We start from the raw sequence: 55221 nt of genomic DNA on the forward strand, positions 1-55221 counted from the left end.
AGAACGAGGTGACCGTTCACTTCGAAACGACTGCCCCGCTGTTGCTTTTCTCGTCGCGAGACTCCGGAATGCCGATCGAACTCCCGGTCGAGATCGTCGACGGCGAGGCGACGGTCGAGGTGACCGGCTCGCGAAGTCGGCTCGCCGAACTGGCCGAACAGCTCGAGCACTTCGGGCTCCAGTACCGGATCGAACACGTCCGCGAGCGACTTCACGAGAGCCAGTTGCTCTCGGACCGACAGCTCGAGGTCGTCGTCGCCGCCGTCGACGAGGGCTACTACGACACGCCTCGACGCAGCTCGTTGACGGAGCTCGCGGCGCATCTCGACATCGCGAAATCGACGTGCAGCGAGACGCTTCACCGGGCCGAGGAGGCGATCATCAAACGGTTCGTCGAGGATCTGCCGGGCGTCGATACCGAGGAGCGAATCGAGGACCCGCTCGCGAGCGATTGATCAGTCGGTCCGCCGCGCCAACACGAGCAGTGCCGTCGTGTCTGCCTGTGCTTTCGGAGAGATATCCTGTGCCCCGTCGAATCGAACGACGTCGCCTTCGTGCACATCGTACTCGCCGTCACCGAGCGACATCGTGAGCTGGCCCTCGAGGACGTGGAGGACGATTTCCCGGTCGGGGTGTCGATGCGCCGGAATCCGTTCGCCGTCTGCGAGCGCGAGTCGAACGGTCTGTGGTTCACCGTCGAACAGGTGTGCGTGTGGAGTTTCCTCGAGCGCCTCGAGACGCCGTCGCTCCGTCGGCGTCGGCAGTTGATCGAAATCGGTCATACTCAGGTCTCAGCGCTCCTCGGTCGTAGGTACTGAGCCGAACCGGTTCGGTGGCTGCCGTTCTCGACATAGCGCGCACAGCCAGTTGCGGAGGTAGGTTCAATAGATGAAACTCGACTGAGACATACTTTGAGGCAAACGTTCAGAAACCCACCCAGTTGTTGTCTCTATTACAACCATTTTGGTTCCGGACCGCGTGTATCTCAACCGATCTTCCGTACCTGACAGTACAGGTAGTGGCTATTACGCTCCGTTAAATATAGGCGAACATATTCGCGTCAATTCTCACGTCGTGGAAATCGGCTCAACACTTGAACGTTATCTAGTTATGAGTGCGGTACAGAGGATCCACAGATGACCGTATTCAATTGCGTGTCGGCGTGTAATTACTTCGCATCGAGCGGATTCTCGTCCAGAGGTGTTCGATCGGAATGAGCACGGACGACGAATCTTTCCACCCGCTCGGTCAAGAGTGGGAAACTGAACTAGAGGGGATGCTCGACGAGACCGAGTACGATTCTGATCTCGGTATGCAGATGGCCCAGGACGCGATGCGCGTCACTAAGGGCGAACTCTCGGAAGCCGAATTCCACGAGAAGTATCACGACGACGTGATGGACGAGTTCGGCGTCGACGACCGCCCGACCGAAGCCGCCTACGACGAAGCCCAGGAGGAGTCGAGTGGCGCCATGGGCCGAATGCTTTCGGCCTTCGACGGCGACGGCGAGGAAAGTCGCCGCGACGTCATGAAGAAGATGGGCGTCGGTGCAGCTGCCGTCGGTCTCGGTGCGTGGGGCACCGTCGACGACAGCCAGCCCAGTCTCGGTATCTCTCAGGAGGGTGACAACGACGAGGGAGACGGCGATTTCCAGTGGGGGATGGCCATCGACCTCGAGCGCTGTGACGGCTGTCTCTCCTGTGTCGAAGCCTGCGCCGAGGAGAACAACCTCGACCAGGGTGTCAACTGGATGTACGTCCTCGAGTACGACGAACCCAGAGCGGGCACCCCCGAGACGAGCCGCAACCGGCTCGTTCGACCGTGCCAGCACTGTACCGACGCACCCTGTGAGAAGGTCTGTCCGACGACGGCCCGACACACCCGGGATTCGGACGGGCTCGTCCTGACCGACTACGACGTCTGTATCGGCTGCCGATACTGTCAGGTCGCCTGCCCGTACGGCGTCAACTACTTCCAGTGGGACGAACCGGACATCACGACCGACCAGATCGCCGACCAGGCCGACGATATGGGCATGGACGGCGACCACATGGTCGACGAACGCGAGCGCTGGGTCGACAGTCGCGCCCCGCGTGGCACGATGAGCAAATGTACGATGTGCCCGACCCGACAGGATGGGATGTCGGGCGACGACAGAGTCGGGACGACGGCCTGTCAGGAAGCTTGTCCGCCGGATGCGATCAACTTCGGGAACATGCACGACGAGACCAGCGATCCGCAGGTCTACGCGTCGAACCCGAGCCGCGGTCGCACGCTGTCGCTGCTCTCCGTCGGCGAGGAGTTCGCCGAATCCCTCGAGGAAGACCTCGACGGCGAGGACGACGACCTCGAATCCGTCCTCGACGCGACCGACCTGGACGAGGATACCCTCGGACTGCTACTTGCGGTCCAGATCACCGCTGAGTCCGAGATGGGCGCCGGCGACGGCACCATCGCCGCCTACGAGGAGGACGTCCTCATCACGCTCGAGGCGCTTTCGAACCACGGACTCGACCTCGAGAGCGAGGAGGTGCTCTCGGAACTCGGTCTCGCCGACGCACCCGACGAAGCCGACCTCGGCGGCGAGGACGAGAACGGTGAGGAAGAAAACGGCGACGACGAGAACGGTGGAGATGAAAACGGTGACGACGAGAACGGCGACGAAGAAGAAGCCGAAACCGACTCGTTCATTCAGGAAGACGAGGACGAGGATGAAGAAGAAGAGGAGGACGAAGACGAGTTCGACGGCCCGGACGTCGAGGCCGCACAGAACCTCCTCGAGGCGTTCGCCGGCGTACCGTCGTCGAACTTCCGACTGCTCGAGGATATGGGAACCAACCCGAACGTCATCTACCTCGGCAACGAGCCCGGTCCGAACGCCGAACAGCGTGAGCCGACCGGTACGGGTGTCGACTACGAAAACATCTCCTACCAGCGAGCGGACGGCGAACGCGTAGAGCTCGTCGATAATCGAAAAGACGTGCTCGACGAGAAGACCGTCGGTGACACGGGACTGAACCTCGGAGGGTGGTAACGATGAGTACGAAATCACCGACCGAGGCCGACATCCTCCGTCCAGTCAACAACGTCTCGAAGCAGTACTTCATCCTGTTCGGGCTCTGTGCACTCGCGTTCGGAGCCTTCCTCGTCGGCTGGATGTACCAGCTGGCCGAAGGGATGGCCGTCACCGGACTCTCCGACTGGGGGAGCGGTGGCGGCGTGACCTGGGGGCTGTACATCGGCGCGTTCATCTGGTGGGTCGGGATCGCTCACGGCGGGATCATCCTCTCCGCTGCGGTCCGACTGCTCGGCATGGATCGCTACATGCCGGTCGCCCGCCTCGCCGAACTGCTGACGATCGCCGGCCTCTCCGCGGCTGGCTTCTACATTCTGGTCCACATGGGCCGTCCGGACCGGATGGTCACGAGCGTGCTGGGCCACTACCACATCACGGTCAACAACTCGCCGCTGGTGTGGGACGTCACCGTCATCACGGCCTACTTCGTGCTGACGGCGACCTACCTCGCACTGACGCTTCGGTACGACATCACGCGTCTCCGCGACGATCTGCCGGGCTACTTCTCGCCGGTCTACAACGTCCTGACCCTCGGCTACACCGAGGACGAGGACGAGGTCGTCGAGCGGATGGTCTGGTGGCTCGCGCTCGCGATCATCATCATGGCCCCGCTCCTGCTTCACGGCGGTGTGATTCCGTGGCTGTTCGCGGTGCTCCCCGGCATGCCGGCCTGGTTCAGCGCGGTGCAGGGACCACAGTTCCTGACGATCGCGCTGACCTCGGCCATCAGCGGCGTCATTATCGTCGCCTACGCGTTCCGTCGCGCCTACGACTGGGACCACATCATGACGGACGACGTCTTCCGCGGGCTGCTCCTGTGGCTCGGCTTCTTCTGTCTGCTGTTCCTCTGGCTGCAGCTCCAGCAGAACGTCGTCGGGCTGTTCGCCGCACCGGTGAGCACGGCGGTCGCACAGGAAGCGACGATCACGCACCCGATCTACATCACCGCGATGGTCCTCGTCTTCGCGACGCTCGTCTACATCTTCGCACAGACGATCCGCCCGTCGCTGTTCACGAAAGGGCGAGCGCTCGTCGCCTCGTTTGCGGTGCTGTTCGCGACGCTCATCGAGAAACTGATCTTCGTCGTCGAAGGATTCCTTCACCCCGAGTTCGAGATCTACGCGGCGACGCCCGGGGCGTACTTCCCGAGCGCCATCGAACTGCTCTCGCTGCTCGGAACGATCGGCATGGTGACGCTGATCTTCCTCGTCGTCTCGAAGGTCGTTCCGGTCGTCGAGCTCCACGCCGTCGAACACCTTCGCGGCGACCACGGGCACGGACACGAAGAGACAGATGACACGGCAACCGAACCGGAGGTGAAAGCATGAGTTCCATCGCCGCACTCGCCGAACCGCTCTACCACGGCTACAGCGGAACCGACGGCCTCACCGGATTCCCCAACATCGGGACCTACCTGATCTTCGGGGTCATCCTGGTGCCGATCTACGTCATGGTCGTCTCCTGGTTCGCCGGCGAACCCCGCGACACGAAGACCGGGATGCTCGGCGTCTCCTATCTCGTCGCCATCACGGCACAGATGTGGATCGGGATGTTCATCCTGACCGTCATCATCGGCTTCGTGTTCTACGGCGGCCTGCCGGAGCCACTCGGCTCCCCCGGCCCCACCGGCGACATACCGATCTTCGGGTTCCTGTTCTAACCCGATCGATCGGACCGATTTTCGCGTTCGCTCGTTTCGATTTTTGCTGGCTGGCAGCACTGCTCGTCGAGAGGCAACTCTTCGTGGTCTCACTCTTCGTTCTCGAGCGTCCTCGCTGATCGCGACGGTGGTCACGGGCCGCCGTCATGAGGCCCATGCACAGTCAGGGGAAACCACGACCCCAACGGCTGGTCAAACACACCTATGACACTCGTTGACCTTCTGTCGGCGGTCCTCTATCACGGCTACGAGGCGAACGAGGGGTGGACCGGGTTTCCGAACGAGGGAACGTACATCATCTTCGGGGTCGTCCTGCTCCCGATCTACGTCATGCTCATCGCGTGGTTCGCCGGCACACCCCGCGACACGAAGACGGGGCTGCTCGGTGTCACCTATCTCGTCAGTATCGCGACCAGCATGTGGGTCTCGATGCTCATCATGACGGTCCTGATCGGGATCATTTTCTACGGACAAGCACCCAGTCTCTTCTGAGCCGGGGTCTCGAGCTCGAGTCCGACTTCGCGAACCGGTGGTCACCGGCGGGTTCGAACGCCGAACCATCACACGTATCCCGTTCGGCTCCCTTATGCTCGGATAACGCATACGACGTATTATGAGCATTACAGAACACGAACTCCAGATCAAACTCGAGGGGATCGAGGATCCGGATATCGGCGAGGACATCGTTTCGCTCGGCCTGGTCAACGACGTACGAATCGAGGACGAGACCGCCCGGATCGACCTCGCGTTCAACGCCCCGTACGCGCCCTCCGAGATGGAACTGGGCAACCGAATTCGCGAGGTTTGTGACGAGGCGGGCCTCCAGGCGGACCTGCGCGCACACGTCGGCGAAGAACACGGCTTCGACGACGAGGTATTGCCGCGGGTTCGCAACGTCATCGCCGTCGCCTCCGGGAAGGGTGGGGTCGGCAAGACGACGGTCGCCGCGAACATCGCGTCGGGTCTCGAAAAGCGCGGGGCGATGGTCGGCCTGCTCGACGCCGACATTCACGGGCCGAACATCCCGCGGATCCTGCCGGTCGAGAGCGAACCCGGTGTGACGCCGAACGAGGATATCGTTCCACCCCGGTCGGACGGCGTCCGGGTCATCAGTATGGGGATGATGACCGAGCAGGAGGACGATCCGGCGATCCTCCGCGGCCCGATGGTCAACAAGTTCATGCTGAAGTTCTTGGAGGGCGTCGAGTGGGGCCGACTAGACTACCTCATCATCGACCTCCCGCCGGGGACGGGTGACGCGACGCTGAACCTCCTCCAGTCGATGCCGGTGACCGGCGCGGTCGTCGTCACGACGCCCCAGGAGATGGCGCTCGACGACACTCGCAAGGGGATTCAGATGTTCAACAAACACGACACGCCAGTACTGGGCGTCGTCGAGAACATGAGTTCGTTCATTTGCCCCTCCTGTGGCGACCAGCACGGCCTGTTCGGCACCGAAGGGGCGAAGACGATCGTCGACAAGTACGACGTCCCGCTGCTCGGCCAGATTCCGATCCACCCCGACTTCGGCGCGGAGGGCAGCGAGGGAGCGATCGTCAAGGACGACGAGAGCGAGGTCCAGGAGACCGTCGAAGACCTCGTCGCGGAGGTCGCCGACCGCATCGGCGAGACCAACCGCCGCACGGTTGCCGACAACGTCGAGGGCGGCCCGACGAACCAGCTCCCAACCGAACTCGAGGACTAGCGGCTCAGTATCGCGGTCGTTTCGAACGGCACGGTGACTCGTGAGCCTCGAGCGACGACGCTCAGGGCTCTTTTTCGACTTCCCACTCGAGGGTCACCGTAATCTCTTCACGCGGGCCGCCGAGCATCGGCGATCGCTCCTGTACCTCGATGCCGTACTCGAGTTCCGGCGCGGGCGACAGTTTGAGCATCTTGTTCCCGACGCGAACTTCGGCAACACCGCCGCTTCGAATCTCCTGTGCGAGTTCCTGTACCAGATCCGCTGCCTCTTCCCGCGAGACGTTCTCTTCGGTATTCGTTTTCTCTCCCATAGCAAAACGACCACCGAACGAACATAAATAGGTTGGCCGGGAATCGGCAGGCACGACTTTGGTGGCGGCCGTTTCCGGCCAGAGCTACCAGATCTTGAGACGAAGTCGAGTCGGCAGGAACGAACGAAGCAACGGCGTCGGCGACTCAGGATGTCGGCGGCTCCGGCTCGTCCTCGAGCAGCGAGCGAACGTACTTCGTCACGTGGTCGTCGATCCGACGCTTGTAGCCGGCCTGCCGGGCGAGGCGGTCGAGTTCGCGGGCGACGAGACTGCCGTACTGGACGGCCTTCTTCTCGCGGGAGGCGACCGCTTCGGGAAGGTACTCCCCGGCGACGTGCCGAAGCGCGCGTTTGCGCTCGGTCTCGTCGGCCAGCAACTCGTCGGGCAGTCGAAGCGCGGCGTCGACGACGGCGTCGTGGAGGAGGGGGGAGACGGGCTCGAGCCCCCTCGCTTCGATCGCGTGGACGTCCCGCGGGAGCTGTTCGGAGAGCGTCGCGATCTGTTCGCGGACGGCACCGCGAGTCGTCTCGGCTGCGACGCGATGGTCGAGACGGACGACCTTCTCGTAGCCGCCGAACAGTTCGTCCGCGCCCTGGCCCACCGCCAGCGCGTCGAAGCCGTCGGCGGCGACGCGCTCGCCCACGAGCGAGAGCGGAAGGGCGATCTGAACGTCCATCGCGTTCGTCCGACCGATCGCGCGGGCCAGGTCTGGCACCGCTCGCTCGAGATCCGCTGGCGTTAGCTCGACGACGGTCAACTCCCGGCCCATCGCCTCGGCGGCCGTCCGCGCGGCCGCGACGTCGTGGCTGTCGGGGAAGCCGACGACGTACAAGGGGGCGTCGAGCAACTCGGCGACCAGCGCCGAGTCGACGCCGCCCGAGAAGGCGACGGCGATGTCCCGGTCGGCCTCGAGCGCGGCGTCGGCCGCGGTCCGGATCGCCGTGGCGAGTCGCTCGAGTGCGGCGTCGTGGTCCGGCTCCGGCTCGGGATCGGGGAGCGTCCATCGACGCTCGGGTTCGGCGTCGGGGGTCGTCAGATCCAGTGTGGTGCCGGCCGGGAGGAGCGTCGGGTGCTCGAGGGCCGTCGGTTCGAACGCCCAGTCGGCGGCTGGAGTGCGGCCATCACTCTCGCGGTCGACGTAGACGGGCACGCGGCCGAGCACGTCGCGGACGAGTGCGCCGTCGAGTTCGCCGGCAAAACCGGTCGTTCCCGGGAGCGGGTCGCCGCTCTCGAGGGCACCGCGAACGGTATCGGGATCAGCGCCGCGAAGCGTCACTGGAAGAGCCCCAGCACGCCGTTTCGCACGCGGCGGGTGACACCTCCTGCGGCCTGTCGGAAGCTGATGTGCCACGGCGTTCGTTTCCCTTCGACGGTGGTTCGGCCCTCGCGAATCGCTTCGAGGATCGCGTCGGCGGAGCGGTCGTCCGCCTCGACGCGGGTGACGGCCTGGCCGACCATCTCGCTGATGTGGGCGTCGCTGCCGGCCGTCATCGGCAGGCCGTGGGACTCGGCGAACCGTTCGGCCTGTCGGTTCGCGCGGCCGGTCAAGAGCCGCGAGTTGTAGACCTCGATCGCGTCGCCCTCGGCGAGTTGGTCCCGGGAGATGCGGGCCATCACCCCGTGGCGCGACTCCTGGAAGGGGTGGGGGATCACCGCGAGTCCGCCCTGCTCCCAGATGGCCTCGAGCGTCGACTCGTAGGAGAGGCCGGGCGGGACGGCGTCCTCGAGCCCGAAGCCGAGGATGTGGCCGGCTTTGCTCGAAATCTCCATGGCGGGGATGCCGATCAGTCCGTACTCGGGGGCGCGTTCGGCGGCCTCGAGGCTCGCGTCGATCTCGTCGTGATCGGTGACGGCGATCGCGTCCAGACCGACGGCCTGGGCCTGTTCGAGGATCAACTCGACCGAGTCTCGGCCGTCGTAGGAGAGCGCGGAGTGAGCGTGGAGTTCAACCGACAGCACGGGTATGTGCCCCGGTTCGTGTGGAGCGATCAAAAACACCTCGATACGTGATACGCACGTGAGAATCAGCGGCGTTCGCGCCGATATCGCCTACTCGTCGGTGTCGAGTTCGACCATCTCGAGCGACCGGTCGAGGTGACAGACCTCGTGTGGCGGGTCGCCGAGGATATCGCGAATGCGGTACTCCTCGTCGAACTCGACGGCGTCCGGTTCGCAGTACTCGTGGCTCGGACACTCGACGTAGGGACAAGGGCCGGAGAGACTCGCCTTGCTGCCGGCGAACGCGCCCTTCGAAGGGATGTTCGCGCGCACGGAGACGGGTTCGACCTCGACGGCGCGGACGCCGCCGTCGTGCATCGCGCACTCGAGGGTCTGGGCATTCTCCCGGACGGACGTGATTTGGTACTTGGTATCGGGCTTGAGGTTGAGACACTGACTGCGATAGGGACAGCCGGCGCAGGCGTCGGCCTCGCCGTGGTAGACGAACTCGGTTCCCGGCTCGGCGAGCCGGGTTCCGACGAGCGTAACGGTCGACATACCGGTCCCTACTTCGCGACGCCGGTTAAGACTCACGTGTCGACTCGTCGACCAACGGTGCGTGGGACGTCGCGTTCGTCGCGATGACCGGTTATGCGGACTCCGTCTCGGAGTCGCCGTCTCCGACCGCGCCGGTCAGCTCGTCCAGTCGATCGAAGTACGTCTCGCGGGGGACCTGATAGAGTCCGCGGTAGTCGACCTCGCCGGCGTCGAACGCCTCGGCGAGTTCGAGCGCACGCTCGAGGGCCTCGGCGCGCGTTTCAAACCGTTCGTTGTCGGCGGAGACATCGGGCTCGAGATAGAGGGTGACGTACCAGTCGCTGGTCGGACGGCTGGTCGGGTTGGTTCCGGGGCGACGGGTGCGTTTTCCGTGGGTCAGATACAGTGTGGGAAGACAGGCAGCCGGAAAGTCGTCGCCGTTGAAGACGTCCGGTCGATACGCGAGCACGAGGCGGCCGTCGTCGCCCTGACTCCAGACGGTCCACGCGTCGGGGAGCGACGAACGCAGCGATTCGGGATCCGCGTCGGTCTCCGAGTTCGTCATGCGCGGTCGTTGGTCGGGCGGTCCTAAAGCCTCGTCGTCGCGAGGGACTCGAGACGAAGCCGTGTTGTGTGCCCACACGCCCAGCGCGCACGAGCGAAACCGGCCGCTGCAGGCTCGCAACTTATGCCATCGATCGACCAAGATGTGGTATGGTAGCGTGGGGCAACATATAATCCACTTGACTACTGTGTGGAATAATATTCTGCTAAATATCTTTTGGGGCTAAAGCTAAGTACCTGGATTACTCACTCATTAAATACTATCGGTATCCGTTCGCCGGACCGATCCACTCCGCGCCCGTCCCCGGCGCGCCGTTGGCTGAGCCTCTGACGAGGTCGTCGCGCAACGTGAGTGGTGATCGATCACACATGGCACGACAGACCGCCGCCCGCCGCAGTTCGGTTCGTTTCGAGAGCGAGTTACTCCCGGAGCCTGCCGACTGCCGTGACGATGTGTGGTCGATGGTGACACGGCTCGACGGATCCCGACGGTTCGATCGCGACGAGAGTGGTGGTCGAACGACGTCCGCTCCGACCACTCCGCGTGATCACGGACGATGCAAACGGGGGAGATCGCAACTGGCAATGATACCATGACCGGTGATATCGAGACACTCGAGACGCTCAGTACGGACTACAAGGAATCGATGCCCGCAGACCTGCGGGAGACCAAGTCCTTCGACTGGTACTTACAGGAGTGCTACGAGGACGCGAAGATCACCCGCAACGCCCACCAGCGCGTCGCGGACATGTTCGACTACTACGGGACGGCCTACGACGAGACCGAAGGGGTCGTCGAGTACCTGCTCGCGAGCGAGGATCCGCTCGGCGAGGGTGAGAACACCTTCTACGGGAAGGTGATTCACCAGTCGATCCACGAGTTCGTGAACAAGGTGAAGTCGGGTGCCCGCCGGCTCGGCCCCGAACGACGTATCAAACTCTTGCTCGGCCCGGTCGGTTCCGGGAAGTCCCACTTCGACAAGCAGGTCCGCAAGTACTTCGAGGACTACACGCTCCGCGAGGAGGGGCGGATGTACACGTTCCGCTGGACCAACCTCTGTGACGTCATCAAGGACCAGGACCCCTCCGACGATACCGTTCGGTCGCCGATGAACCAGGATCCGCTCGTGCTCCTCCCGCTCGAGCAGCGCCAGCAAGTGCTCGACGACTTAAACGAGCGACTCGACGCGCCGTACACGATCCGGAACGAGCAGGCCTTAGACCCCGAAAGCGAGTTCTACATGGATCAGCTGCTCGCGTACTACGACGACGACCTCCAGCAAGTCTTAGAGAACCACGTCGAGATCGTCCGCTTCGTCGCCGACGAGAACAAGCGCCAGGGCCTCGAGACGTTCGAACCCAAGGACAAGAAGAACCAGGACGAGACCGAACTCACCGGCGACGTCAACTACTCGAAGATCGCGATCTACGGCGAGAGCGACCCGCGCGCGTTCGACTACTCGGGGGCGTTCTGTAACGCGAACCGCGGCATCTTCTCGGGTGAAGAGCTGCTCAAACTCCAGCGGGAGTTCCTCTACGACTTCCTCCACGCGACCCAAGAGCAGACGATCAAGCCGAAGAACAACCCCCGTATCGACATCGACCAGGTGATCGTCGGGCGGACAAACATGCCCGAGTACAAGGACAAGAAGGGCGACGAGAAGATGGAGGCCTTTAACGACCGCACCAAGCGGATCGACTTCCCGTACGTCCTCTCCTACGAGGACGAGGCCAGCATCTACGAGAAGATGCTGAACAACGCCGACGTCCCGGACATCAACGTCGAGCCGCACACCTTGGAGATGGCGGGTCTCTTCGGCGTCCTCACGCGGGTCGAAGAGCCCGATACCGAGACGGTCGATCTCCTCTCGAAGGCCAAGGCGTACAACGGCGAGATCGACGAAGGTGACGATATCGACATCAAGAAGCTCCGCGACGAGGCCGAAGGGAAGGCCGAGATCGGCGAGGGCATGGTCGGCGTCTCGCCCCGGTTCATCGGCGACGAGATCGCCGAGGCGATCATGGACTCCAAACACCGCTCGCGCGGCTTCCTCTCGCCGCTGACGGTGTTCAACTTCTTCGAGGAGAACCTCGAACACCACGGCTCGATCCCCGAGGAGAACTTCGAGAAGTACTACCGCTACCTCGAGACCGTGCGCGAGGAGTACAAAGAGCGAGCCATCGAGGACGTCCGTCACGCCTTAGCGTACGACATCGACGAGATCCAGCGCCAGGGCGAGAAGTACATGGACCACGTGATGGCCTACATCGACGACGACACCATCGAGGACGAACTCACGGGCCGCGAACAGGAGCCCGACGAGACGTTCCTCCGCAGCGTCGAGGAGAAACTCGACATTCCCGAGGATCGGAAGGAGGACTTCCGGCAGGAAGTGTCGAACTGGGTCAGCCGCAGAGCGCGCGAAGGTGAAGCCTTCAACCCGCAGGACAACGAGCGCCTGCGCCGCGCACTCGAGCGCAAACTCTGGGAGGACAAGAAACACAACATCAACTTCTCCGCGCTGGTCAGCGCCAACGAGTTTGACGACGACGAGCGCTCCTCGTGGATCGACGCGCTGATGGAACAGGGCTACTCCGAAGGCGGCGCGAAGGAAGTACTCGAGTTCGCCGGCGCGGAGGTTGCCAAAGCCGAGATGGATTGATATGACGGGAAACGACTACGTCACCGAGGCCGACCGCACGTTAGAGGAGACTTACGAGGAGCCGATGGACCTCGCGACCTACGTCGATCGGATCTTCGCGAATCCGACGATCGCCTCCCACGCCTCGAAGTACCTCCTCGAGGCGATCGAGGCGGCGGGCACTCGGACCGTGGTCGAGGAAGGCGAGGAGAAAGAACGGTACCGCTTCTTCGACGATCCACACAACGACGGCGAACACGCGATCCTCGGCAACACCGAGGTGTTGAACGGGTTCGTCGACGACCTCCGATCGATCGCGGCGGGCCGGGCGAAAGACGAGAAGATCATCTGGTTCGAAGGGCCGACGGCCACCGGAAAATCGGAACTCAAGCGCTGTCTGGTCAACGGGCTTCGCGAGTACTCGAAGACCCCCGAGGGTCGCCGGTACACGGTCGAGTGGAACGTCACGACGGCCGCAGCCGAAGATCGCGGTCTGAGCTACGGTAGCGGCGATCCAACGGCGAGCGACGACCAGCACTGGTACGAAAGCCCCGTTCAGGCACACCCGCTGTCGGTGTTCCCGGAGGAGGTCCGCGAGCGCGTGCTCGCCGACCTGAACGACGAACTCGACGACCACGTTCCCGTTCGGGTCGACGCGAAACTCGACCCGTTCTCCCGGGAGGCGTACGACTTCCTCGAGGAGCGCTACCGCCGGGAGGGCGAGGAGGCGCTGTTCTCGGCGATCACCGACGACGACCACCTGCGGGTGAAAAACTACGTCGTCGACGTCGGCCAGGGCGTCGGCGTCCTCCACAGCGAGGACGACGGCCCGCCGAAGGAGCGACTCGTCGGCTCCTGGATGCACGGGATGCTCCAGGAACTCGACTCGCGCGGGCGCAAGAATCCCCAGGCGTTTTCCTACGACGGCGTGCTCTCGCAGGGCAACGGCGTCCTCACAATCGTCGAGGACGCGGCCCAGCACGCCGACCTGCTGCAGAAACTGCTGAACGTCCCCGACGAGCAGTCCGTCAAACTCGACAAGGGGATCGGGATGGACGTCGACACGCAGATGCTGATCATCTCGAACCCGGATCTCGAGGCCCAGCTCAACCAGCACTCCGATCGGAACGGGATGGACCCGCTGAAGGCGCTCAAGCGTCGGCTGGACAAACACCAGTTCGGCTACCTGACGAACCTCAGCCTCGAGTCGGAGCTGATCCGTCGCGAGCTGACCAACGAATCCGCCGTCTGGGAGGCCGAGAGCTACGAGGAACTCGAGGCGCGAATCCGCGAGCCGGTGCGCGTCTCGGTCAAAGACCAGGGCGGCGAGACGCGAACGGAGGAGTTCGCGCCCCACGCGATCGAAGCCGCCGCGCTGTACGCGGTCGTGACGCGACTCGACGAGGAGAACCTACCCAACGGGCTGGATCTCGTCGACAAGGCGCTGATCTACGATCAGGGCTACCTGCAGGAAGGCGACACGCGACGCGAGAAAGACGAGTTCGACTTCAACGGCGAGGCCTACGACGGCGAACACGGGATTCCGGTCACCTACACGCGGGACACGCTCGCGGAACTCATCCAGACCGATCGGGACCGCCACCACACCGAATTACCGGTCGAGGACATCGTGATGCCCCGGGACGTGTTGAACACGATGGCCGAGGGACTGTCGGACGCCCCCGTCTTCTCGTCGGGCGAGCGTTCGGAGTTCGAAAACCGGATCGTTCCCGTGAAAAACTACATCTTCGACCGGCAGGAGAGCGACGTCATCGAGGCGATCATGCACGACAAGCGCGTCGACGAGGAGACCGTCGCCGAGTACGTCGAACAGGTCTACGCCTGGGAGACCGACGAGCCGCTGCACAACGACCGCGGCGAGGAGGTCGAGCCGGACCCGCTGAAGATGAAGCTCTTCGAGATCGAACACCTCGGTCGCTTCTCCGAGGCCGAGTACGAGGGTAACCTCCCCCGCGAGAGCGTCCGGAACTTCCGGCGGGAGAAGGTCATCACGTCGTTGAACCGTCACGCCTGGGAGCACCGCGACGACGACTTCGCCGTCGAGGACGTCGATCTCACCGCGATTCCGGTGATCAAGAGCGTCCTCGAGAGCCACGACTGGGACGACGTCCAGCGAAGCTTCGAGGACTTCGACCCGCGTCAATGGGACGACCCGCCGAGCGGGACGGAGACAGCGACCGTCAAAGAGCGAACGATCGACACCATGGTCGATCTCTTCGACTACTCGGCGGCCTCAGCCGAGCTAACCAGCCGACACGTCATGGGACAGGTGAGCTACAGATGGGACTGATTAACGAGGTGCTATTATGGGACTGAGAGACGACCTCGAGCGATTCCGCGAGGTGGGCGAACAGCGCCGCGAGGATCTGGCCGACTTCATCCAGTACGGCGACCTCGCCGGCGGCCGCGGATCGATCCAGATCCCGGTCAAGATCGTCTCGCTGCCGGAGTTCGAGTACGACCAGCGCGACAAAGGCGGCGTCGGACAGGGTGAGGACGGGACGCCCCAGCCCGGCCAGCCGGTCGGCCAGCCCCAGCCCCAGCCGGGCGACAGCGACGGCGAGGACGGCGAACCCGGCGAGGAGGGCGGCGAGCACGAGTACTACGAGATGGACCCCGAGGAGTTCGCGGAAGAGCTCGACGAGGAGTTAGGGCTCGACCTCGATCCGAAGGGGAAGACGGTCGTCGAGGAGAAGGAAGGGCCCTTCACCGATATGACGCGGAGCGGTCCCAACAGCACGCTCGACTTCGAGCGGATGTTCAAGGAGGGACTCAAGCGCAAACTTGCGATGGACTTCGACGAGGAGTTCCTCAAAGAGCTGTGCAAGGTCGAGGGCATCGAGCCCCGCGAGGTGTTCGAGTGGGCCCGCGGCGAGAGCCTCCCCGTCTCGATGGCGTGGGTCGAAGAGGCCTACAGGGAGATTCCTGACGAGGAACGCGGCACGTGGTCCTCGATCGAAGAAGTCGAGGAAAACGTCGAGCGCGAGTCGGTTCAGCAGAAGATTCGACGCGAGGGGATCAAACACGTCCCCTTCCGCCGCGAGGACGAGCGCTACCGCCACCCCGAGATCATCGAGGAGAAAGAGAAGAACGTCGTCGTGGTCAACATCCGCGACGTCTCCGGCTCGATGCGCGAGAAGAAACGCGAACTCGTCGAGCGGACGTTCACGCCGCTGGACTGGTATCTCCAGGGCAAGTACGACAACGCCGAGTTCGTCTACATCGCCCACGACGCCGACGCCTGGGAGGTCGAACGCGACGACTTCTTCGGCATCCGCAGCGGCGGCGGGACGAAGATCTCGAGCGCGTACGAACTCGCCAACGAGCTGTTGGAGGAGTACCCTTGGAGCGACTGGAACCGGTACGTCTTCGCGGCGGGCGACTCGGAGAACTCGAGCAACGACACCGGCGAGCGCGTCATCCCGATGATGGAGCAGATAGACGCCAACCTCCACGCCTACGTCGAAACTCAACCCAGCGGTAACGCGATCAACGCCACCCACGCCGAGGAACTCGAGCGACACTTCGGCACCGACGCCGAGGACGTCGCGGTGGCGTACGTCAACAGCAAGGAGGACGTGACGGACGCGATCTACGAGATCCTCTCCACGGAGAGTGACGACAATGAGTAAACGCAACTCCAACGCGGACCGATTCCGCAAACAGGCGATCGCCGCCGATCTCGAGGAACCGGTCGATGAGGCCAGAAACCTCGCCGTCAAACTCGGCCTCGAGCCCTACCCGGTCAAGTACTGGATCATCGACTACGACGAGATGAACGAACTCATCGCCTACGGCGGCTTCCAGAGTCGCTACCCTCACTGGCGGTGGGGGATGCAGTACGACAAGCAACAGAAGCAGGGCCAGTACGGCGGCGGGAAGGCCTTCGAGATCGTCAACAACGACAATCCGGCCCACGCCTTCCTCCAGGAGTCGAACACGATCGCCGACCAGAAGGCCGTGATCACCCACGTCGAGGCCCACTCCGATTTCTTCGCGAAAAACGAGTGGTTCGGCCTCTTCACCAGCGGTCGGGCCGACGACGATCAGGTCAACGCCGCCGCGATGTTAGAGCGCCACGCCCGCGCCATCGACGAGTACATGTCCGATCCCGAGATCGACCGCGCGGAGGTCGAGAAGTGGATCGACCACTGTCTCTCCCTGGAGGACAACATCGATCAACACCAGGTGTTCAGTCGGCGACTGGAGATCGACGGCCCCCGCGACGACCTCGACGACGACATCGCGGAGAAGCTCGACGAACTCGGGCTCTCGGACGAGATCAAAGGCGAAGTGTTCGACGAGGAGTGGCTCGAGAAACTCGAGGCGGCCGACGAGGCGGTCACCTTCCCCGAGGAGCCCCAGAAGGACGTCCTCTCGTTCGTCCGCGAACACGGCAAGCAGTTCGACGGCGAGGCGGGACGGGCCGCCGAGATGGAGGAGTGGCAGCGGGACATCCTCGACATGATGCGCGCGGAGGCGTACTACTTCGCCGCCCAGAAGATGACGAAGGTGATGAACGAGGGGTGGGCCGCCTACTGGGAGTCGACGATGATGACCGACGAGGGATTCGCCGGCGACGACGAGTTCATGAACTACGCCGATCACATGGCCAAAGTGCTCGGCTCCGGCGGGCTCAACCCCTACAGCCTCGGGATGGAGCTCTGGGAGTACGTCGAGAACCGGACGAACCGCCGGGAGGTCTTAGAGCGCCTGCTCCGCGTCGATGGCGTCTCCTGGCGCAACCTGATGGACGTCGTCGACTTCGAAGCGGTCTTAGAGACCCTTGAACCCCCAGCAGCCATCGCGTCGATCACACCCGAGACGCTCGATCGACTCGAGGCGGTTCCCGAGGAGTGGGTCGATCGGGAGGCGCTCGAGCAGGCACGGGATGGCGAAATCGACGTCGAAACGTACCCGTGGAAGGTGTTGACCACTGAGGGGCTGGCGCGGCGCCACTACTCGCTGGTCAAGCGCCAGCACCGCGGCTTCCTGACCCGGGTGAGTCAGAACGATCTCGAGCAGATCGGTCGCTACCTCTTCGACGACGCTCGCTACGAGACCGTCGAGGAGGCGCTCGCGGACGTCGACTTCTCTGCGGGCTGGGATCGGATGTACGACATCCGCGAGAGCCACAACGACGTCACGTTCCTCGACGAGTTCCTCACGACGGAGTTCATCACGGAGAACAACTACTTCACCTACGAGCACTCCCAGGCGACGGGCCAGTTCCACGTCGCCAGCGACGCCGCCGAGGACGTCAAGAAGAAGCTGCTGTTGCAGTTCACCAACTTCGGGAAGCCGACCATCGCGGTCTACGACGGGAACTACAACAACGCGAACGAACTCCTGTTGGGCCACCAGTACAACGGCGTCATGCTCGATCTCGGACAGGCCAGGGAGACCTTGAAACGGATCTTCGAACTGTGGGGCCGGCCCGTGAACCTGTTGACGATCGTCAAGGACGTCGACGAACACGATATCGAGGTGGCGAAACGACGCAACCGGGAACCCGAACCCGAAGAGCGCGGCAAACTCATCCGGTACGACGGCGAGGACGTGACGATCGACGACGTCCCGTGGGAGGAGGTCGAGCACCTCTCGGCCGACGACGTCGATTACGACACGAAACCCGACGAGTGGCTCGCCTGACCGTTCTTTCGTCCGTTTTCGACCGCAGTAAACACTCGGAAGGCTTTTGCCGCCGATCGCACATGCTCGGGATGTGATGGATGGGGAAGGGGGCGAGGCGGTCGAACAGCGACGAGTCGACGCTGACTCGTTCGATCTGCCGTCAGTCCTCGCACAACTGGATAGGCGCGAACCGACCGACCAGCGAGCGGCCGTCGAAACGATCCGCGACACGCTCGACGAGCGTCCCGGCGACTGCGTGCCGACGGTCCCGAAGCTCCGCGCCCTGCTCGAGCAGCCGGCGCTCGAGTTTCACGAGTCGGTCGCGTACTGCCTGGCCGAACTCGCGGCCGAGTCGCCCGCGGACGTGGCGCCGTCGGTCGACGTCATCGTCTCCTTTGTCGAGGCGAACGCGGATCAGCCGGCGACGCGAGAACTCCTCCGGTGTCTGGCCGTCGTCGCCGACGAGCAGCCGTCGGCCGTGATCGAGCATACGGCCACGATCGCGGACGTGGTCGACCGCCGGTCCGGCTACGACGACTGGGGACTCCGCGTGATCCAGCAGGTGTCGCGAACGACGCCGACCGCGGTACACTCCGCGCTCCCAGTACTCACCGACGCGCTGGCGGCGGATCCGGAAACCAACGGCGTTCCCGTTCTTCCGACGCTGGGTCGGCTGACCCGATCGGAGACGCCGCCGGAAACGCTCGGGTTCGTCGAGCGGGCGATCGATCTCGTCGACCACGACGATCCCCCGCTCCGGCGCAACGCCATCGGCTGTCTGGCGGACGTCGCCCACCACGCCCCCGCGGCGGTCGAACCGGTCTGTGACGACCTCGGTGGGGCACTCGAGTCCGCGGATCCGGAGACGCGCGCGAACGCCGCCGTGTTGCTCGCACGCGTCACCGCGGCAACGGGTCGGGACCTCGGTCCCGCACGAGAGCCATTGCTCGAACTGCTCACGGACGATTTCGATCGCGCGCGGGCGAACGCGTGCGTCGCACTCGGCCACGGACGGGTCGAGGCGGCCGCGGATCGACTCGAGACGCTGGCAGCCGACGATCCGGCGTCGATCGTCCGCGAGCGGGCCGACTGGGCGCTTGACCGACTCTCCTGATTCCCTCTTTGACTCCGTCGACCGAAACACAGTGGAGGCTGGCCGCCGAGATGCGACGTATGTCACGGGAGCTGTTTTCCGTCGAGACCGACGCACGGTTGACGACCGTCGACGTGACCGATCGGATCGCCGCGGCCGTTCCTGTCGACCTCGAGTCCGGGACGGCGACGGGGTTCGTCGAGCACACGACGGCCGGATTGATCGTCCAGGAGAACGAGTCGCGGTTGCGCGGCGACCTCGAATCGTTCCTCCGGGAGTTGGTTCCCGACGAGGGACACGCACACGATCAGTTAGACGGAAATGCGGATTCGCACCTCCGAGCGGCGCTGCTCGGGCCGGACGTGACGATACCGGTCGAAGACGGCGAGCTGGCGCTCGGAACGTGGCAGTCCGTGCTGCTGGTCGAGTGCGACGGGCCGCGGATGCGGACGGTGTCCGTGTCGACTGTCGGCGAGTAGTGGATGCTCGAATCGGTGTCGAGCAGCGATTCGCCGCGCGAGCCCGGCAGTCGATTTTGTTCGTGAGACTTAGTACGATGCTCGACGGGCCGAAGCGTCAGTCCTGACCGCAGAACTATTTTCATAGAGTACCATAACTGTGTGATATGAAAACCGAATACAAGCTCATCTCTGTCGGAACCGTGATCGCTCTCGTCGGTTTTCTCCCGGAGATATAGGTCGCCGCTCGAGCACTGCGGCTGCACCTGTTCCTCGTCGGGTTCGTCACCGCTTTCGTCGGGATCGGTCTGTTGTTGCGGTCCTCCGCCGAATTCGATCTGGCGTAACGCTAGATCCGAATCGGTCGATCCGCAGACACGCAGTCGACGCCCCGCCACTCGAGCAGTTTCGCCGTAAGACGTCGCTCGAGCGACCACGCGTGGATCTCGAGGTCGACGGACTTCGCTCGCGGGACGAGGTTCGTCGTGAGACAGCGCCAGTAGTTCGCGCCGATGACGTCGCAGTCGAGTTCGACCGCGGTCGTGACCGGCGTCTCGAGGCGGCGACTCACCAGCAGGCCCGTCGGCTGGCTGCGATCGATCTCGCGGATCGTCTCGAGTTCGGGCAGCAGAAAGGAGGTCGTGACGACGCGATTTTCGACGTCTTCGATGGCCTCGAGGACGTCCGCCGCTATTCCGGTGGCCTTCATCTCGAGGTTGACTTCGACGTTCGGCGGGAGGGCCTCGAGCATCTCCTCGAGCGTGGGGACGCGTTCGCCGGAGCCGAGAACGGTGTGGGCCTTGAGTTCCTCGAGCGCGGTGTCGGCGACCGTGCCGGTGCTCCCGGTCACGCGGTCGATCGTGTCGTCGTGGATGACGACGAGTTCGCCCGACCCACAGCGTCGGACGTCGAACTCGACGGCGTCCGCGTACTCGGCGGCCGATCGAATCGCTGCGATCGTGTTCTCGGGGGACGTGGCGGCAAAGCCTCGATGAGCGATCAGACGCATTCGGTGGGACAACGACCGCGAGCGGCTTTAGCTTAACCGAGGCGCTAAGCCCCCTTCCTCAACGAGCGACCGAAGGGAGCGAGTAGGGAGGGGATACAGCGTTCACAAGAGCAAGCTCTTGTGCAGCCCATCAGAAACGCGAGCGTTTCTGAGGACGTCCCCAGAAATCGAAGATTTCTGGTGTGCGAACGAGACGCGGAGCGTCTCGTTAACGCCGCACAGTTCTCAAACGTGTTCGGTAGCCGGCCCACAGGCCCACGCAGTCGGTAGCTTTTTTCGTTAGGGTGTCATACTAACCACCGAACCCAATGCAGTACGACCTCGACTCAGGTTCGCATTCGGTCTACTCACTCCACTATCACCTGATACTCACGACGAAGTATCGGCGAGGAGTGCTAACCGAAGAACGAACCAACTTCATTCGAGGTATCATCGAAGGGTTCGCGGACAACTACGGCGTCGAACTCCTCAACCTCGACGGCGAGGACGACCACGTACACCTCCTGTTCAAGGCCAAGCCAACCACAGACCTCGTGAAGTTCATCAACACCGTGAAGGGTGCGACCGCCCGTCGCATCCGTAACGAGTACGAGGACGAACTCAAGAACGAACTGTGGGGCGACTCGTTTTGGAACAGTTCCTACTGCCTCCTTTCAACGGGGCAGGTGTCGCTCGACGTTCTGAAACAATACGTCGATAACCAGCGAGAGTCCTGATGTACTACGCCTATAAGTATCGCCTCACGCCGTCCGACGCCCACCGAGAGGAGTTGGACCGCCACCGAGATATTTGTAGGCAAACGTACAACCACTTCCGCTACCGACTCGGCGAGTACCGCGAGGAGAACGGCGAACTGCCGTCCATGACCTCGCTTCGGTCGGAGCTACCCGGCCTCAAAAAGAGGTGGGACGACCTCACAGACGTGTACTCGAAGGTGCTTCAGACCGTTGTAGAACGGCTGTTCGACAATCTCAAAGGCCTCTCCGCACTCAAGCGGAAGGGGTACGGCGTCGGGATGCTCAAGTGGAAACCGCCACGGGAGTTCCGCAGTTTCACGTACAGTCAATCCGGCTTCAAGCTCGACAAAAAGGGCGGTCGGACGCTACTGTGCCTCTCGAAACTCGGCGACATACCGATACGGCTTCACCGTGAGATACCCGACGACGCGAAACTCAAGCAGGTCACGCTCAAGAAGGAGCCGACCGACGAATGGTACGCTACCTTCGGCGTCGAACTCGACCGTGAGCCGCCGACGAAGCCCGAGAATCCCGAGCGGTGCGTTGGTATCGACGTGGGGATTCTCAAGTACGCTCACGATACCGACGGTCATGCCGTCGGGTCACTCGACCTTTCCGACGAACGCGAGCGGCTTGAACGCGAGCAACGGAAACTCTCGCGGAAGGAGTACGGGTCGAACAACTACGAGCGTCAGCGTCGGCGAGTGGCGAAGTGCCACGCCGACCTGAAGCGAAAACGCCGGGATTTCCTTCACAAGCTCTCGGCGTACTACGCTCGGGAATACGGCCTCGTAGCGGTCGAGGACTTGAACGTGAAGGGGATGCTCGAATCCCCGTCGAACAGTCGAAACACCGCGTCCGCCGCATGGCGAACGTTCCTCTCGCTACTCGAATACAAGTGTGAGCGGAACGGAACGCACTTCGTCGCCGTCGAACCGGCAGGAACGACGAAGGAATGCGCGTCGTGCGGTGTCCCGACTGATAAGCCGATGTGGGTCCGCGAACACTCCTGTCCATCGTGCGGTTTCACGGCGGATAGGGACGCGAACGCTGCATGGAACATTCTTTCTCGGGGCGTCAAGCAGGTAGGAGTGGGACACTCCGAATCAACGCCTGTGGAGACTGCACTCCCTGTGGATACATCAGTATCTGCAAAGCGCGTCGTTGAAGCAGGAAGCCCTACCCTCAAGCGCGAGCCGTCAGGCGAGCGGTAGGGTAGGGTAGTTCACTGACTCGTTCGCTGTCAGAAGGTGGGTATCGCGTCCGGTCGCGTCGCCGATGGACTCGAGGGATATGGCGTACAGTTCGGCTCTCGCCGTCCCCCGATTGCCGGGGACAACTCGACCCGAGTTCCAAACCTATTAGCAACTGTCGTTAACTCGGTATCCAATCTACTCGGAAACGATTATCGCTGCCGATGTATCAGACACGAATACGTTGCACTGACACGAGGTGATCTTTCAGTTATGACTGACCGATTCGACGATCCGATCGACGTGCTCCTCGTCGAGGATAATCCGGGCGACGTTCGACTCACGCAGGAGGCGTTCAAACAGCTCTCGATCGAGACGACGATTCACGTCGCCACTGACGGCGACGAAGCCCTCGAGTTCCTCACCGAGCGTCGGGACAACGATCCGGACTCCGTCCCCGATCTCGTCCTCCTCGATCTGAACCTCCCGCGGGTGAACGGACTCGAGTTCCTCGAGACGATCAAAGACGACGCGACGCTCACGAGGATTCCAGTCCTCGTCCTGACGAGTTCCGACGCCGTCGAAGACGTCCTCGACAGCTACGAACTCTCGGCGAACGCCTACCTGACCAAGCCGACCGACCCGGTCGAGTACGAGGCGATGGTCGAAGCCGTCGCGGAGTTCTGGCTCCAGAAGGCGGCGTTGCCGCCGGTCTCTTCGTAGCGTTCGTCGCGTCCGAGCAGGTCCTCCCCGAGTTTGCGTTCCCTGCGCTTGGGTCGCGTGTCGACTTGCCACCCCCGACATTGATCTAACGGGGCGTGGCAGTGACGGTATGCCTTCGACCGAGTTCGACGTCGACTTCGACGGAACCGTCGCGGTGATCACGGGCGCGAGCGGCGCGCTCGGAAGCGCGGCCGTCGACCGCTTTCGGGCGGCCGGCGCGACGGTCTGTGCCGTCGACGTTGTCGCCCCCGACGACGAGGACAGCCTGCTCGAGACCGACAAGCGAACCCACTTCTACGAGGCGGATCTGACCGACGAAGCCGACGTCGAGCGACTCGTCTCGGCTATCGTCGACGATCACGACCGGATCGATCACCTGCTGAACATCGCGGGCACCTGGAGCGGCGGCGACCCGATCGAGGAGACCGATCTCGACGAGTTCGACCTCCTGATGAACGTCAACCTGAAGACCGCCTTTCTTGCCGCGAAACACGCCCTCCCACAGCTCCAAGAGAGCGAGGGTTCGATCGTGAGCATCAGCGCGCGGTCGTCGCTCGAGGGCGGCGAGGGCGACGGTCCCTACCGGATCACGAAGGCGGGAATTCGGCTGCTGACGGAGACCCTAGCCGCGGAGAACCGCGGCACGGTTCGAGCTAACTGCGTGATGCCGAGCGTGATCGACACGCCGATGAACCGCGAGATGATGCCCGACTCGGATCACGACTCGTGGGTCGATCCATCCGAGATCGCGGAGGTGATGGCCTTTCTCTGTAGCGACGGCGCAGCGGTGACCAGCGGCGCGGCCGTACCGGTCTACGGAGAGGCGTAACCGATCCCGACGGCGGTTCTGAGAACTCGTCCTCCCTGCCATTTCCGTCGAGGGGCACGTGTTCCTGACGAGAGTACCAACATCTATTCGCAACTCTCTTATCAGTATAATATGTATGTCGCCTATGATCGTAGAACTGGCAGCCGCGTTCACCGCCGCCTTTCTGATCGTCGCTTTCGGGGCGTACGCCGGGGCGAAGATGGCGCTTCGGTCGTTCTTCGGAAGGAAGTTCGTCGACGCCGAGACCGGCACGTTCACGCTCCCCGATTCGGCGTTCGACGACTCGACGGGCGAGAAGAGCGAATGAGTCCGTCCTCGAGGACGGCGCCGTCTCTCCGTGTACGGGTTCAATCCGATACGAGTTCGGTCGACTTCCAGACGACGTGTCGACTCTCAGTCGGTAGCCGCTGTAAATGCGTGAAACTGCGGTACAGTGGGGCTAGAGGTTCTCGTCGATCCAGCCCGCGAAGTCCTCGGTGAGGAAGTCGACGTAGTCTATCACTCCCAGCGAGAGGGAGACGATGAGCACGACGAGGATCGGCACGCGAATCGCCCAGATCCACGCCTGGCCGAGCGAGCCGAGGTCACCGATCCCTTTCTCGAGTTCCTGCACAGCGATCTTCGGCGTAATCCAGCCGACGAGGATAACCAGCATGAGCGCACCGAACACCAGCAAGACGCCGTCCGCGAAGCCGTCGAGCAGGTCGAGGAAGATCAGGTCGTAGGTGACCGGCACGCCCAGCAGGTAGATGACGCCGCCCATGCCGAGCGCCGCCTTCCACCGTTCGACGCCCTTCTCGTCGATGACGTAGGCCGTCACGACCTCGAGCAGGGAGATCGCACTCGAGAGCGCGGCGATAGCGACGGTTCCAAAGAAGACGAGACCGAGGATGTGGCCCCCAGTGACGTCCGCGAACGCTTCGGTCATCGAGATGAAGATCGCTCCGGCACCACCCTCACCCGGCTCGGTGATTCCGGCCGAGAAGAAGATGGGGAAGACGACCAGCCCAGTCAGGAACGCGATTCCGGTGTCGAACCCGATGATCGCGGTCCCGTCTTTGGCCAGATTGCGGTCCTCACCGAGATAGGAGGCGTAGGTGATCATCACACCCATCCCGAGCGAGAGGGTGAAGAAAGCCTGTCCCGCGGCCGCCGGGAGCAGTTCCTGCCAGTTGTCGGCGATGACGCCGAACTCCGGCGAGAGGTAGTACTCGTAACCGGCACCGGCGTCGGGGAGCGTAAAGGCCCAGATGGCCATGCCGACGAGCAGGAGGACGATCGCCGGAACCATCACCTTCACGGCGAGTTCGATCCCCTGTCGGATCCCGAGCGCGACGATTCCGATCGTCAGCGCCATGAACACCGTGTGGAAGAAGAAGGCGTCTAATCCGGTCGACAGCTCGCCGAACATCGCGCCCGCTTCGCCGCCGTACTCGGCGAGGTGACTCGAGTAGCTCCCGCGGAAGCCCTCGAGGAAGTAGCGGATGAACCAGCCGGCGACGACGCTGTAGAACGAGAGGATGACGAAGCCGGTGACGATGAAGATGCCACCGACGTACTTCCAGGCGTCCCCGCCCAGTTCGATCAGCGCGCCGACCGGGTTTCGTTTGGTCTTCCGCCCGACGACGAACTCGACGAGGATCGCCGGGAAGCCGACCAGCGCCACGAACAGGAGGTAGACGAGCAAGAACGCGGCCCCGCCACCTTCTCCCGTGACGAACGGGAACCGCCAGATGTTACCTAACCCCACCGCGCTCCCGACCGCGGCGAGGATAAAGCCTGTTCTCGTCGCCCACGTCTCGCGTTGTGCCATACGGCAGCCAATCCAATCCACTTCTAAATACCTTACTAGATATTGGAACTATCATATGAGAACTGTCACCTCGGTTCGATCGATCGAGCGGTCGGAACGGTTCCGATACCCCGTCGCAGGACACTATTTCTCAAATACATCATGCTTGGTAATATCTAACTCGATCGGCAACAGTCGAAAAATATCGGACAAATGACACTTTTCTGACCTATAAGTTATCGTGAGCGGATCTTGCGGTCCGTCCGTTTCGAGGGTTCGTCACCGTTCAACCAGTCGGCTACCCGGACGATAGCGCCTGCTTCGCTCGTTTTCCGCCGAAGTCGGACTGTAAGCACGGCCATCAACGACTCGCCACCCACGGAATTTCGAATTGCGTTTCGGCTGTCAACGACAACCGTTCCCCACCACAACATATAACACACATACGCAGAATCTAGCGACCAGAACGGAGGTTTGTGAATGTCTACCGTCGATACAGTGATCGATCGTGGCCGGGGGATGACCACCGAGCAGTTGCTCCTGCTCGTCGTCGGACTCGGCGCGTTCCTGTTGCTCGGAGATCTGATCATCGGAATCCTCAACGGAACGTACAGTATCTCACGTGTCGCTCGATACGTGGTGGAAGGAACGCTCTACGGGCTTATCATCGGGCTCGCGGGGATCGGGCTCTCGATGACCTACAGTATCCTCAACTTCGCGAACTTCGCACACGGGGACTACGTAACGTCGGGGGCGTTTTTCGGGTGGGGTGTTACCTATCTCGTTGCCGGCTGGGGGGCCGCTAGTTTCGGTCACTTGGTGCTCGTCGCCCCACAGCGCGGCGTCGGTGGGGCACAACTCGAGATCGCGATCACCTCGACGCCGTTTGCGATCATGGCGGGGCTGCTCGTCGCCGGCGTCGGCACGGCGATTTTCGTGTACCTAATCGACCGAATCGTCTACAAGCCGATGCGTGGCTCGGGTGGGATTCCACTGTTGATTACGAGTATCGGGGTCGCCTTCGCACTCCGCTACATTATCGTGTTCGTCTACTCGAACCGCACGCGCGGGACGACCCTCGGTGGACTCCCCTCGTTCGATCTGCTGTTGGTCGACGGCTTTGTCTCCATCGACGTCCACGACGCCACGCTGATCGTCGCTGCCGTGGCGCTCATGCTCGGCGTCCACCTGATGCTTCAGCGGACGAAACTCGGGAAAGCGATGCGGGCGATGTCGGACAACAGGGATCTCGCGCTCGTGACCGGGATTCCGACCGAACAGATCATTCGCTGGACCTGGATGATCGGCGGCGGGTTGGCCGGGAGTGCCGGCTACCTCATGGTGCTGTGGACGGGAACGATCGACTGGCAGTTCGGCTGGCTGCTCCTGTTGTTGATCTTCGCCGCGGTGATCCTCGGCGGGATCGGGTCGATCTACGGCGCCATCTTCGGCGGGCTGATCATCGGGATCAGCATGCACCTGTCGATGGTGTGGCTCCCCGGCGGTGACTTTACGACCATCACGGCGTTCCTGATCATGATTCTCGTCTTGATGATCAAACCATCCGGTCTCTTCGGAGGGAAGACAACAGCATGAGTACGAACACAACGGACAGACGGGCCCAACTGGAATCGCTCTGGGAACACGACGCCGTCAAGATCCTCGCGGTCTTCGGCACGATCTACATCACCTACGCGCTGGTCGGCCTCGCGTTAGGCTACTCGCTCGACGGGATCGTCAACACGTTGCGGCGGATGACGTACCTGATCGCCGTCTACGGGATGGTGACGCTGGCGTTGAACCTCCACTGGGGGTACACCGGTCTCTTCAACATCGGTATCGCCGGCTTCATGGCGGTTGGATTGTACGTCACGATGATCCTGGCGAAACCCGCCGATCCGACCGGTGCCGCCCAGTACGCCGGACTCGGACTGCCGATGCCGATCGCCATCATCGGCGGCGTCGTCGCCGCCGGACTCGCCGGACTGATCGTCGCGATTCCGGCGCTCAGGTTGCGCGCGGACTACTTCGCGATCACGACGATCGCGTTCGCCGAGATCGTTCGGCTCGGGATCACCTCCGGGGCGCTACAGGAGTTCACGATCTTCGGCACCCAACTCGGCACCGGCGGCGGCCGCGGACTCATTCGGAACTACGGCGACCCGATGAACGTGATCTTCGAACTCGAGGTGTTCAGTTCGTTCGTCGATCTGACCAACAGCCTGTTCGGGTTCGGACCGACGCAGGCGCGGGCGCTCGCCTACTCGATGGTGCTGGTGCTGGTGCTCGTCGGGATCTACTGGCTCATCCAGCGAACCAGTCGGTCGCCGTTCGGTCGCGTGCTGAAGGCGATTCGCGAGGACGAGGAGGCGGCCCAGTCGCTCGGGAAGAACACGAACCACTTCAAGATCAAGGTGTTCGTGCTCGGCTGTGCGCTGATGGGGCTGGCCGGTATCCTCTGGCGCTTCCGCCGAACGGGTGTCACGCCGGAGGCGTTCCGCCCGCACGTGACGTTCTACATCTGGATCGCGCTGATCATCGGCGGTGCGGGGTCGAACACCGGCAGCGTGCTCGGGTCCGGGCTGTTCGTCGCCATCCTCTTCGAGGGGCCACAGTACTTCCGCCGACTCGTCGATCAGGTCGTCACGTTCGGCGACGCGCCGAACACGTTCGCTGGCTCCGTCGCACCGATCCTCTCGGGGGACATCGCTCCGTTCGTGCGGTACACCTTCGAGGAGTTCACGACGCTCCAGTTCGTCCTGATGGGCGTCGCGCTCATCCTCCTCATGCATCGTCGGCCCGAAGGGTTACTGGGCCATCGTGAGGAGACGGCGGCGGCGATACCGTTGACGAGACGGCCGGGCGACGAGAGCACCGCCGGTCGCGGGGGTGATTCGTCGTGAGCGACACCGAAATCGAATCCTCGGAAGTACCGAACGACGCTGTGGACCCGGAACCGCAGCGAAACGACGTCGAGCTGTCCGTCGACGGCCTCGTCAAGCGCTTCGGCGGGATTACGGCCGTCGACGGCGCGAGCTTCGAGGTCGAATCCGGCGCGATGACCGGACTGATCGGTCCGAACGGGGCCGGGAAGTCGACGACGTTCCACTGCATCACGGGCATTCACCGACCGGACGGCGGCACGGTTCGGTTTCAGGGGCGGGATATCACAGGCATTAGACCCTACGAGTGTGCCGACTACGGACTCGTCCGCACCTTCCAGATCGCCCGCGAGATGGCCAACATGACGGTCCTCGAGAATCTCATGCTCCCGGCACAGAATCAGTCGGGCGAACAGCTCTGGCGCTCGGTGCTGCCGTTCGCCCGCCAGGAGGTCGAACGGGAGGAACGCGAACTGCTCGAGCGTGTGTGGGAGGTCCTCGAGTTCTTCGAGATCGAACACATCGCCGAGGAGAAAGCTGGCAATCTCTCGGGCGGGCAACGAAAACTGCTCGAGATGGCGCGAGCGCTGATGATCGAGCCGGAGATGCTGTTGCTCGACGAGCCGTTCGCGGGCGTCAACCCGACGCTCGAGCACAAACTCCTCGATCACATCCACGAACTTCGCGAGGAGGGCTACACCTTCCTCATCGTCGAACACGACATGGACCTTATCATGGAGAACTGCGAACGCGTTATCGTGATGCATCAGGGGTCGGTGCTGGCCGAAGGGGAACCCGAGACGATCACGTCGAACGAGCAGGTTATCGAGGCCTACCTCGGAGGTGAGGTCTGATGTCGATGCTCGACGTGAGCGGGCTCGACGCGGGCTACGGCGACCTGCAGATCTTAAGCGATGTCGACCTCGACGTCGCCGAAGAGGAGTACGTGGTCATCGTCGGCCCTAACGGGGCCGGGAAGTCGACGGCGATGAAGTCCGTCTTCGGACTGACGACGTACATGGGCGGCTCGGTCGAGTTCCGAGAGGAGGAGATCACCGGCCGCACGCCCGACGAAATCATCCACCAGGGGATCGGCTACGTCCCCCAGAACGACAACGTCTTCGCCTCGTTGACGGTCGAAGAGAACCTCGAGATGGGGGCGTACATCTTGGACGAGGTGCCCGAGGACGCACTCGAGAGCGTCTACGACCAGTTCCCCATCCTGCGGGAACGAAAGGACCAGAAAGCCGGCTCGATGAGCGGCGGCCAACAGCAGATGGTCGCGATGGGCCGCGCGCTGATGCTCGATCCGGATCTGCTGTTGCTCGACGAGCCGAGCGCCGGGCTGGCGCCGGATCTGGTCGACGAGATGTTCGATCACGTCGACGCGATCAACGACAACGGAACCGCGCTGCTCGTCGTCGAACAGAACGCGAAGAAGGCGCTCCGGCGCTGTGACCGGGGCTACGTGCTGGTCCAGGGCCAGAACCGCTACGTCGACTCCGGCGACGCGCTGTTGAACGACGAGGAGGTCCGCCAGCAGTTCCTCGGCGGCTAGTCGTCGGCTGTTCTGGTTTCAGTGTCTCTTTTGACTTCACGGTGGCTCGAGCGAGTGCTGGCTCGATACCGTTCTCTACGGTTCTGTTGAACTCCTACGGGAGTCCCACCTCTACGGTAAGTACAGAAGATGGCGTTGCCGCTCGGACCGATCGAACCACGTGCGGTGGCGTGCGCTGAGACGTGGTGAACGATGAGTGAACCACGGCTCAAATTCGCACGAGGGATGAGGGAGCGAGTCTGCGAGCGACCGAATCGGCTGGGGTGGACGTGGTAATCACTGCCGCCAGCGTGAGCCGATCACTCGTCTTCAGTTCCCGTCGTCTACAGTCGAGTGTCCACTAAGCAGGCGCAGTGACGTGCGTTTCGCGCTAAAACACCTCAGAAGAGTGTGGTTTCACAATGTTTCCGATGCCACAGTGAACTGGGAATCCCCCAGACGAACGACGGTCGCGATAGCTTGAGTGAGCCGTCCCTCGACACTGACGCAAAAGAAATCGGATCTATCCTCGGTCGTCGCTTACTCCGACAGCGCGGACTCGAGTTCGCCGCTGTACGAGCCCTGCTCGGATTCGAACGAGACCTGGTTGAGTCCCTCGCCGCCTTGGTCCTCTTCGAAGGCGGTGACGAACTGCTCGGACAGCTGTTGGCCGTAGTCGTTGTTGACGTACATCGTTGCGACCGTCTCAGCCCCGAGGCGGTTCGCCGCCACTTCGGCCATAACCTGTCCCTGCAGCAGGTCGCTGGGGGCGGTTCGGAAGAAGTAGCCGTCGTCGTCGATGTCCGAGAGGCTAAGCGCCGTACTGGACGGCGAACACTGGACGACGTTCGCACTGCTGCTGTCCCCGACGAACGAGACGGTGTTCCCGGACGACCCCGCGCCGACGATCGACGGGTAGCCGGCGTCGATGAGGGCACCACCGTTGCTGATGGTGGTGTCCTCGTCGGTCTCGGTGTCCTCGACCTGCAGGTCGATGTCGAAATCGGTACCGTCGAACTGGTCTGCGGCGAGTTCGCCCGCTTGAACCATCGGTGTCCCGAGCTGTCCCAGGTCACCTGTCTCCGGGAGCAGCATCGAGACCATCACGTCGTCGCGGTCCGTTCCGCCGGGAGAGTCGTCGTCCATCTCGCCGCCGGGCTCCGACCCCTCGAACGTGACCGTATCGACCGTCTCGATACCGTCGCCGAGTTCCCAGACGTCGTAGGCCGCCTCCGCCGGGTCGCCGACGTCGTCGAAGTCGACGGTACTCGAGGCTCCCTGGTAGTTGATGTCCTCGCCGTCGGCAGCCGCTGCGGCCGCCTCCTCGAGTTCGCCCGGACCGTACTGGTCGCCGTTAGGGTTCGCGATCCGTCGCATCTGGCCGCGGATCGCTTCGCCGTCGTTCTCACCGGCCGCGATGTTCGCTAGGATACACACGGCGACGGCGTCGAACGTGTGTGCGGTGAAGACCCCAGGAGTCGCGTCGTACGCGTCCTCGTAGAGGTCGGTGTACGCGTCTTCGTTCGGCCCGTCAGAGGACGGACCCGTCCCGGTGACGTTCTCCATGTCGTTCCCCACTTCGTTCGGCAGGTCGCCGTCTTGCATCCCGTCCGGGACGATGATCTCGGTTCCGTTGTCGTGGTCGGAGTAGAAGTCCCGGAAGATCTGAATCCCACTCTCGGGATAGCCGATGATGTTCAGTACGTCGGGTCCGTCACCACCGACCTCGTCTTCGTCCCCAATACAGCCGGCGAGGCCGACTGTACCCACAGCACCGATACTACTCAGCACGCGTCGTCGGTTGAGTCGCTGCACCATGGGTAACAGTGGCAATACCTCATATATATGTCTTGTGTGAACGGAGACCAACGTCGATTCGTCAACTAGAGGGGGTATTGTCCGACGAATTCCAGGAATTACCGTTCATATCGGTACGTATTCCGTACGTAGGTGTGCGCGTTACCGATAGAGTGTAACGAGCGGAGCGCCCGTTTCGACGACCTCCTCCTGATCAACCATGATATAGTTACGCACACCCATAGATGGGATAATACTACGAGTTACCGAACGCTTTTGAGGAACGTGGTCGTTGCCTCGGGCAATGAACGGGAGGGTTCATCAATGACCATGGAGGATCGGATCGACGAACTCGAGGAGCTTCGCGAAGAGGCCCGTCTCGGCGGTGGTGAGGAGCGAATCGAGAAGCAACACGACAAGGGGAAGATGACGGCCCGCGAACGGATCGATTACTTCCTCGACGAGGGAACCTTCACCGAGTTCGACCAGCTTCGGACCCACCAGACGAGCCAGTTCGGGATGGAAGAGAAGAAGGTGCCCGGCGACGGCGTCGTCACGGGTTACGGCGAGGTCAACGGGCGCACCGTCTTCGTCTTCGCCCACGACTTCACCGTCTTCGGCGGCTCGCTCGGCGAAGTCTTCGCCGAGAAGATCTGTAAGGTCATGGACATGGCGATGGAAGTGGGCGCTCCCATCGTCGGACTCAACGACTCCGCCGGCGCCCGCATTCAGGAGGGCGTCAAGAGTCTCGCCGGCTTCACCGAAATCTTCCGCCGGAATCAAGAAGCCAGCGGCGTCGTTCCGCAGATCTCCTCCATCATGGGTCCCTGTGCGGGCGGTGCGGTCTACTCGCCGTCGATCACCGACTTCATCTTCATGGTGAAAGACACGAGCCACATGTACATCACCGGCCCCGGCGTCACCAAGACCGTCACCGGGGAGGAAGTCACACATGAGGAACTCGGCGGCGCCATGACTCACGCCGGCAAGACTGGCGTCGCCCAGTTCGCCTGCGAGAGCGAGGAACAGGCCCTCGACGATATCAAACGGCTGCTCTCTTACCTCCCCCAGAACAACGTCGAAGATCCGCCGCGCGTCGAGCCCTGGGACGACCCCGACCGTCGCGACGAAGAACTCAAGTCGATCGTGCCGCCAAGTCCGCAGAAGCCCTACGACATGACCGACGTCATCGACAGCGTCGTCGACGAGGGCTCGTTCTTCGAGGTGGCGGACAACTTCGCCAAGGAGATCGTCGTCGGCTTCGGCCGTCTGGATGGCCGCTCGGTCGGCCTCGTCGCCAACCAGCCCCGCGTCAACGCCGGCACGCTCACCGTCGACTCCTCGATGAAAGGGTCCCGATTCATTCGCTTCTGTGACTCCTTCAACATCCCCATCGTCACCTTCGTCGACGTCCCCGGTTACATGCCCGGGACCGACCAGGAACACCGCGGGATCATCCGCCACGGCGCGAAACTCCTCTACGCGTACTCGGAGGCGACCGTCCCGCTGCTCACCGTCATCACCCGCAAGGCCTACGGCGGTGCCTACTGCGTCATGGCCTCGAAGAACCTCGGCGCCGACGTCAACTACGCCTGGCCGACCGCCGAGATCGCCGTCATGGGCCCCCAGGGCGCGGTCAACATCCTCTACCGCAAGGAACTCGCCGAGTCCGACAACCCCGACGAGCTGCGCGACGAACTCATCGAGGAGTACCGCGAGGAGTTCGCCAACCCGTACACTGCAACGGACAAGGGCTTCCTCGACGACGTCATCGTCCCGACCGAGACCCGACCGCGGCTGATCGACGACCTCGAGATGCTCGAGACGAAACGCGAGTCGAATCCGGACAAGAAACACGGCAACATCCCACTGTAACGCATGGCATCACAGAAACAGGCCGAGTCGGGCGATGCCGGTCGGTCCGCGGCGAACGAGAGAGGCGAAGCGGCCGCGAGCGCGCTCCCCGCCGACGTCGCCCTCGAACTCCCCGACGATGCGAACGACGAGGAAGCCGCGGCCATCGTGGCGGCCGTCGGCGCCCACCTCCACGATCACGCGCTGGCGGTCGCCGCGGCGGCGGCCGCGGACGACGAGGAGACGTGGGACGAGAAACGCTGGGCGTTCGCGGGTCGGATCCAGGCCCAGCAGTCACGGACCGTGCGCGTCCCGCGAGACGCGCCGACGAACGTCTGGTCGGCTGCCGGGCGAACCGATCGGTTCTGACGCGGCCCCAGCCGCGCGTTTCACCTCTCGATTCGGCCGCACTCGAGGAGCGTCTCAGCCCTCGACTGGGGCTCTTCTCCAGTCTCGCATGTGGGATCGACGAGTCTGGCGTTCGACCTCGCGTGTCTACCGTCTTGCGAGTCAATGAATGCAATTAAGAGACCCCACACACAACCCCCGAGCATGGCCACGGAAACCGAGTCTACGACGGATATGGGTGTTGGACTGGCGCTCGCGCTCGGCGCAGTCGCGTCGATCGGTGCACTGTTGATGTTTGTCGGCGCGCCAGATATGACGGCTGCCTGGGGGTTCGCGGCGGCGATGCTCTTTAGCTCGCTGGCAGTCGTCGGCATCCACCTCTACTGGGACTAACTCACACACCGGTCGAAACGCCGGTGACAGTCAGCGTAATCGACCTGAAACGGCCTATAAAAGTTAAGAGCAACGACGCCCTAGAGGCAGCCACGGACGATGACCGACTACTCCAACGAAGAGCAGCGAATTCTCTCACACCTCCGAGAGAGCGCCGCCCGAGGTGAACAGTACTTCCGGGCGAAGAACATCGCGGACGCGATCGGATTGTCCTCGAAACAGGTAGGTGTCCGTCTCCCCCACCTCGCGGAGAAAGCCGACGAGGTCGACATCGAAAAGTGGGGCCGTGCCCGTTCGACGACCTGGAAAGTCACCATCAGTTAAATCCGCATACCGCGCGTTTTCGCGCTCGGACGTCGATCCCCGCTCGGTCCACGGTCTTTTTAATAGTGACTCACGCAGGTAGAGCCATGACTGTACGGGTCGACCGTTCGTTCGAGCTGTCGGCATCACCCGAGCGCGTCTGGGAGTTCATCGCCGACCCGGAGAACCGGGCCCAGGCAATCAGCGTCGTTCAGGAGTACACCGTCGACGACCCCGAGGGTCGGCGAGTAACCTGGCACGTCGAATTGCCCATCCCGCTCGTCCGCAAGACTGTCGCCGTCGAGACCGAAGACGTCACTCGCGAGCCGCCGGAGTACGTCGAGTTCGTCGGGAAATCGAAGGTGATGCAGGTTACCGGAAAACACGAGATCGTCGAGACGGAAGCCGGCTCTCGTCTCGAGAACAACTTTACCGTCGACGGGAAACTTCCGGGCGTCGAGAAGTTCTTCAAGCGCAATCTGGACGGCGAACTCGAGAACCTCCGTCGGGCGCTCGAACGGGATATCGAGCGGACTCGGTCGGAGGAGTCGTGATGGCGGCTTCGACCGCGGACGGACTCCGGATCGCGCTCGCCCAGATCGAGGTCGAACCCACCGAGGTCGACGCGAACGTCGAGCGAGCGCTCGAGGCGGTCTCGAGGGCCGCCTCCCGGGAGGTAGATCTGGTCGCGCTGCCGGAGCTGTTCAACGTGGGCTACTTCGCGTTCGACAGCTACGAGCGCCTCGCCGAGCCGTTCGAGGGAGAGACGTTCACGCGACTTCAAGAGGCCGCGGCCGAGCACGAGATCGCCGTTCTCGCGGGGAGCATCGTCGAGGACCTGGCGGCCACCGAGACCGTCGCAACGCCCGCCGAGGAGGGACTCGCGAACACGGCCGCGCTGTTCGACTCGAGCGGCGCGTTACAGCTGGTCTACCGGAAACACCACCTCTTCGGCTATCAGTCAGCCGAGTCGGAGCTGCTGGTGCCCGGCGAACGCATCGAGACTACCGAAATCGGCGGCGTCACCGTCGGCGTGACCACCTGCTACGACCTGCGATTTCCGGAGCTCTACCGACGGCTGATCGACGCCGGCGCAGAACTGGTGCTCGTGCCGAGTGCGTGGCCGTATCCGCGGATCGAACACTGGAAGACGCTTTCACGTGCCCGCGCGATCGAAAATCAGTGTTTCGTCGCGACGATCAACGGTTCCGGCGAGTTCGACGACGCCGACGCGACGCTGCTCGGCCGCTCGACCGTCCACGACCCCTGGGGGACCGCGCTTTCCTCGAGCGGCGACGAGCCGACGCTGGTCGTGAGCGACATCGATCTCGACTCGCTCAAGCGCGTGCGCGAGGAGTTTCCGGCGCTCCGGGATCGGCGGCTGTAGTCTCGAGGCGCGTAATCGACGATCGCGACCGACCGAGCGCGGGCGAAATCGTCAGGCGACGAGACGATCCCGCGACCGCTGACTTTTTATCCCGTGGCGGTATTTATTCGAGTGCCGGTTGACAGGCGCTTTTCACGTCACGACCGGCATTGCGCGTCGCTCCGGCCCGTCGCTCGCTCGTCTCCCGGGAACGAGCGACTCACTCCGCCCCACGTCTCGCCCACTCCCTCGTCCACATCCCTTTCGGACGAACGAACTCGAAACCGAGTACATAGCCGTTGCCCCATCCATCCAGCGGCGACCCGTTGCGAAAAAGTAACGTAGCCGGTTCGCGTCTGTTTTGCCAGGAATGTTCAGGAAGGTTCTCGTCGCGAACCGAGGGGAGATCGCTGTCCGAGTGATGCGAGCGTGCGAAGAGCTGAATATCGGCACGGTCGCCGTCTACTCCGATGCCGACTCGGACGGCGGCCACGTCCGCTACGCTGACGAAGCGTACAACGTCGGCCCCGCCAGAGCAGCGGACTCGTACCTCGATCACGAGGCCGTCATCGACGCCGCACGGCGAGCGGACGCCGACGCGATTCACCCCGGCTACGGCTTCCTCGCGGAGAACGCCGAGTTCGCGAGCAAAGTCGAAGCCGCTGACGGGATCACCTGGATCGGTCCCGCGAGCGACGCGATGGAGTCGCTGGGCGAGAAGACCAAGGCGCGGACGATCATGAACGAGGCCGACGTCCCGATCGTTCCCGGGACCACCGACCCCGTCACCGAACCGGAAGAGGTCAAAACGTTCGGCGAGGAACACGGCTACCCGATCGCCATCAAGGCCGAAGGTGGTGGCGGCGGTCGCGGGATGAAGGTCGTCTGGGACGAAAGCGAAGTCGAAGACCAACTCGAGAGCGCCCAGCGCGAGGGTGAGGCCTACTTCGACAACGACTCGGTCTACCTCGAGCGCTACTTGGAGCAGCCGCGCCACATCGAGGTCCAGATCGTCGCCGACCACCACGGCAACGTCCGCCATCTCGGCGAGCGCGACTGTTCGCTCCAGCGCCGTCACCAGAAGGTCATCGAGGAGGGGCCGTCGGCGGCCCTCTCGGACGAACTGCGCGAGAAGATCGGCGAGGCCGCCCGTCGGGGGGTCTCCGCCGCGGAGTACACCAACGCCGGCACCGTCGAGTTCCTCGTCGAGGAGGAAGAGCGCGAGCCCGGCGAACTGCTCGGCCCCGACGCCAACTTCTACTTCCTCGAAGTCAACACCCGGATTCAGGTCGAACACACCGTCACCGAGGAGATCACGGGTATCGACATCGTCAAGCGCCAGATTCGGATCGCCGCCGGCGAAGAGCTCGACTTCGCACAGGACGACGTCGAGATCGACGGCCACGCGATGGAGTTCCGGATCAACGCCGAGAACGCGGCCAACGACTTCGCGCCGGCGACCGGTGGACGGCTCGAGACCTACGATCCACCGGGCGGTATCGGCGTCCGCATGGACGACGCCCTGCGTCAGGGTGACGACCTCGTCACCGATTACGACTCGATGATCGCCAAACTCGTCGTCTGGGGCGAGGACCGCGACGAGTGTATCGAGCGCTCGCTGCGCGCCCTGCGGGAGTACGAGATCGCGGGCATCCCGACGATCATCCCCTTCCACCGACTCATGCTCACCGACGAGGAGTTCGTCCAGAGCACCCACACCACGAAGTATCTCGACGAGGAGATCGACGAGAGCCGAATCGAAGAGGCCCAGGCGCAGTGGGGCGGCGACGTCGGCGACGGCGGAAGCGGCGACGACGAGGAGACCGTCGAACGCGAGTTCACCGTCGAGGTCAACGGCAAGCGCTTCGAGGTCGAACTCGAGGAACACGGCGCGCCCGCCATCCCGGCCGGCGACGTCGACGTCGGCGGCGGGGGCGCCCAACCGCCACAGCCCGCGGGCGGGGACAGCGGCGGTAGCGAACTCGAGGGCAGCGGCGAGACGGTCGACGCGGAGATGCAGGGGACGATCCTCGACGTGAAAGTGGAGGAAGGCGACGAGGTCGCCGCCGGCGACGTGCTGGTCGTCCTCGAGGCGATGAAGATGGAAAACGACATCGTCGCCTCCAAGGGCGGCACCGTCACCGAGATCGCCGTCGAGGAAGATCAGAGCGTGGATATGGGCGACGTGCTGGTCGTCCTCGAGTAGGGCGGCTTCGGTCTCGGAGCGTACGAACAGCTCTCTCGAGTCGGGTGAATTCGATCGCGTCGATTTCTCCGGTCGATTCGACTCCCGCAGATCGAACGAAGAGCCGATTCTCGGCGCTGATCGGGATTCGATTCCGGTTTCGTCAGTGAATATGTGCGGGCCAGCAGTGAAGTGGGGACGGTCGAAACGGCCGGTGCACGCGGTCTCGAACGATTTCAGTTCGACACCGCTGCGACGACAGTGTCGCCCGATTGTCTTCGGGCGATCGGTGCGCGGGTGACACGCCGAACGATCGGTTCGGGTGAACGGAGCGACGCCGGATTCGGGGTGGTGCCCGACGCCGGCGTCTGACTGGTCAGTCATTGGTGCTTCGGTCATCCGCCGACCCGTTCTCGGTCACGGTCGCGACGGCTGGTCTCGTTCGCGGAGGTCGGCTATTCTACGAGGTGTGTCTCGAGTCAGCGTTCGATTCTCGAGTGCTACGCATCGCTGCACACGGTTCGATCGCCGGCGTTCGTTCGATCAATCGCCGACGGAGACGCCGTCGCTCGAGTCCCACGGCAACGGTCCGTCGTAGCCGTCGGGGACGAACGGACAGAGCGGATCGCTCTCGAGCGGATCGCCGGTATGGGTGTAGGCGCGGGAGCGACTGCCGCCGCAGATGGTTCGGTACGGGCAGGCGCCGCACTTCCCCTTCAGCTGGTCACGGTCGCGCAACGACTCGAAGAGCGGCGACTCCCGGTAAATCTCGTGAGCCGGTCGATCACGGACGGTACCGGCCGATTTCGGGAGGAATCCCGAGGGAAAGACCTCGCCAGTGTGGCTGACGAACGCGAAGCCGTCGCCGGCGACGATACCGGTGCGCCGGTGTAGACCAGAATCTGCCGTTTTGCCGTCCGAACTCTGGTCCCCTCTCTGTCGCTGGCGCTGGATCGACACCCGCCGGTACTGTGGGGCTTCGGTCGTCTTGAGTCCGAACGGTGCCGATTTCCTCACCTCGTCAAGCCAGGCCATCACCGCGTCGGCCTCGTCGGGATCGATCGGCTCGAGGATCGTCCCCCGACCGATCGGTACGAGGAAGAAGACGCTCCACATGACCGCGCCGATTTCGGACAGCAGGTCCCGAATTGCGGGGAGTTCCCCGACCGTCTGCCGGCAGACGGTCGTGTTGACCTGCACCGGGAGCCCGACGGCTCGAGCGTCTTCGACGGCCCGAATCGTCTCCTCGAAGCTACCGATCTCGCCCCGAAAGGCGTCGTGGGTCTCGGACGACGCGCCGTCGATGCTGACGGCCATCCGTTTGAGTCCGGCGTCGGCCAGCGCGCGAATTCGGTCGGGCGTCAGTGAGCGGGTCCCGCTTGGAGTGATCGTCATCCGCAGGCCCAGATCGTCGCCGTAGGCGATCAGCTCCTCGACGTCGTCCCGGACGAGCGGGTCGCCGCCCGAGAGGACGACCAACTGGCCGTCACCAAACTCGGCGGCGTTCTCGAGCAGCCGTTTGCCCTCCGCAGTCGAGAGTTCGTCCGGATGGCGATTTGGTTGTGCGTCGGCGCGGCAGTGGTCACAGGCGAGCCCGCAGGCCTGGGTGAGTTCCCAGATGAGGACGAGCGGTCGCTCGGCCGTGTCGAGGGTACCGGGGCGCATCGGTGGCTATCGACGACGATCGGTTGAATAGCTCTCCGTCGTTCCCGGCGGTCGGGAACACCGCCGAACGCATTCGGTAGGTGGGCGGGAAGTTCCCACGCGATGGGAGTTTGGGTGAACGCTCTTCGACCGGGTTCCCTACGTGCCCGCATGGTCGAGAAGGCACGACGCGAGCGCGTAGACGCGGACGAACGGGGGAACCCGACTCAGCAGTGGGAAGTGTTCTGTCGGGACGAGTCCGACGATCCGCTGCGTCACGTCGGCAGCGTGGCCGCCGCGAGCGGCACGGAAGCCCACGAACACGCCTCGAGGCTGTTCGGCTGGTACGCCGTCGACGTCTGGGTCTGTCCGGCGGACGACGTGGAGCGCTACTCGACGCGAGGGCTCGAGTCGGACGCGAAAGAGCCGGACGACCGAAACGAAGACCCCGGCGAGCGCCACGAACCGTGCGTCTACGAGGAAACTGAAGGCGAACCTCGCGACGGGGAGGGTCGGGTGACCGACGCGTGATCTCGATCAGCAAACTCCTCTGTGATCTCGACGCCGAAGGGGACGGCCTGCGCTACGACGCCGCGGCCGACTCCTCGAAGCCCCAGATCACCGCGGAGAAACAGCGCAAGCCGGTTGTCGTCTGGAACGCGACCCGACGGTGTAACCTCTACTGCTCGCACTGCTACGCCGGCGCCGACCTCGAGGCCGCGCCGGGCGAGTTCTCGACGGACGAGGCGAAGACGTTCCTCGCACAACTCGCCGACTACGGCGCCCCGGTCGTGCTCTTCTCCGGCGGTGAACCGCTCGTTCGCGAGGATCTGGTCGAACTCGTCGACTACGCCGCGGATCTCGGACTCCGGCCGGTGCTCTCCTCGAACGGCACGCTGCTCACGCGCGAGAAAGCCGCGGCGCTGCGGGACGCTGGACTCCAGTACGCCGGCATCTCGGTCGACGGCCTCCCCGAGCGGAACGACCGGTTTCGGGGGCGAGACGGCGCGTTCGAGGCTGCCGTCCGGGGCATTGAGAACTGTCTCGAGGTCGGCCTCAAGACCGGGCTGCGCTATACGATCACCGAAGCCAACGCGCCCGACCTGGAGGGCGTCGTCGATCTGCTCGCCGAGAAGGGACTCGACCGATTCTGCTTCTACCACCTCGATTACGGCGGCCGCGGGGCCGATATCATCGATGTCGATCTCTCCCCCGAAGACAAGCGCGAGGCCGTCGAGCGCGTCGCGGACCTCACGCTCGACTACCACGCCCGCGGCGAGGAGATCGAGACGCTGCTGGTGGGCAACTACGCCGACGCCGCCTTCCTCGTCGAGTACGCCCGCGAGGAGTTCGGCGAGGCGAAAGCGCAAGCCGTTTACGACCACCTCGAGCGAAACGGCGGCGACCCGACGGGCGAGCGAATCGCGGACGTCGACTACGCGGGCAACGTTCATCTGACCCAGTTCTGGCAGGGGTACAGTCTCGGCAACGTCCGGGATCGCCCGTTCGGCGAAATCTGGGAGGACGAGTCGAATCCGCTTCTGTCCGGCCTTCGAAATCGGGAGGAGCACCTAACGGGAACGTGTGCTGACTGTCGCTACCAATCGATCTGTCGCGGTGGCTCCCGACTCCGCGCGCTGGCGACGACGGGCGACCTGTTCGCCCCCGACCCGCAGTGTTACCTCCGTGAGAACGAACGACGCCGCGGCGGGCCGGCCGGCGGCGTCGCGGACTGAAACGGCTGGTGAGGGCGATCCCGCGATCTCAGATCGCCGGCCGAGATCGGCTCACTCGGCGCCGACGCGGGCGCGAGTCACGTGTCCGCCACAGCCACACTGGTCGACGTACTCGAGCGAGAGGTCGTCGAACGTCTCCTCGAGCGCCTCCCAGAGGTAGGCCTCGGGACGTCCGTGATCGCGGTGCGTGACCAGATTGACGTGCGTCCCGCTGGCCGTCGCCTCGACCGCGTCGCCGGCCTGTTCGACGACGAGGTCGCGGTCCGCCGCGTGGTAGGGCTGCTCGAGGTTCGCGGACCACGAGACGTCGTGGTCGCGTCGGGTCACGGGTTCGATGATCGGGTCGGTGCTGTTGCTCATACTCGATAGTCGGATACTGTCGGCAGTAAGCCCTGAGACGAACTGGTTCGGGACGCGATGGTCGTGTGTCGCGTCCGAGCGGGTCACGGCGCGAACAGGAACGGATACAGGAGGGCGATTCGGTCGCCGTCCTCGAGGCGTGTCTCGAGACCGGCGAGGTTGTCGCTGAACTGGCCGTTGCAACAGATCCGCCCGTAGGGTCTGGATCGATCGCCGTCGGGCGGTCGCCAGCCCGGAAACTCACCCGGCGGGCGGCCCCAGAGACGTGCCATCGGATCGGACTCGCGTTCCGGATCGACGGCGAAGAACGGCTCGAGGTCGTAGGTCGCGTCGAACGCCACGAGAAACGCGCGGAGCCGCTCGCCAGCGAAGGTGAACTCGAGTTCGTGGCTGCCGACGTGCTCACGCACGTGGCCGGTGCAGCGAACGTCGACGGTCGTCGTTCCGTCGGCCCGACCGCAGTCGATCTCGGCTGACATCGTGTGCGAGCGTGTCCGCGCCGGACCCAAACCGTTGCTCCGAACCCGTTCGGGCGCCGGCTCAGCAACAGAACATGAACGGATAGATGAGGGCCACGCGGTCGCCGTCCTCGAGTTCGGTCTCGAGCCCCTCGAAGTGTTCGTTGAACCGCCCGTTGATGCAGACGCGAGCGAACGCGCGGGTCTGTTCGCCTTCGGGGTTCTTGCGCCAGGTACCGGGCAGTTCCTCGGGCGCACGCGCCCAGCCGTGAGCGGTCGCCTCCGCTTCGGTTTCGGCGATCAGCATCTCTTCGACGTCGTACTCGGCGAAGAAGGCCTCGAGGAAGTCCCGGAGCCGGTCGCCAGCGAAGGTGTACTCGAGTTCGTGGGTGCCCACGGCGTCGCGAACGTGGCCGGTGCAACGGACGGTGACGGTCGTTTTCGGCTGTTCCTCCTCTGGCGCGTCTTGGTGAACCTGCTCGGCGGTCATACCCGATCCTACGGCCGCGAGCCGCAACCGTTCGATCCCGAATATGTTCGGACACAACTGGACGGCGGTGGATACCCGACTGTCGAATATGAACCAGATTCGAGGCGACCTCCAAACGGACCAGCAACCGCCGATGGCGATTCCACTCGGCCACTTCGTCGTCGGACTCGCCTTCCTCGTGGTAGGCGTCGTCGGGGGAACCGTCATGGCCGTCACGACGGTCCCCGGGCTGTCGAACGCGGCGCACATCCACCTCCTGTTGATCGGCTGGATCGCGATCACGATCATGGGGGCGATGACGCAGTTCGTCCCCGTCTGGTCGGGGGTCGCGATTCACTCCCGACGGTTGGCGGTCGCGCAACTCGTCCTCGTCACCGTCGGCGTGGTCGGCTTCGCGGCCGCGTTGCTCGCGACAGCGCTGTCCTGGCTCCCCATCGCAGCCGCGTTGCTCCTGCTTGGGCTCTGGATCTTCGTCTACAACGTCGGTCGAACCCTGGTACGGGCACGGCCGTTCGACCTGACCGAGCGACACTTCGCGTTCGCACTCGGCTGTTTCGCCCTCGCGGCACCGCTCGGATTCCTTCTCGCCGTCGACTTTACGGTCGGCGTGTTTGACTCGACTCTCGTCGATAGAGGCGACGTCCTGCTGGTTCACGCCACCCTCGCTCTCTTCGGTGCCATTCTCGCGACGATCGTCGGCGCGCTCGCCCAACTCGCGACGATGTTCACCCAGACCGATCGGACGCCGTTCGACGACCGACTGCTCGGACTCGAGCAACTGCTGTTTCCCGCCGGCCTGCTCGTCTTCGCCGCGGGTCGCGGACTGGCCGCAGAGTCGCTCGCCCGAATCGGTGCGCTCGCCGTCCTCCTCGGCCTCGCCGCGTTCACCGTCGTTATTGCGCGCCAACTCGCTCGGTCGACCGTCGGCCGCTCGCCGATGACCGCGCGGTACTGGGTGGTCGTAGCGTCGCTGTGGGCCTGGATCGCCCTCACCGTCTCCGCGTGGTGGCTCGAGCCGGCGAGCTACGCGACCCTGTTCGGCCACCCCGACGCGACGACCCTGCTCGTCTTCGGCGTCTTTGGGTTCGTCATCGTCGGCTCGCTCTACCACATCGTCCCGTTCATAATCTGGCTCGAGCGCTACAGCGACCAACTCGGCTTCGAGCGGGTACCGATGGTCGACGACCTGTACGACGCACGACTCGAGCGGGCTGACTTCTGGCTCACGCTCGTCGGTTTGCTCGGCATGACCGCTGGGCCGCTGTTCGCGCTGCCAACCGCGATGACGGTCTCGAGTGCGGTGCTCGCCACGCTCGGATTCTGCCTCTTCGTTCTGAATATGCTGCTGACGCTCCACCGGCACGCACCCGACGGAATCAGTGGGGTACTCGCGGGAAGCCTTCGAATCGATCCCACCGTGGGCGATACTGGCGATCGCGAAACCCGGGAGGATGTCGGAGGCGTTGGGCCCCGTCCGTAGCCACCGATGGCGAGTTTCAGCCGTCTCTCGATCGGTTAGCGGACTCTCACCTACTCGGACGGGGAGTTCGGTATCGATCCAGTTTCCCGAATCGAGTGCTCGAGTCGCTCGAGCGAGGCGTCGAGCGCGTCGGCTTGCTGGTGTGACGGGTGAACTCGAACGCGGACGAGATCGTACTCGTGACAGCTCGAAAGACCGTTCCACGCCCGAAACGCACCTTTGATTAGCGCGTCTGCCGCCGGACAGAACTCGGTTGTCGGGGTGAACTCCGCCCGCAGGACGGCGGGTTCGTCGGCATCGACGGCGTAGCGAAAGCCGGCCTCCGGATGTCGTCGGTCGAGGTTGAGACGCGCGAGATTGTAGCCGAACGTCGCATCGTAGACGCCGCGTTCCTCGAACAGGGCTCGAGTGAGACGGTGAAAAGCGGCGTGGTCGTCGCCCGTGAGCACGGCGTGTCCCTCGAGGAACGGTCCGGGTTCGGGGACGTGATCCGGGTCGAACGCGTCCCATCCGTCGAAGCCGTCGGTCGTCCGCTCGGTCTCGGTCGTCGGGGATGGATCTGTCGCGAAGGGATTCATCACGACTAGCTATGGAGTCGGGCTGTTCCAGTAGGCGATCCCGAACATATTCGCAAAGGTACCCTCACAACGACTGCCTGTACGATGAATCGACTTACGCTGATCGTTTAGAATACCATCTATGTACTTATCTCAAACCCCTTCCCGGGAAAAATATGTGTGCCAATGTACATTTATATACTTTAGTGAACTCCACTGACTAACAAGGTGAGGTTGGGGCCAGAGGATTTATAATCAGTGACTGTAAGAGTCTGGCCAATGCTACTCTCAGTCGACCGATCGGATACCGCTGCCGTCCACTCAGTCAGTTTTGACGTAATTGCTGCAATCGCCGAGCGTGAGGGTGTCGATCCGATGGATATCGAACCGCCGGAGTACGAAGCGCTGTACGATGCGATCAACCCGGAAGCCCTCGATGCACTTTTCGCACCGCGAGAGGACGGCAGCCCTCGAGCCTCCGGCCGCGTCGAATTCCCGTTCTGTGGCTATCTCGTCGTCGTCTCGAGTGATGGTGACGTAGACGTCGAAGAACTAAACAGTGGGAGATAGGGGTCGGTATCGAGGCGGTTCGTAGTAGCCGCTGATCGACGCCCCTCAGTCGCCTGCCCCGTCGATCCGCCGCCGCCACTCGCTCGGAATCGGTTCGGACTGCCCCGTTTCCCGATCGACGAGCACCTGGACCGTTCGCGCCGTCGCGGCCGTCTCGCCGTCGGCTCGAATCTCGTACGCCATCGTCAGACTCGAGGCCCCCAGTTCTGCCACGCCTACTGCGACGGTGACTTCGGCATCGCTCTCGATCGGTCGGACGTAGTCGATGGTGAGGCTCGCGATTACGGTTCCGACGTCGGTCAGCGAGACGCCGATGACGTCCTCGAAGTACGCCTCTCGAGCCTCCTCAAGGAACGTCGCATAAATTGCGTTGTTGACGTGGCCCATGAAATCGAGGTCGCGGAGGCGAACGTCGATACTGATCTCGCACTCGTAGCCGGTGTCTGGATCACTGTTCTCGTCTGACTCGCCGCGCTCGTCGCTCATCGTTTGTTCTGTACCGAGTACTGTGCCCTATACGTTTCCTCGGCGCTTCGAAATCCTCTCGGCTCGCTACTCGCCGGCACAGGCCGCTTCGAAGACGGTCTCGTGAAGCCGGTCCGTGACGATCTCCATCAGCGGTTCCATGTTTTTCGTGTCCGCTCGGTTGTACTCGACGAGCGTCTCGAGTGCCGCCTCGTCGCCCCGTTCGTACTCGTGCCAGAGTCGGACGGCGTCGCGGCCGGAGAGATCGGGCATATCCCGATCGATCCCCAGATCCTTTTCGATGGTCTTCAGTCCACCGTCGAGACCGATCTTCTTGCAGGGGTACATGAGATCGACGTGCGGCGTCGCCACGTCGATATCGTAGCAGGTCTCGAGGAACGGCACGTCGAAGCGCTGACCGTTGAACGTCACGAGCAGCGAGGACGCTTCGAGTTCGTCCTCGAGACGCTGACTCGTTAGGTCCCGGCCCTGGACGAAGGTCTTCGTCTCGCCGGCGCGGTGGACGCTGACGGTCGTGACGTCGTTACAGCTCGCGTCGAGACCGGTCGTCTCGATGTCCAGAAAACAGGTGTTCTCGCGGACGTTCTCGTAGCAACGCCAGCGGCTGGCCGCGGGCAGCGCTTCCGTGAAAACGGAGACGTCGCCGCGCTCGAGGTGGGTTCGTCCCTCCTCGATGAACGACTCGATCCGGTCGGCGACCGTGTCGCCGACGACGCTGCCGTCGAACTCGTCCCAGTGGGTGATCCCCGCTCGCCACAGCTTGCGTTCGGTGGTTTCCCCGACGCCGCGGACGGGAATGAAACTGTTCTCGATTCGCACACCAGTGTCGGGGGGCCGAGCGAACTAAAAGCGATTGGATCCCTCCGAGGAACTGTCGACCGTGGGTCGGACTCGAGTTCGCCGGACGGGAGCGAGCGTACGCACTGTGGACGGATCGGAAACGAGCTGCAGATGAACCGGAGACGATCACCAAAGGAGTCACAGACGGACACCAGAGTGATTGAAAACTGACTGCAAAACAACCGCAGACCGATCGCAGGTATCCCCGATCAGTTATCGTCGGAGCTGTTGTCCGAGAGGTACAGCGTTCGATCGATGATGCTGACGGCCGCCTCGCCCCACCGCTGGACGGCGGCCCCGTCCGAGTCCGGAATCTCGATGACGATTCGGTCCCGTCCGATACGCACGTCGCTGTCGGGCGTCGAGTCGCGGTCCGCAAAGCTCCGCATCTGATACTGGAGGAGTCGCTTCGTCGACCCGCTGATGTCGACCGTCTCCGTGTCGAACTCGAACAGCAAGGCGGCGCCGTCGCGGTCGTCGTCCTCACCCTCGAACACCTCCGCCGTCACGTCGAAGCGGTGACTCGAGAGTTCGGGGGCCGGTGCGTCCTCGTTGATCGTCTCGACGGCCGCTTCGACGGTCACGTCGTCCACGGCGTCGAACGCAAACGCCTCGACGTCGCCGCCGACCGGGTCGATGGTGCCGTCGTCGGTCTCGGATACGGCGCCGTCGTCCGTCTCGACCGTGTCGCCGTTCTCGTCCGAACTCGTGTCCTCGAGTGCAGTCTCGTCGACCGGTTCGATGCCGGTTTCCGTCGTCGACTGCTCGCTCGACTCGGTTTCGGGATCGACGGTGGCGTCGGTGGCGTCCGCGTCAGCGGAGTCCGTCGGGCTCAGATCCTCGCCAGCGGTTGGTCCGTCTTCCTCGAACGCGAGGACGTCCGCGCCGGTCGACGCCGAGTTACTGGTCTCGTCGGGCTCGTCGACCTCCTGGGTAGCCGAGTCGACGTCGTCCGTCTCGCCGACGGCCGATCCGTCGCTCGGATTCGTCCCGTCGTGATCGTCGTCCCGATTTGTCTCAGCACTGATGGACGGCTCGTCCGACTCGTCCGAATCACCGTTGACCGTTTTGTCTGGATCGCTATCAGTCGTCTCGTCCGTATCACTCACTCCGGCCGTCTTGGACACGCCGTCCGCTTCGGCTGCCCCGGACGGCGCGGCCGATTCCACGGGTCCCGCAGCGATAATCTCTGAGTCGTCGACAGCCGCGTCCGAACCGTCGGTCAGGGCACCGGCAATCATCGGTTGCGACGATCGGATCGTCTCGCGGTCAAGCGGGGTCGCGTACCAGGCCGTTCGATCGGGCGAAGTGGTAAATCGACCTCGGCTTCGCTCCGCTCGCGAGTGGACCGATTTTGATGGTGCCGTCGACTCGGCGGCATCGTCGTCGGAAGTGGACTCGTCAGTCGGCACGTCGTCTCCGTCAGCACGCACGTTGTCTGCGTCTGCCGTACCGTCGGCTGACTGCTCGAGACTGCCGTCACCGTCTCCACCTACGGGGGCCGACGGCTCGTTCTCGCCGTCGACAGCACCGGGATCACCGGCCTGTGACGGCTGCTGGCCCGTCCGGGGCTGTTGGGACGGCTGCCGCACCGTTTCGTTGGCAGCCTGTTGCGGCGCCTGCTGTGGCCCCTGTGGCTGTCCCTGCGTCGGCTGTCCCTGCTCCTGTGTGCCCGAGCTAATCGTGCCGCCGCTCAGATGAAGCTGCGTCCCGCCGTTGTTCGATCCGTTCGAGATCCCGTCCAGCGCGTGGGCGATATTCATCAAGTCGTCGTCGATATTGTCCTCGAGTTTGTCGATTTTGTCCCCTACGCTTCGAAGTGCGAGGGCGACGTCCCAGAGCACGACGACGCCGAAAAAGATGAGCGCAAGGAAAACGGTTACTGCAGCCCCTACGAGAAGCTGAATGTCAAGTTCAACCATATATGGTACTCTGTAATCCGATAGTCCGTTCGATATATAGACCTTCTGCCGTAACACCAATAACACTGGACTGAGACCGTTTAGAACGGTCGTTACAGGCGATTTCGTTCGGTGAGGATTCGACACACTATCCGACGTTTCACACTCGAGCGTCAGGCATCTCTTCCAGATTACTGACACCACTTCCGGCATTCGAGCAACCACAACAGGAGTCGGTCGGTAGAACGCTCCGTCGATCGATCCGAGAGCCGGGTCCGACCGAGAAATCGACCGACCGGATTTTTGCACTCGGCGTCCGTAGGCCAGCTATGGCCGATCACGACGACGATCTCGCCGACGCCGTCCGCGAGCTCACCCGGACGATCGACGACCTCCGGGCGGAACTCGAGTCCACACAGAGCCGTCCCCGACTCCGGCCGCCGGCCCCGCGACCGCCGACGCCGCGGGAGCTCCTCCGCTTTGCCGACGAGATCGCCATCCCGGCCGCGATCGCCGTCCTCGAGACCAGCGTGCGGGCGCTCGAGGGATTCCAGCGGGCGCTCGAACTCGCACGCACTGAACGTGAGGTTCGGGACCGGACCACGGAGGCCGCGGACACCGCCGGCGAACGAGCGAACGCGCTGCGGCGGACGACGCTCTCCCAGCTCGACACCGTGTTGGCCCAGCTCCAGCGAGCGACGACCGCGGAGGACGACACGTCGAACGAGGGGCTCGACGAGTTGCTCACGCAGGCCCGCGCGCTGCGCGACGACGTCGACAGCCGACTCAGAGACGTAGACGACGACCTCGAGCGAACCGACTCCTCGGCGGACGCGATTCGGATCGATATCGACGACGAGGACAGCGACGGTCCCGGCGAGACGGAACGCGACGACCCGGGTTCGCGCGTCGACGTCGACGCCGAACTCGAGACCCTGAAAGATCAGTACGGCGCCGAGGAACCGGACTCGAGCGGTACGGATCACGGCGAGGAGGACGAACACGCTGCCGGCGAATCCGACGCTGACGATGGCGACGACGAGTCCGTCGAGAGTGACGAAAGCAGTACGGACGACGCTTCCCGATCCGATTCTCGCGGGGACGATGCTAAGGAAAACAGTGCTGGCGACGATCCCGATACAAACGGTGACGGTATCGACAGCGATTCCGACTCGTAAACCGGTTCGAGCTACGGTCGGAGCGAAGCTCTTCTCTGATTCTATCCGACTTTAGTCTGCGTCTATCGTTCAAGGGTTTTCGCGACAGAATGCAGGGATCAGACCGGTACGAGCCACGGTCAGAGCGAAGCTCCTCCCTGATTGTATCCGACTTCAGTCTGCGTCTGTCGTTCAGGGGTGTTCGCGACAGAATGCAGGGATCAGACCGGTTCGAACCACGGTCGGAGCGAAGCTCCTCCCTGATTCGAACCGGCTTCACAGCTGTCTCTGTTGCTCACGGGTGTTCGCAACAGAACACAGGGATCAGACCGGTTCGAACCGATACCCGTCCCAGTCCTGGCTCTCCGGCTCGCGGATGCCGGCTCCGGGCTCGCGCAGTTCGTCGACGTACACCGGTTCGACCTCGTCGCCGGTTTCGATCTCGTCCGTCGTGGCCTGTCCGATCGCGCGGACCGATTCCCCTTCGACATCGAACTCGACGATCGCGAGCGTGTTCGGCTCCCGGACGCCCGGCGGCGTCGCCATACTCGTCGTCCACGTGATCACTTCGGCGCTGTACTCGCTGAGATCGATCGTTTCCACCGGCTCCGAGCCGCCGGGACCGCGGGGGTGGCCGGGGTAGCTGATCGAACCGTCCTCGTATCGCGTGGCTTCCATGGTCATTGTGCAGCCTCCATGATGGTCGTGATAACGCAGTTTCCAAAGCCGCCGACGTTACAGCAAAGCCCGACGTCCGCGTCGACCTGTCGCGGCCCCGCCTCGCCGACCAGTTGTTCGTAGATCTCGACGCCCTGTGCGACGCCGCTGGCTCCGAGCGGGTGGCCCTTCGACTTGAGCCCGCCGGAGGTGTTGATCGGGAGTTCGCCGGTGTCGCGCTCGGTGTACCCCTCCTCGACTAACTTCCACGCCTCGCCCTGCTCGGCGAAGCCGAGCCCCTCCATCTGCAGGAACTCGAGAATGGTGAACATGTCGTGAAGCTCCGCGACGTCGATATCGTCGGGGCCGTAGCCGCTCATCTCGTAGGCACCCTTGCCGCTCTCGACGACGCCGCCCATGACGGTCGGATCCTCGCGCTCGTGGACGACGTGGGTATCCGTCGCGCCGTCGATGCCCGAGATGACGACGTAGTTGTCGGTGTACTCCTGAGCCACGTCCTCGGGACAGAGCATCAGCGCGGCCGAGCCGTCCGTAATCGGACAGAAGTCGTACAGCCGCAGCGGGTCGGCGACGATCGGCGACTCGAGTGCCGTCTCCTCGTCGATTTCCTTCCGGAACTGCGCGTGGGGGTTGTCCACGCCGTTCTTGTGGTTCTTGACGGCGACCTTCGCGAGACTGTCCCGTGGCGCGTCGAAGCGCTCGAGGTAGTGTCTGGCCGTCAGCCCCGCAAAGGAGGGGAGCGTGACGCCCGTCTTGTACTCGACGGGATGGGTCAACGACGCGATGACGTCCGTTGCTTCGCCGGTGGTCCGGTGGGTCATCTTCTCGCCGCCGACGAGCAGCGTCATGTCGCTCGCCCCGCTGGCGACCGACTGCCAGGCGGCGAAGATGCCGGCCCCACCGGACGAACTCGTTTGGTCGACGCGCTGGGTGTACGCCGGCATCGCCTGCAGGTCGTGTGCCAGCGCGTTTGGCACGCCGGTCTGTCCTTCGAACTCCCCGCTCGCCATGTTCGAGACGTACAGGTGCTCGACGTCCGCGGCGTCGACACCCGAATCCTCGAGGCAGTCGATCCCGGCCTCCGCGAGGAGATCCATCACCCACTCTCCCTCGCGCTGCCCGAACTGGGTCATCGAGGCTCCGATGATCGCAACACGTTCCATAGTTGTCCAGACTCCGGGACCGCGTTAAAATATTTGGGTAGTAGAATCTTCGAACAGAGGGACACTATCCGAGCAAATACTCTCCATTGGTTCTGCTATTAGACACTATTCCAGATGAGGTGTGCTCAAAAACATCCTGTGGAATACGAATAGTAAAAAATACATGTGTTTCACCGACTATAATAATATACTGTTGATGGAATCCAGCTCTCTATCCAGACGAACTGCTCTCGCCGTTCTCGGTGGTCTCTCAGTCACTGGTGGCGGCTACGCCGTGTGGCGTCACAACCGCTCTGACACCGAAGTACGATTGTTATTTATCCGACTGATCAATTCGTGGAGCGCGGAACGGAGTTTCGAGGTCGAACTCGTTCGGAACGACGAGCGGGTGTTCAACGAGACGTATTACGACGTTCCCGCGTACGGCTCTGACCGGGAGCGTACTGACGACCAAAACCCCAGCACCCATCTGCTCGAGCCGACGTGGGACGAGGGGCCCGCTACGTTCGAGCTTCGTGGTCGGTTCGTCGATCAAGAGGACGACGATTGGCAGACCGTCCTCCCTGTCGATGCCGACGGCGAATACGTCGGAATAGACCTCCAGTTCTGGGAGCAAAATATCCTCGGCGGCTTCTACACCTTCGAGACCGAATCCGAGCGAGAAACCGTTCGAGAGTTCATCGAAACCGAACTCGAGCGCCAATCCGATCGGGACCGGTACGGAAGCGACCCCTGACCGTCTCCTGTGTTCGGCGACGAGTCGACGACTGTGAGCTGACGGACTACGCGGATTCAGCAGCGGTCGTCCGCAATTCGGTCGCGCGCGAACGGGCCTGCTCGATGACCGCGGGTCGGGCCTCGAAGGAGACGACGACGTCCTCGTCGCCGTAGGTGACGTCATCGACGTTCGCGTTGTCGTGGATCCACGAGACCACGCTCATCGTGTCGTCGGTCATCGGTAGGAGGAGTCGTTCTTCCTCCCACTCGGGGAGTTCACGGTCGATCCGCTCGAGCAGTTCCTCGACGTTCGTCCCCTCCATGCCGCTGACGGTGACCGGGTTCGGTGCGAGCGACGAGAGGGCCTCGCGTTTCTCCGCGAGTTCCTCGTCGTCGACTTTATCGATCTTGTTCAGCACCGTGACGATCGGCGCCTCGTTGCGCTCGTAGAGGGTGTCGTGGCAGGTGACGAGTTTCTCGTGGATCTCGTCGATCGGTTCGCTGACGTCGACGACGAGCAAGACCAGGTCGGCTCGATAGACGGAGTCGAGCGTCGACTTGAACGACTCGACGAGCCAGTGAGGAAGGTCGCTGATGAACCCGACCGTATCGGTCACCAGCACGTCTCGCGGTTCGATGGACGCGCGTCGGGTCGTCGTCCCGAGCGTCGTGAACAGCTTGTCCTGGGACTCGGCCGTCGCGTCGAGATCGGGATGGAGGCCCTCGTTCTCCTCGACGGTGAGATCGTCGGCCAACTGTCGAAGCAGCGTCGACTTGCCGGCGTTCGTGTAGCCCGCCAGCGCGACCAGATCGAACCCGGAGTCCCGGCGACGTTCCCGGCGTTGCTCCTCGGTTCGCTCGATCTGTGCGAGTTCGTCCTTGATCCGGCTGATCTGGGCTTTGATATCCCGTTCGCGGCTCTCGTCGTACTCGCCCAGCCCCATGAAGCCGGGATGTTCGTCGCGTTTGGCGAGGCTCGTCTTGGCCTCGGCGCGGGGCAGTTCGTACCGGAGTTCGGCCAGTTCGACCTGCAGTTGGGCTTTGCGCGTCTGGGCGCGCTGGCCGAAGATCTCGAGGATCAGGGTGAACCGATCGATGACTTCGACGCCGTCGGGCAGCAGCTGTCCGAGGTTGTACGTCTGGTATGGTCCGAGCCGGTTGTCGAAGATGACCGTCGTCGCTTCCGTGGCGACAGCGACGTCGGCCAACTCCTCGGCTTTCCCCTCGCCGAGTTGGAGGGCCGCGTCGGCCCGCCGCGATTGGGTGACCTCTCCGACGACGGTGTACCCCGCCGCCGCGGCGAGGTCGCGAATTTCACTCGTGTCGGGCGTTCCGGAGTCGACGCGTTTGGCGATGATAGCGTTCATGCGGATGGGAAGAGGTGGGGGGAGTTCGGGCGTCGGTGCTCGGCTCCTCGCGAGAGGCTGCACTCGTCGACCCGGCGAGCCGTCGCTCGCGTACACCGCTCGCGCCGGGGTTGCAGGCGACGCGGCGGGTGCCCGACCACGCTACGGATGCCGGTCGAACACCTCCGTTGGCTGGACGATACTCATAGCTACCCGTACGCGTCCGATCGTCTTGAATCCCGTGCACGATGCCGTCTTGCGGTTCGCTCGTGCTTCGACGGCCGATCGCTCGCACTCGAGTTGGTTCGGCGGTCGAGCCGTTGCCCCTCGACCTCGAGCCCGACTATCGGATCTCAAGACTCCCTTCCAACCACAACAGTCATTGCAGCAGACTCGAATACGAAGCCGTGATGCTAGACGTCGATCCGACGACGCTCGGTCTCGAGTTCGGTGGTGGAGCGGTCATCGGGGCGGTGCTGGGATTCGCTACGAAACAGGTTGCGACGGTCCTCGCGCTCGTCATCGGTGTCCAGCTGATGGCGTTTCGATACCTCGAGTCACAGGAGATCGTGACCGTCGACTGGAGCCGTCTCACCGCCGGACTGCTCGAGACCCAAGAGCACGCACAGAACGAGACTCACCGGCTCGAGTCGGTGCTCTCGATGGTCTCGGTCGGTGCGGGCTTTACCACCGGCTTCCTGATCGGCTACCACCGCGGCTAGGAACCGAGCGGGACCGCTACCGTTTGTTCTCTATCGCGTCTTCAGATCGTCCTTGTCCTTGATGATCTCCGTCTCCGCCTTTCCGCTCGAGTGTTCGTTGACGACGTTGTAGAACTCGTTCTGTAGCCCCGCGGGGAATGTGATGACGCCGATCCAGGATCCGTCGGGCTGCCACTCCTCGCGCTCTAAGTCGCCGAACTGGCGGACCTGCGCCTGGGCGCTGCCGGCGTACTCGGCGGGGATCTGGGCCGCGATCGTCACCTCCTCGAATCGAATCGGGATCACCGGCCGCAGCGCGTCCAGTGCGTCGTCGACCTGCTGTTGAACCGG

At 63.4% G+C, this 55221-nt stretch carries 56 protein-coding genes (1 of these 56 only partly in view); 35 read left to right on the forward strand and 21 right to left on the reverse strand.

Features of this window, described 5'->3' with window-relative positions; all coding sequences use genetic code 11:
• Positions 1–455, forward strand: a 455-nt coding sequence (locus ACSFDB_RS00005) for a helix-turn-helix domain-containing protein (protein ID WP_440769021.1), incomplete at its 5' end; no start/stop codon positions are given.
• Here the strand turns inward: ACSFDB_RS00005 and ACSFDB_RS00010 are convergent.
• Positions 456–782, reverse strand: a complete 327-nt coding sequence (locus ACSFDB_RS00010; protein ID WP_440769022.1) for a cupin domain-containing protein — start codon at positions 780–782, stop codon at positions 456–458.
• Between the two features lie 431 nt (positions 783–1213).
• On the opposite strand from ACSFDB_RS00010, the gene ACSFDB_RS00015 reads away from it, so the two are divergent.
• From ACSFDB_RS00015 to ACSFDB_RS00035, 5 genes are all read left to right on the forward strand, one after another.
• Positions 1214–3034, forward strand: a complete 1821-nt coding sequence (locus tag ACSFDB_RS00015; RefSeq protein WP_440769023.1) for a 4Fe-4S ferredoxin N-terminal domain-containing protein — start codon at positions 1214–1216, stop codon at positions 3032–3034.
• 2 nt (positions 3035–3036) lie between these two features.
• On the forward strand, positions 3037–4404 hold the full coding sequence (gene nrfD / locus ACSFDB_RS00020; protein ID WP_440769024.1) for an NrfD/PsrC family molybdoenzyme membrane anchor subunit: 1368 nt from the start codon (positions 3037–3039) through the stop codon (positions 4402–4404).
• A complete protein-coding gene (locus ACSFDB_RS00025) occupies positions 4401–4736 on the forward strand; it encodes a hypothetical protein (protein WP_440769025.1) in 336 nt (111 codons plus the stop codon). Before nrfD ends, ACSFDB_RS00025 begins: the two co-directional genes overlap by 4 nt.
• Positions 4737–4940: 204 nt before the next feature.
• Positions 4941–5228 (forward strand): hypothetical protein, encoded by a 288-nt coding sequence (locus tag ACSFDB_RS00030; protein ID WP_440769026.1) that lies wholly within the window; start codon positions 4941–4943, stop codon positions 5226–5228.
• Between the two features lie 121 nt (positions 5229–5349).
• Positions 5350–6441 carry an Mrp/NBP35 family ATP-binding protein gene (locus tag ACSFDB_RS00035; RefSeq protein WP_440769027.1) on the forward strand — a complete coding sequence of 364 codons (1092 nt, stop codon included), beginning with the start codon at positions 5350–5352 and terminating at the stop codon, positions 6439–6441.
• Positions 6442–6502: 61 nt separating this feature from the next.
• Here ACSFDB_RS00035 and ACSFDB_RS00040 read toward each other — a convergent pair whose 3' ends face one another.
• The 5 genes from ACSFDB_RS00040 to ACSFDB_RS00060 all read right to left on the reverse strand — a co-directional run bounded on the left by ACSFDB_RS00040 (position 6503) and on the right by ACSFDB_RS00060 (position 9791).
• Complete coding sequence (locus tag ACSFDB_RS00040) at positions 6503–6751, reverse strand: amphi-Trp domain-containing protein (protein ID WP_440769028.1); 249 nt, start codon at positions 6749–6751, stop codon at positions 6503–6505.
• Positions 6752–6896: 145 nt separating this feature from the next.
• Positions 6897–8027 carry an asparagine synthase C-terminal domain-containing protein gene (locus ACSFDB_RS00045; RefSeq protein WP_440769029.1) on the reverse strand — a complete coding sequence of 377 codons (1131 nt, stop codon included), beginning with the start codon at positions 8025–8027 and terminating at the stop codon, positions 6897–6899.
• On the reverse strand, positions 8024–8710 hold the full coding sequence (locus ACSFDB_RS00050; RefSeq protein WP_090306544.1) for a PHP domain-containing protein: 687 nt from the start codon (positions 8708–8710) through the stop codon (positions 8024–8026). Before ACSFDB_RS00050 ends, ACSFDB_RS00045 begins: the two co-directional genes overlap by 4 nt.
• Positions 8711–8800: 90 nt before the next feature.
• Positions 8801–9247 carry a UPF0179 family protein gene (locus ACSFDB_RS00055; RefSeq protein ID WP_440769030.1) on the reverse strand — a complete coding sequence of 149 codons (447 nt, stop codon included), beginning with the start codon at positions 9245–9247 and terminating at the stop codon, positions 8801–8803.
• Positions 9248–9338: 91 nt separating this feature from the next.
• Positions 9339–9791 (reverse strand): DUF5820 family protein, encoded by a 453-nt coding sequence (locus tag ACSFDB_RS00060; protein WP_440769031.1) that lies wholly within the window; start codon positions 9789–9791, stop codon positions 9339–9341.
• A gap of 592 nt (positions 9792–10383) precedes the next feature.
• On the opposite strand from ACSFDB_RS00060, the gene ACSFDB_RS00065 reads away from it, so the two are divergent.
• From ACSFDB_RS00065 to ACSFDB_RS00090, 6 genes are all read left to right on the forward strand, one after another.
• On the forward strand, positions 10384–12453 hold the full coding sequence (locus ACSFDB_RS00065) for a PrkA family serine protein kinase (protein ID WP_440770158.1): 2070 nt from the start codon (positions 10384–10386) through the stop codon (positions 12451–12453).
• Between the two features lies 1 nt (position 12454).
• Positions 12455–14743: a PrkA family serine protein kinase gene (locus tag ACSFDB_RS00070; protein ID WP_440769032.1), complete on the forward strand. Its 2289-nt coding sequence runs from the start codon at positions 12455–12457 to the stop codon at positions 14741–14743.
• Between the two features lie 16 nt (positions 14744–14759).
• Entirely contained in the window at positions 14760–16085 is a 1326-nt protein-coding gene (locus ACSFDB_RS00075; protein ID WP_440769033.1) for a YeaH/YhbH family protein, read from the forward strand.
• A complete protein-coding gene (locus ACSFDB_RS00080; protein ID WP_440769034.1) occupies positions 16078–18105 on the forward strand; it encodes a SpoVR family protein in 2028 nt (675 codons plus the stop codon). Before ACSFDB_RS00075 ends, ACSFDB_RS00080 begins: the two co-directional genes overlap by 8 nt.
• Before the next feature lie 76 nt (positions 18106–18181).
• Complete coding sequence (locus ACSFDB_RS00085; protein ID WP_440769035.1) at positions 18182–19201, forward strand: HEAT repeat domain-containing protein; 1020 nt, start codon at positions 18182–18184, stop codon at positions 19199–19201.
• A gap of 59 nt (positions 19202–19260) precedes the next feature.
• On the forward strand, positions 19261–19659 hold the full coding sequence (locus ACSFDB_RS00090) for a secondary thiamine-phosphate synthase enzyme YjbQ (RefSeq protein ID WP_440769036.1): 399 nt from the start codon (positions 19261–19263) through the stop codon (positions 19657–19659).
• A 328-nt stretch (positions 19660–19987) separates the two neighbouring features.
• Here the strand turns inward: ACSFDB_RS00090 and ACSFDB_RS00095 are convergent, their stop codons facing one another.
• On the reverse strand, positions 19988–20647 hold the full coding sequence (locus ACSFDB_RS00095) for a glycerophosphodiester phosphodiesterase (protein WP_440769037.1): 660 nt from the start codon (positions 20645–20647) through the stop codon (positions 19988–19990).
• 308 nt (positions 20648–20955) lie between these two features.
• On the opposite strand from ACSFDB_RS00095, the gene tnpA reads away from it, so the two are divergent.
• From tnpA to ACSFDB_RS00120, 5 genes are all read left to right on the forward strand, one after another.
• Complete coding sequence (gene tnpA / locus ACSFDB_RS00100; RefSeq protein WP_440769038.1) at positions 20956–21363, forward strand: IS200/IS605 family transposase; 408 nt, start codon at positions 20956–20958, stop codon at positions 21361–21363.
• On the forward strand, positions 21363–22598 hold the full coding sequence (locus ACSFDB_RS00105) for an RNA-guided endonuclease InsQ/TnpB family protein (RefSeq protein ID WP_440769039.1): 1236 nt from the start codon (positions 21363–21365) through the stop codon (positions 22596–22598). The genes tnpA and ACSFDB_RS00105 overlap by 1 nt, the downstream gene beginning before the upstream one ends.
• A gap of 252 nt (positions 22599–22850) precedes the next feature.
• The gene (locus ACSFDB_RS00110) at positions 22851–23300 is read left to right on the forward strand and encodes a response regulator (protein ID WP_440769040.1); all 450 of its coding nucleotides are present in this window, start codon (positions 22851–22853) and stop codon (positions 23298–23300) included.
• 109 nt (positions 23301–23409) lie between these two features.
• The gene (locus ACSFDB_RS00115) at positions 23410–24129 is read left to right on the forward strand and encodes an SDR family oxidoreductase (protein WP_440769041.1); all 720 of its coding nucleotides are present in this window, start codon (positions 23410–23412) and stop codon (positions 24127–24129) included.
• Between the two features lie 124 nt (positions 24130–24253).
• A complete protein-coding gene (locus tag ACSFDB_RS00120) occupies positions 24254–24436 on the forward strand; it encodes a hypothetical protein (protein ID WP_440769042.1) in 183 nt (60 codons plus the stop codon).
• A 132-nt stretch (positions 24437–24568) separates the two neighbouring features.
• Here ACSFDB_RS00120 and ACSFDB_RS00125 read toward each other — a convergent pair whose 3' ends face one another.
• A complete protein-coding gene (locus ACSFDB_RS00125; protein ID WP_440769043.1) occupies positions 24569–25942 on the reverse strand; it encodes a sodium-dependent transporter in 1374 nt (457 codons plus the stop codon).
• A gap of 459 nt (positions 25943–26401) precedes the next feature.
• On the opposite strand from ACSFDB_RS00125, the gene ACSFDB_RS00130 reads away from it, so the two are divergent.
• Genes ACSFDB_RS00130 through ACSFDB_RS00145 form a run of 4 tightly spaced genes read left to right on the forward strand, consistent with a single transcriptional unit; the run spans position 26402 to position 30361 of the window.
• The gene (locus tag ACSFDB_RS00130) at positions 26402–27517 is read left to right on the forward strand and encodes a branched-chain amino acid ABC transporter permease (protein WP_440769044.1); all 1116 of its coding nucleotides are present in this window, start codon (positions 26402–26404) and stop codon (positions 27515–27517) included.
• Positions 27514–28824 carry a branched-chain amino acid ABC transporter permease gene (locus ACSFDB_RS00135; protein WP_440769045.1) on the forward strand — a complete coding sequence of 437 codons (1311 nt, stop codon included), beginning with the start codon at positions 27514–27516 and terminating at the stop codon, positions 28822–28824. Before ACSFDB_RS00130 ends, ACSFDB_RS00135 begins: the two co-directional genes overlap by 4 nt.
• A gap of 41 nt (positions 28825–28865) precedes the next feature.
• A complete protein-coding gene (locus tag ACSFDB_RS00140; protein ID WP_440770159.1) occupies positions 28866–29657 on the forward strand; it encodes an ABC transporter ATP-binding protein in 792 nt (263 codons plus the stop codon).
• Positions 29657–30361 carry an ABC transporter ATP-binding protein gene (locus ACSFDB_RS00145; RefSeq protein ID WP_440769046.1) on the forward strand — a complete coding sequence of 235 codons (705 nt, stop codon included), beginning with the start codon at positions 29657–29659 and terminating at the stop codon, positions 30359–30361. Before ACSFDB_RS00140 ends, ACSFDB_RS00145 begins: the two co-directional genes overlap by 1 nt.
• 519 nt (positions 30362–30880) lie before the next feature.
• Here ACSFDB_RS00145 and ACSFDB_RS00150 read toward each other — a convergent pair.
• Positions 30881–32158 carry an ABC transporter substrate-binding protein gene (locus tag ACSFDB_RS00150; RefSeq protein WP_440769047.1) on the reverse strand — a complete coding sequence of 426 codons (1278 nt, stop codon included), beginning with the start codon at positions 32156–32158 and terminating at the stop codon, positions 30881–30883.
• A 309-nt stretch (positions 32159–32467) separates the two neighbouring features.
• Between ACSFDB_RS00150 and ACSFDB_RS00155 the strand changes: the two genes are divergently transcribed.
• The 7 genes from ACSFDB_RS00155 to ACSFDB_RS00185 all read left to right on the forward strand — a co-directional run bounded on the left by ACSFDB_RS00155 (position 32468) and on the right by ACSFDB_RS00185 (position 38607).
• The gene (locus tag ACSFDB_RS00155; RefSeq protein WP_436347965.1) at positions 32468–34012 is read left to right on the forward strand and encodes an acyl-CoA carboxylase subunit beta; all 1545 of its coding nucleotides are present in this window, start codon (positions 32468–32470) and stop codon (positions 34010–34012) included.
• Between the two features lie 3 nt (positions 34013–34015).
• The gene (locus ACSFDB_RS00160) at positions 34016–34360 is read left to right on the forward strand and encodes a DUF8022 family protein (protein ID WP_440769048.1); all 345 of its coding nucleotides are present in this window, start codon (positions 34016–34018) and stop codon (positions 34358–34360) included.
• Positions 34361–34543: 183 nt separating this feature from the next.
• The gene (locus ACSFDB_RS00165) at positions 34544–34732 is read left to right on the forward strand and encodes a DUF7525 family protein (RefSeq protein WP_090306643.1); all 189 of its coding nucleotides are present in this window, start codon (positions 34544–34546) and stop codon (positions 34730–34732) included.
• Positions 34733–34831: 99 nt separating this feature from the next.
• Positions 34832–35056 carry a DUF7123 family protein gene (locus tag ACSFDB_RS00170; RefSeq protein WP_006091498.1) on the forward strand — a complete coding sequence of 75 codons (225 nt, stop codon included), beginning with the start codon at positions 34832–34834 and terminating at the stop codon, positions 35054–35056.
• Positions 35057–35142: 86 nt separating this feature from the next.
• The gene (locus ACSFDB_RS00175) at positions 35143–35589 is read left to right on the forward strand and encodes an SRPBCC family protein (protein ID WP_090306647.1); all 447 of its coding nucleotides are present in this window, start codon (positions 35143–35145) and stop codon (positions 35587–35589) included.
• Positions 35589–36422, forward strand: coding sequence for a carbon-nitrogen family hydrolase (locus ACSFDB_RS00180; protein ID WP_440769049.1), 834 nt, complete (start codon positions 35589–35591; stop codon positions 36420–36422). The genes ACSFDB_RS00175 and ACSFDB_RS00180 overlap by 1 nt, the downstream gene beginning before the upstream one ends.
• A 349-nt stretch (positions 36423–36771) precedes the next feature.
• Positions 36772–38607 (forward strand): acetyl-CoA carboxylase biotin carboxylase subunit, encoded by a 1836-nt coding sequence (locus tag ACSFDB_RS00185; RefSeq protein WP_440769050.1) that lies wholly within the window; start codon positions 36772–36774, stop codon positions 38605–38607.
• Between the two features lie 522 nt (positions 38608–39129).
• Here the strand turns inward: ACSFDB_RS00185 and ACSFDB_RS00190 are convergent.
• On the reverse strand, positions 39130–40251 hold the full coding sequence (locus ACSFDB_RS00190) for a TIGR04053 family radical SAM/SPASM domain-containing protein (RefSeq protein WP_440769051.1): 1122 nt from the start codon (positions 40249–40251) through the stop codon (positions 39130–39132).
• Between the two features lie 150 nt (positions 40252–40401).
• On the opposite strand from ACSFDB_RS00190, the gene ACSFDB_RS00195 reads away from it, so the two are divergent.
• Positions 40402–40761: an Htur_1727 family rSAM-partnered candidate RiPP gene (locus ACSFDB_RS00195; RefSeq protein ID WP_440769052.1), complete on the forward strand. Its 360-nt coding sequence runs from the start codon at positions 40402–40404 to the stop codon at positions 40759–40761.
• Positions 40758–41966: a TIGR04347 family pseudo-SAM/SPASM protein gene (locus ACSFDB_RS00200; RefSeq protein ID WP_440769053.1), complete on the forward strand. Its 1209-nt coding sequence runs from the start codon at positions 40758–40760 to the stop codon at positions 41964–41966. Before ACSFDB_RS00195 ends, ACSFDB_RS00200 begins: the two co-directional genes overlap by 4 nt.
• 51 nt (positions 41967–42017) lie before the next feature.
• Here the strand turns inward: ACSFDB_RS00200 and ACSFDB_RS00205 are convergent, their stop codons facing one another.
• From ACSFDB_RS00205 to ACSFDB_RS00215, 3 genes are all read right to left on the reverse strand, one after another.
• Positions 42018–42326: a CGCGG family putative rSAM-modified RiPP protein gene (locus ACSFDB_RS00205; RefSeq protein WP_440769054.1), complete on the reverse strand. Its 309-nt coding sequence runs from the start codon at positions 42324–42326 to the stop codon at positions 42018–42020.
• A gap of 83 nt (positions 42327–42409) precedes the next feature.
• Complete coding sequence (locus ACSFDB_RS00210; protein ID WP_440769055.1) at positions 42410–42805, reverse strand: pterin cluster protein; 396 nt, start codon at positions 42803–42805, stop codon at positions 42410–42412.
• 61 nt (positions 42806–42866) lie between these two features.
• The gene (locus tag ACSFDB_RS00215) at positions 42867–43274 is read right to left on the reverse strand and encodes a MoaD/ThiS family protein (RefSeq protein WP_440769056.1); all 408 of its coding nucleotides are present in this window, start codon (positions 43272–43274) and stop codon (positions 42867–42869) included.
• 88 nt (positions 43275–43362) lie between these two features.
• On the opposite strand from ACSFDB_RS00215, the gene ACSFDB_RS00220 reads away from it, so the two are divergent.
• The gene (locus ACSFDB_RS00220) at positions 43363–44754 is read left to right on the forward strand and encodes a hypothetical protein (protein ID WP_440769057.1); all 1392 of its coding nucleotides are present in this window, start codon (positions 43363–43365) and stop codon (positions 44752–44754) included.
• Positions 44755–44804: 50 nt separating this feature from the next.
• Here ACSFDB_RS00220 and ACSFDB_RS00225 read toward each other — a convergent pair whose 3' ends face one another.
• Positions 44805–45332: a DUF7998 family protein gene (locus ACSFDB_RS00225; RefSeq protein ID WP_440769058.1), complete on the reverse strand. Its 528-nt coding sequence runs from the start codon at positions 45330–45332 to the stop codon at positions 44805–44807.
• 258 nt (positions 45333–45590) lie between these two features.
• Between ACSFDB_RS00225 and ddfA the strand changes: the two genes are divergently transcribed.
• Positions 45591–45881: a DdfA family disk-determining factor gene (ddfA, locus tag ACSFDB_RS00230; protein WP_440769059.1), complete on the forward strand. Its 291-nt coding sequence runs from the start codon at positions 45591–45593 to the stop codon at positions 45879–45881.
• Positions 45882–45926: 45 nt separating this feature from the next.
• On the opposite strand, the gene ACSFDB_RS00235 is transcribed toward ddfA, so the two are convergent.
• The 3 genes from ACSFDB_RS00235 to ACSFDB_RS00245 all read right to left on the reverse strand — a co-directional run bounded on the left by ACSFDB_RS00235 (position 45927) and on the right by ACSFDB_RS00245 (position 49129).
• Positions 45927–46367, reverse strand: coding sequence for an acyl-CoA thioesterase (locus tag ACSFDB_RS00235; protein ID WP_440769060.1), 441 nt, complete (start codon positions 46365–46367; stop codon positions 45927–45929).
• A gap of 66 nt (positions 46368–46433) precedes the next feature.
• Positions 46434–47186 (reverse strand): ribonuclease H-like domain-containing protein, encoded by a 753-nt coding sequence (locus ACSFDB_RS00240; protein ID WP_440769061.1) that lies wholly within the window; start codon positions 47184–47186, stop codon positions 46434–46436.
• A gap of 230 nt (positions 47187–47416) precedes the next feature.
• On the reverse strand, positions 47417–49129 hold the full coding sequence (locus ACSFDB_RS00245; RefSeq protein ID WP_440769062.1) for an AAA family ATPase: 1713 nt from the start codon (positions 49127–49129) through the stop codon (positions 47417–47419).
• A 308-nt stretch (positions 49130–49437) separates the two neighbouring features.
• Here ACSFDB_RS00245 and ACSFDB_RS00250 point away from each other — a divergent pair, with 308 nt between their 5' ends.
• Positions 49438–50286 (forward strand): DUF7547 family protein, encoded by an 849-nt coding sequence (locus ACSFDB_RS00250; protein ID WP_440769063.1) that lies wholly within the window; start codon positions 49438–49440, stop codon positions 50284–50286.
• Positions 50287–50589: 303 nt separating this feature from the next.
• On the opposite strand, the gene ACSFDB_RS00255 is transcribed toward ACSFDB_RS00250, so the two are convergent.
• Positions 50590–50949: a PhlB family protein gene (locus tag ACSFDB_RS00255; protein WP_440769064.1), complete on the reverse strand. Its 360-nt coding sequence runs from the start codon at positions 50947–50949 to the stop codon at positions 50590–50592.
• On the reverse strand, positions 50946–52106 hold the full coding sequence (locus ACSFDB_RS00260; RefSeq protein WP_440769065.1) for a thiolase family protein: 1161 nt from the start codon (positions 52104–52106) through the stop codon (positions 50946–50948). The genes ACSFDB_RS00255 and ACSFDB_RS00260 overlap by 4 nt, the downstream gene beginning before the upstream one ends.
• Before the next feature lie 310 nt (positions 52107–52416).
• On the opposite strand from ACSFDB_RS00260, the gene ACSFDB_RS00265 reads away from it, so the two are divergent.
• Positions 52417–52842, forward strand: coding sequence for a hypothetical protein (locus ACSFDB_RS00265; protein WP_440769066.1), 426 nt, complete (start codon positions 52417–52419; stop codon positions 52840–52842).
• Positions 52843–52888: 46 nt separating this feature from the next.
• Here the strand turns inward: ACSFDB_RS00265 and hflX are convergent, their stop codons facing one another.
• Positions 52889–54190 (reverse strand): GTPase HflX, encoded by a 1302-nt coding sequence (gene hflX, locus ACSFDB_RS00270; RefSeq protein ID WP_440769067.1) that lies wholly within the window; start codon positions 54188–54190, stop codon positions 52889–52891.
• Between the two features lie 389 nt (positions 54191–54579).
• Between hflX and ACSFDB_RS00275 the strand changes: the two genes are divergently transcribed.
• Positions 54580–54891, forward strand: coding sequence for an FUN14 domain-containing protein (locus ACSFDB_RS00275; RefSeq protein WP_440769068.1), 312 nt, complete (start codon positions 54580–54582; stop codon positions 54889–54891).
• A gap of 30 nt (positions 54892–54921) precedes the next feature.
• Here the strand turns inward: ACSFDB_RS00275 and ACSFDB_RS00280 are convergent, their stop codons facing one another.
• Positions 54922–55221: the end of a ribosome assembly factor SBDS gene (locus tag ACSFDB_RS00280; RefSeq protein WP_440769069.1), read on the reverse strand. The gene runs 426 nt beyond the window's last position; the window shows 300 of its 726 coding nt (coding positions 427–726); its start codon lies beyond the right edge, outside the window — the gene reads right to left on this strand; its stop codon occupies positions 54922–54924.

It is taken from the genome of Natronorubrum amylolyticum (genome assembly GCF_052040145.1).
In the GTDB taxonomy this organism is placed as follows: domain Archaea; phylum Halobacteriota; class Halobacteria; order Halobacteriales; family Natrialbaceae; genus Natronorubrum.

Bases quoted from the DNA above. Each gene is read 5' to 3' on its own strand.
- ACSFDB_RS00035 (WP_440769027.1), top strand. From the start codon at position 5,350: ATGAGCATTACAGAACACGAACTCCAGATCAAACTCGAGGGGATCGAG.
- ACSFDB_RS00090 (WP_440769036.1), top strand. From the start codon at position 19,261: ATGTCACGGGAGCTGTTTTCCGTCGAGACCGACGCACGGTTGACGACC.
- ACSFDB_RS00030 (WP_440769026.1), top strand. From the start codon at position 4,941: ATGACACTCGTTGACCTTCTGTCGGCGGTCCTCTATCACGGCTACGAG.
- ACSFDB_RS00155 (WP_436347965.1), top strand. From the start codon at position 32,468: ATGGAGGATCGGATCGACGAACTCGAGGAGCTTCGCGAAGAGGCCCGT.
- ACSFDB_RS00040 (WP_440769028.1), bottom strand. From the start codon at position 6,751: ATGGGAGAGAAAACGAATACCGAAGAGAACGTCTCGCGGGAAGAGGCA.
- ACSFDB_RS00245 (WP_440769062.1), bottom strand. From the start codon at position 49,129: ATGGTTGAACTTGACATTCAGCTTCTCGTAGGGGCTGCAGTAACCGTT.
- ACSFDB_RS00220 (WP_440769057.1), top strand. From the start codon at position 43,363: ATGAACCAGATTCGAGGCGACCTCCAAACGGACCAGCAACCGCCGATG.
- ACSFDB_RS00210 (WP_440769055.1), bottom strand. From the start codon at position 42,805: ATGTCAGCCGAGATCGACTGCGGTCGGGCCGACGGAACGACGACCGTC.
- ACSFDB_RS00150 (WP_440769047.1), bottom strand. From the start codon at position 32,158: ATGGTGCAGCGACTCAACCGACGACGCGTGCTGAGTAGTATCGGTGCT.
- ACSFDB_RS00015 (WP_440769023.1), top strand. From the start codon at position 1,214: ATGAGCACGGACGACGAATCTTTCCACCCGCTCGGTCAAGAGTGGGAA.
- tnpA (WP_440769038.1), top strand. From the start codon at position 20,956: ATGCAGTACGACCTCGACTCAGGTTCGCATTCGGTCTACTCACTCCAC.
- ACSFDB_RS00095 (WP_440769037.1), bottom strand. From the start codon at position 20,647: ATGCGTCTGATCGCTCATCGAGGCTTTGCCGCCACGTCCCCCGAGAAC.
- ACSFDB_RS00235 (WP_440769060.1), bottom strand. From the start codon at position 46,367: ATGAGCGACGAGCGCGGCGAGTCAGACGAGAACAGTGATCCAGACACC.
- ddfA (WP_440769059.1), top strand. From the start codon at position 45,591: ATGCTACTCTCAGTCGACCGATCGGATACCGCTGCCGTCCACTCAGTC.
- ACSFDB_RS00260 (WP_440769065.1), bottom strand. From the start codon at position 52,106: ATGGAACGTGTTGCGATCATCGGAGCCTCGATGACCCAGTTCGGGCAG.
- ACSFDB_RS00010 (WP_440769022.1), bottom strand. From the start codon at position 782: ATGACCGATTTCGATCAACTGCCGACGCCGACGGAGCGACGGCGTCTC.
- ACSFDB_RS00135 (WP_440769045.1), top strand. From the start codon at position 27,514: ATGAGTACGAACACAACGGACAGACGGGCCCAACTGGAATCGCTCTGG.
- ACSFDB_RS00075 (WP_440769033.1), top strand. From the start codon at position 14,760: ATGGGACTGAGAGACGACCTCGAGCGATTCCGCGAGGTGGGCGAACAG.
- ACSFDB_RS00190 (WP_440769051.1), bottom strand. From the start codon at position 40,251: ATGCGCCCCGGTACCCTCGACACGGCCGAGCGACCGCTCGTCCTCATC.
- ACSFDB_RS00060 (WP_440769031.1), bottom strand. From the start codon at position 9,791: ATGACGAACTCGGAGACCGACGCGGATCCCGAATCGCTGCGTTCGTCG.
- ACSFDB_RS00205 (WP_440769054.1), bottom strand. From the start codon at position 42,326: ATGAGCAACAGCACCGACCCGATCATCGAACCCGTGACCCGACGCGAC.
- ACSFDB_RS00070 (WP_440769032.1), top strand. From the start codon at position 12,455: ATGACGGGAAACGACTACGTCACCGAGGCCGACCGCACGTTAGAGGAG.
- ACSFDB_RS00180 (WP_440769049.1), top strand. From the start codon at position 35,589: ATGGCGGCTTCGACCGCGGACGGACTCCGGATCGCGCTCGCCCAGATC.
- ACSFDB_RS00255 (WP_440769064.1), bottom strand. From the start codon at position 50,949: ATGACCATGGAAGCCACGCGATACGAGGACGGTTCGATCAGCTACCCC.
- ACSFDB_RS00055 (WP_440769030.1), bottom strand. From the start codon at position 9,247: ATGTCGACCGTTACGCTCGTCGGAACCCGGCTCGCCGAGCCGGGAACC.
- ACSFDB_RS00065 (WP_440770158.1), top strand. From the start codon at position 10,384: ATGACCGGTGATATCGAGACACTCGAGACGCTCAGTACGGACTACAAG.
- ACSFDB_RS00145 (WP_440769046.1), top strand. From the start codon at position 29,657: ATGTCGATGCTCGACGTGAGCGGGCTCGACGCGGGCTACGGCGACCTG.
- ACSFDB_RS00160 (WP_440769048.1), top strand. From the start codon at position 34,016: ATGGCATCACAGAAACAGGCCGAGTCGGGCGATGCCGGTCGGTCCGCG.
- ACSFDB_RS00105 (WP_440769039.1), top strand. From the start codon at position 21,363: ATGTACTACGCCTATAAGTATCGCCTCACGCCGTCCGACGCCCACCGA.
- ACSFDB_RS00225 (WP_440769058.1), bottom strand. From the start codon at position 45,332: ATGAATCCCTTCGCGACAGATCCATCCCCGACGACCGAGACCGAGCGG.
- ACSFDB_RS00250 (WP_440769063.1), top strand. From the start codon at position 49,438: ATGGCCGATCACGACGACGATCTCGCCGACGCCGTCCGCGAGCTCACC.
- ACSFDB_RS00110 (WP_440769040.1), top strand. From the start codon at position 22,851: ATGACTGACCGATTCGACGATCCGATCGACGTGCTCCTCGTCGAGGAT.
- ACSFDB_RS00115 (WP_440769041.1), top strand. From the start codon at position 23,410: ATGCCTTCGACCGAGTTCGACGTCGACTTCGACGGAACCGTCGCGGTG.
- ACSFDB_RS00215 (WP_440769056.1), bottom strand. From the start codon at position 43,274: ATGACCGCCGAGCAGGTTCACCAAGACGCGCCAGAGGAGGAACAGCCG.
- ACSFDB_RS00130 (WP_440769044.1), top strand. From the start codon at position 26,402: ATGTCTACCGTCGATACAGTGATCGATCGTGGCCGGGGGATGACCACC.
- nrfD (WP_440769024.1), top strand. From the start codon at position 3,037: ATGAGTACGAAATCACCGACCGAGGCCGACATCCTCCGTCCAGTCAAC.
- ACSFDB_RS00120 (WP_440769042.1), top strand. From the start codon at position 24,254: ATGATCGTAGAACTGGCAGCCGCGTTCACCGCCGCCTTTCTGATCGTC.
- ACSFDB_RS00195 (WP_440769052.1), top strand. From the start codon at position 40,402: ATGGTCGAGAAGGCACGACGCGAGCGCGTAGACGCGGACGAACGGGGG.
- ACSFDB_RS00170 (WP_006091498.1), top strand. From the start codon at position 34,832: ATGACCGACTACTCCAACGAAGAGCAGCGAATTCTCTCACACCTCCGA.
- ACSFDB_RS00125 (WP_440769043.1), bottom strand. From the start codon at position 25,942: ATGGCACAACGCGAGACGTGGGCGACGAGAACAGGCTTTATCCTCGCC.
- ACSFDB_RS00275 (WP_440769068.1), top strand. From the start codon at position 54,580: ATGCTAGACGTCGATCCGACGACGCTCGGTCTCGAGTTCGGTGGTGGA.
- ACSFDB_RS00085 (WP_440769035.1), top strand. From the start codon at position 18,182: ATGGATGGGGAAGGGGGCGAGGCGGTCGAACAGCGACGAGTCGACGCT.
- ACSFDB_RS00185 (WP_440769050.1), top strand. From the start codon at position 36,772: ATGTTCAGGAAGGTTCTCGTCGCGAACCGAGGGGAGATCGCTGTCCGA.
- ACSFDB_RS00025 (WP_440769025.1), top strand. From the start codon at position 4,401: ATGAGTTCCATCGCCGCACTCGCCGAACCGCTCTACCACGGCTACAGC.
- ACSFDB_RS00165 (WP_090306643.1), top strand. From the start codon at position 34,544: ATGGCCACGGAAACCGAGTCTACGACGGATATGGGTGTTGGACTGGCG.
- hflX (WP_440769067.1), bottom strand. From the start codon at position 54,190: ATGAACGCTATCATCGCCAAACGCGTCGACTCCGGAACGCCCGACACG.
- ACSFDB_RS00080 (WP_440769034.1), top strand. From the start codon at position 16,078: ATGAGTAAACGCAACTCCAACGCGGACCGATTCCGCAAACAGGCGATC.
- ACSFDB_RS00175 (WP_090306647.1), top strand. From the start codon at position 35,143: ATGACTGTACGGGTCGACCGTTCGTTCGAGCTGTCGGCATCACCCGAG.